This is a genomic window from Actinomadura sp. RB99 (assembly GCF_014706005.1).
Classification (GTDB): Bacteria; Actinomycetota; Actinomycetes; order Streptosporangiales; family Streptosporangiaceae; genus Spirillospora.
Genome location: NZ_JABMCA010000001.1, coordinates 108,467 through 163,987 on the forward strand (window position 1 = coordinate 108,467; position 55,521 = coordinate 163,987).

Annotated in this window: 57 protein-coding genes (2 of these 57 only partly in view); 26 read left to right on the top strand and 31 right to left on the bottom strand. The window is 73.8% G+C overall.

What is annotated here, in order from left to right; all coding sequences use genetic code 11:
• On the bottom strand, positions 1–620 hold the 5' end (the start) of the coding sequence (locus tag amrb99_RS00600; RefSeq protein WP_190850693.1) for a DHA2 family efflux MFS transporter permease subunit. 889 nt of this gene lie to the left of the window's left edge; only the first 620 of its 1,509 coding nucleotides appear in the window; its start codon is at positions 618–620; its stop codon lies off the left edge, out of view.
• Between the two features lie 113 nt (positions 621–733).
• On the opposite strand from amrb99_RS00600, the gene amrb99_RS00605 reads away from it, so the two are divergent.
• On the top strand, positions 734–1,468 hold the full coding sequence (locus amrb99_RS00605) for a TetR/AcrR family transcriptional regulator C-terminal domain-containing protein (RefSeq protein ID WP_190850696.1): 735 nt from the start codon (positions 734–736) through the stop codon (positions 1,466–1,468).
• Between the two features lie 62 nt (positions 1,469–1,530).
• On the opposite strand, the gene amrb99_RS00610 is transcribed toward amrb99_RS00605, so the two are convergent.
• The 7 genes from amrb99_RS00610 to amrb99_RS00640 all read right to left on the bottom strand — a co-directional run bounded on the left by amrb99_RS00610 (position 1,531) and on the right by amrb99_RS00640 (position 10,885).
• The gene (locus amrb99_RS00610) at positions 1,531–2,856 is read right to left on the bottom strand and encodes a hypothetical protein (RefSeq protein WP_190850698.1); all 1,326 of its coding nucleotides are present in this window, start codon (positions 2,854–2,856) and stop codon (positions 1,531–1,533) included.
• Entirely contained in the window at positions 2,853–3,467 is a 615-nt protein-coding gene (locus amrb99_RS00615) for an RNA polymerase sigma factor (protein WP_190850700.1), read from the bottom strand. Before amrb99_RS00615 ends, amrb99_RS00610 begins: the two co-directional genes overlap by 4 nt.
• Before the next feature lie 171 nt (positions 3,468–3,638).
• Positions 3,639–4,859, bottom strand: a complete 1,221-nt coding sequence (locus amrb99_RS00620) for a CU044_5270 family protein (RefSeq protein WP_190850704.1) — start codon at positions 4,857–4,859, stop codon at positions 3,639–3,641.
• Positions 4,856–5,425, bottom strand: coding sequence for a sigma-70 family RNA polymerase sigma factor (locus amrb99_RS00625; RefSeq protein WP_194736445.1), 570 nt, complete (start codon positions 5,423–5,425; stop codon positions 4,856–4,858). The genes amrb99_RS00620 and amrb99_RS00625 overlap by 4 nt, the downstream gene beginning before the upstream one ends.
• Before the next feature lie 146 nt (positions 5,426–5,571).
• Positions 5,572–6,759: a CU044_5270 family protein gene (locus amrb99_RS00630; protein WP_190850706.1), complete on the bottom strand. Its 1,188-nt coding sequence runs from the start codon at positions 6,757–6,759 to the stop codon at positions 5,572–5,574.
• A complete protein-coding gene (locus amrb99_RS00635; protein WP_190850709.1) occupies positions 6,752–7,363 on the bottom strand; it encodes an RNA polymerase sigma factor in 612 nt (203 codons plus the stop codon). Before amrb99_RS00635 ends, amrb99_RS00630 begins: the two co-directional genes overlap by 8 nt.
• 102 nt (positions 7,364–7,465) lie before the next feature.
• On the bottom strand, positions 7,466–10,885 hold the full coding sequence (locus amrb99_RS00640; protein WP_190850719.1) for a S8 family serine peptidase: 3,420 nt from the start codon (positions 10,883–10,885) through the stop codon (positions 7,466–7,468).
• A gap of 301 nt (positions 10,886–11,186) precedes the next feature.
• Here amrb99_RS00640 and dnaK point away from each other — a divergent pair, with 301 nt between their 5' ends.
• From dnaK to amrb99_RS00670, 6 genes are all read left to right on the top strand, one after another.
• Entirely contained in the window at positions 11,187–13,046 is a 1,860-nt protein-coding gene (gene dnaK / locus amrb99_RS00645; RefSeq protein WP_190850726.1) for a molecular chaperone DnaK, read from the top strand.
• A complete protein-coding gene (gene grpE / locus amrb99_RS00650; RefSeq protein WP_190850729.1) occupies positions 13,043–13,663 on the top strand; it encodes a nucleotide exchange factor GrpE in 621 nt (206 codons plus the stop codon). The genes dnaK and grpE overlap by 4 nt, the downstream gene beginning before the upstream one ends.
• Before the next feature lie 95 nt (positions 13,664–13,758).
• Entirely contained in the window at positions 13,759–14,928 is a 1,170-nt protein-coding gene (gene dnaJ, locus amrb99_RS00655) for a molecular chaperone DnaJ (RefSeq protein ID WP_190850731.1), read from the top strand.
• Positions 14,929–14,932: 4 nt separating this feature from the next.
• Positions 14,933–15,379: a helix-turn-helix transcriptional regulator gene (locus amrb99_RS00660; protein ID WP_151546116.1), complete on the top strand. Its 447-nt coding sequence runs from the start codon at positions 14,933–14,935 to the stop codon at positions 15,377–15,379.
• A 21-nt stretch (positions 15,380–15,400) separates the two neighbouring features.
• On the top strand, positions 15,401–17,998 hold the full coding sequence (gene clpB, locus amrb99_RS00665; protein WP_190850733.1) for an ATP-dependent chaperone ClpB: 2,598 nt from the start codon (positions 15,401–15,403) through the stop codon (positions 17,996–17,998).
• Positions 17,999–18,071: 73 nt separating this feature from the next.
• Positions 18,072–20,690, top strand: coding sequence for a protein kinase (locus amrb99_RS00670; RefSeq protein WP_190850735.1), 2,619 nt, complete (start codon positions 18,072–18,074; stop codon positions 20,688–20,690).
• 47 nt (positions 20,691–20,737) lie between these two features.
• Here amrb99_RS00670 and amrb99_RS00675 read toward each other — a convergent pair whose 3' ends face one another.
• From amrb99_RS00675 to amrb99_RS00705, 7 genes are all read right to left on the bottom strand, one after another.
• Positions 20,738–21,109, bottom strand: a complete 372-nt coding sequence (locus tag amrb99_RS00675; protein ID WP_190850737.1) for a hypothetical protein — start codon at positions 21,107–21,109, stop codon at positions 20,738–20,740.
• Positions 21,110–21,158: 49 nt separating this feature from the next.
• Complete coding sequence (locus tag amrb99_RS00680) at positions 21,159–21,542, bottom strand: roadblock/LC7 domain-containing protein (RefSeq protein ID WP_190850739.1); 384 nt, start codon at positions 21,540–21,542, stop codon at positions 21,159–21,161.
• A gap of 64 nt (positions 21,543–21,606) precedes the next feature.
• Positions 21,607–22,353 carry a transcriptional regulator gene (locus amrb99_RS00685; RefSeq protein ID WP_190850741.1) on the bottom strand — a complete coding sequence of 249 codons (747 nt, stop codon included), beginning with the start codon at positions 22,351–22,353 and terminating at the stop codon, positions 21,607–21,609.
• Position 22,354: 1 nt separating this feature from the next.
• Positions 22,355–22,735 (bottom strand): hypothetical protein, encoded by a 381-nt coding sequence (locus amrb99_RS00690; RefSeq protein WP_190850743.1) that lies wholly within the window; start codon positions 22,733–22,735, stop codon positions 22,355–22,357.
• Positions 22,736–22,950: 215 nt separating this feature from the next.
• On the bottom strand, positions 22,951–24,192 hold the full coding sequence (locus amrb99_RS00695; RefSeq protein ID WP_347256477.1) for a sigma-70 family RNA polymerase sigma factor: 1,242 nt from the start codon (positions 24,190–24,192) through the stop codon (positions 22,951–22,953).
• Positions 24,177–24,530 (bottom strand): YciI family protein, encoded by a 354-nt coding sequence (locus tag amrb99_RS00700; RefSeq protein ID WP_190850746.1) that lies wholly within the window; start codon positions 24,528–24,530, stop codon positions 24,177–24,179. The genes amrb99_RS00695 and amrb99_RS00700 overlap by 16 nt, the downstream gene beginning before the upstream one ends.
• An 11-nt stretch (positions 24,531–24,541) precedes the next feature.
• Positions 24,542–25,954 (bottom strand): MFS transporter, encoded by a 1,413-nt coding sequence (locus amrb99_RS00705; RefSeq protein ID WP_190850748.1) that lies wholly within the window; start codon positions 25,952–25,954, stop codon positions 24,542–24,544.
• 171 nt (positions 25,955–26,125) lie between these two features.
• Here amrb99_RS00705 and amrb99_RS00710 point away from each other — a divergent pair, with 171 nt between their 5' ends.
• A complete protein-coding gene (locus amrb99_RS00710; RefSeq protein WP_190850750.1) occupies positions 26,126–26,971 on the top strand; it encodes an amidohydrolase family protein in 846 nt (281 codons plus the stop codon).
• Between the two features lie 15 nt (positions 26,972–26,986).
• Here the strand turns inward: amrb99_RS00710 and amrb99_RS00715 are convergent, their stop codons facing one another.
• The 3 genes from amrb99_RS00715 to amrb99_RS00725 all read right to left on the bottom strand — a co-directional run bounded on the left by amrb99_RS00715 (position 26,987) and on the right by amrb99_RS00725 (position 28,603).
• Complete coding sequence (locus amrb99_RS00715; RefSeq protein WP_190850752.1) at positions 26,987–27,349, bottom strand: DoxX family protein; 363 nt, start codon at positions 27,347–27,349, stop codon at positions 26,987–26,989.
• Positions 27,350–27,449: 100 nt separating this feature from the next.
• On the bottom strand, positions 27,450–27,911 hold the full coding sequence (locus amrb99_RS00720; protein WP_190850754.1) for a hypothetical protein: 462 nt from the start codon (positions 27,909–27,911) through the stop codon (positions 27,450–27,452).
• Between the two features lie 2 nt (positions 27,912–27,913).
• Positions 27,914–28,603 (bottom strand): DJ-1/PfpI family protein, encoded by a 690-nt coding sequence (locus amrb99_RS00725; protein ID WP_190850756.1) that lies wholly within the window; start codon positions 28,601–28,603, stop codon positions 27,914–27,916.
• A gap of 196 nt (positions 28,604–28,799) precedes the next feature.
• Between amrb99_RS00725 and amrb99_RS00730 the strand changes: the two genes are divergently transcribed.
• Both amrb99_RS00730 and amrb99_RS00735 read left to right on the top strand, forming a co-directional pair.
• Positions 28,800–29,738, top strand: a complete 939-nt coding sequence (locus tag amrb99_RS00730; RefSeq protein WP_190850758.1) for a helix-turn-helix domain-containing protein — start codon at positions 28,800–28,802, stop codon at positions 29,736–29,738.
• A gap of 69 nt (positions 29,739–29,807) precedes the next feature.
• On the top strand, positions 29,808–31,490 hold the full coding sequence (locus amrb99_RS00735) for an SEL1-like repeat protein (protein ID WP_190850760.1): 1,683 nt from the start codon (positions 29,808–29,810) through the stop codon (positions 31,488–31,490).
• Between the two features lie 61 nt (positions 31,491–31,551).
• On the opposite strand, the gene amrb99_RS00740 is transcribed toward amrb99_RS00735, so the two are convergent.
• The 4 genes from amrb99_RS00740 to amrb99_RS00755 all read right to left on the bottom strand — a co-directional run bounded on the left by amrb99_RS00740 (position 31,552) and on the right by amrb99_RS00755 (position 34,388).
• Positions 31,552–32,373: a hypothetical protein gene (locus amrb99_RS00740; RefSeq protein ID WP_190850762.1), complete on the bottom strand. Its 822-nt coding sequence runs from the start codon at positions 32,371–32,373 to the stop codon at positions 31,552–31,554.
• A 99-nt stretch (positions 32,374–32,472) separates the two neighbouring features.
• Positions 32,473–33,342 (bottom strand): TIGR03619 family F420-dependent LLM class oxidoreductase, encoded by an 870-nt coding sequence (locus amrb99_RS00745; RefSeq protein WP_190850764.1) that lies wholly within the window; start codon positions 33,340–33,342, stop codon positions 32,473–32,475.
• Entirely contained in the window at positions 33,339–33,869 is a 531-nt protein-coding gene (locus tag amrb99_RS00750; protein WP_190850766.1) for a nuclear transport factor 2 family protein, read from the bottom strand. Before amrb99_RS00750 ends, amrb99_RS00745 begins: the two co-directional genes overlap by 4 nt.
• Positions 33,870–33,947: 78 nt before the next feature.
• Positions 33,948–34,388, bottom strand: a complete 441-nt coding sequence (locus amrb99_RS00755; protein WP_190850768.1) for a VOC family protein — start codon at positions 34,386–34,388, stop codon at positions 33,948–33,950.
• Positions 34,389–34,571: 183 nt separating this feature from the next.
• Between amrb99_RS00755 and amrb99_RS00760 the strand changes: the two genes are divergently transcribed.
• A complete protein-coding gene (locus tag amrb99_RS00760; RefSeq protein ID WP_190850771.1) occupies positions 34,572–34,916 on the top strand; it encodes a hypothetical protein in 345 nt (114 codons plus the stop codon).
• Positions 34,917–34,928: 12 nt separating this feature from the next.
• Here the strand turns inward: amrb99_RS00760 and amrb99_RS00765 are convergent, their stop codons facing one another.
• The 3 genes from amrb99_RS00765 to amrb99_RS00775 are packed head-to-tail and all read right to left on the bottom strand — an operon-like array spanning position 34,929 to position 36,178.
• Positions 34,929–35,126, bottom strand: coding sequence for a DUF397 domain-containing protein (locus amrb99_RS00765; RefSeq protein WP_190850773.1), 198 nt, complete (start codon positions 35,124–35,126; stop codon positions 34,929–34,931).
• Positions 35,127–35,180: 54 nt separating this feature from the next.
• Positions 35,181–35,372 carry a DUF397 domain-containing protein gene (locus amrb99_RS00770; protein WP_190850775.1) on the bottom strand — a complete coding sequence of 64 codons (192 nt, stop codon included), beginning with the start codon at positions 35,370–35,372 and terminating at the stop codon, positions 35,181–35,183.
• Positions 35,369–36,178, bottom strand: coding sequence for a helix-turn-helix transcriptional regulator (locus amrb99_RS00775; protein WP_190850778.1), 810 nt, complete (start codon positions 36,176–36,178; stop codon positions 35,369–35,371). The genes amrb99_RS00770 and amrb99_RS00775 overlap by 4 nt, the downstream gene beginning before the upstream one ends.
• A 119-nt stretch (positions 36,179–36,297) precedes the next feature.
• On the opposite strand from amrb99_RS00775, the gene amrb99_RS00780 reads away from it, so the two are divergent.
• Together amrb99_RS00780 and amrb99_RS00785 are read left to right on the top strand one after the other, a co-directional pair.
• Positions 36,298–36,699 carry an ATP-binding protein gene (locus amrb99_RS00780; protein ID WP_190850780.1) on the top strand — a complete coding sequence of 134 codons (402 nt, stop codon included), beginning with the start codon at positions 36,298–36,300 and terminating at the stop codon, positions 36,697–36,699.
• Positions 36,696–36,848, top strand: coding sequence for a hypothetical protein (locus amrb99_RS00785; protein ID WP_190850782.1), 153 nt, complete (start codon positions 36,696–36,698; stop codon positions 36,846–36,848). Before amrb99_RS00780 ends, amrb99_RS00785 begins: the two co-directional genes overlap by 4 nt.
• Before the next feature lie 203 nt (positions 36,849–37,051).
• On the opposite strand, the gene amrb99_RS00790 is transcribed toward amrb99_RS00785, so the two are convergent.
• A complete protein-coding gene (locus amrb99_RS00790) occupies positions 37,052–37,744 on the bottom strand; it encodes an SDR family NAD(P)-dependent oxidoreductase (RefSeq protein WP_190850790.1) in 693 nt (230 codons plus the stop codon).
• Between the two features lie 48 nt (positions 37,745–37,792).
• Between amrb99_RS00790 and amrb99_RS00795 the strand changes: the two genes are divergently transcribed.
• Entirely contained in the window at positions 37,793–38,230 is a 438-nt protein-coding gene (locus tag amrb99_RS00795; RefSeq protein WP_190850793.1) for a MerR family transcriptional regulator, read from the top strand.
• Here amrb99_RS00795 and amrb99_RS00800 read toward each other — a convergent pair.
• Together amrb99_RS00800 and amrb99_RS00805 are read right to left on the bottom strand one after the other, a co-directional pair.
• Complete coding sequence (locus tag amrb99_RS00800) at positions 38,220–38,912, bottom strand: SMI1/KNR4 family protein (protein ID WP_190850795.1); 693 nt, start codon at positions 38,910–38,912, stop codon at positions 38,220–38,222. The genes amrb99_RS00795 and amrb99_RS00800 overlap by 11 nt on opposite strands.
• A 19-nt stretch (positions 38,913–38,931) precedes the next feature.
• Positions 38,932–39,717, bottom strand: coding sequence for an SDR family NAD(P)-dependent oxidoreductase (locus tag amrb99_RS00805; protein WP_190850797.1), 786 nt, complete (start codon positions 39,715–39,717; stop codon positions 38,932–38,934).
• 102 nt (positions 39,718–39,819) lie between these two features.
• Here amrb99_RS00805 and amrb99_RS00810 point away from each other — a divergent pair, with 102 nt between their 5' ends.
• The 9 genes from amrb99_RS00810 (at position 39,820) to amrb99_RS00850 (ending at position 51,507) form a co-directional block, all read left to right on the top strand.
• A complete protein-coding gene (locus amrb99_RS00810; protein WP_347256478.1) occupies positions 39,820–40,395 on the top strand; it encodes a helix-turn-helix domain-containing protein in 576 nt (191 codons plus the stop codon).
• Positions 40,396–40,471: 76 nt separating this feature from the next.
• Positions 40,472–41,464, top strand: a complete 993-nt coding sequence (locus amrb99_RS00815) for an NAD-dependent epimerase/dehydratase family protein (protein WP_190850801.1) — start codon at positions 40,472–40,474, stop codon at positions 41,462–41,464.
• Positions 41,465–41,571: 107 nt separating this feature from the next.
• Positions 41,572–43,200, top strand: a complete 1,629-nt coding sequence (locus amrb99_RS00820; RefSeq protein WP_190850803.1) for an alkaline phosphatase D family protein — start codon at positions 41,572–41,574, stop codon at positions 43,198–43,200.
• Between the two features lie 301 nt (positions 43,201–43,501).
• Positions 43,502–44,977 (top strand): sigma-70 family RNA polymerase sigma factor, encoded by a 1,476-nt coding sequence (locus amrb99_RS00825; RefSeq protein ID WP_190850805.1) that lies wholly within the window; start codon positions 43,502–43,504, stop codon positions 44,975–44,977.
• A gap of 242 nt (positions 44,978–45,219) precedes the next feature.
• Positions 45,220–46,680 (top strand): NYN domain-containing protein, encoded by a 1,461-nt coding sequence (locus amrb99_RS00830; protein WP_190850808.1) that lies wholly within the window; start codon positions 45,220–45,222, stop codon positions 46,678–46,680.
• A gap of 92 nt (positions 46,681–46,772) precedes the next feature.
• The gene (locus amrb99_RS00835; RefSeq protein WP_347256479.1) at positions 46,773–47,414 is read left to right on the top strand and encodes a tetratricopeptide repeat protein; all 642 of its coding nucleotides are present in this window, start codon (positions 46,773–46,775) and stop codon (positions 47,412–47,414) included.
• A gap of 68 nt (positions 47,415–47,482) precedes the next feature.
• On the top strand, positions 47,483–48,340 hold the full coding sequence (locus amrb99_RS00840) for a PaaX family transcriptional regulator C-terminal domain-containing protein (protein WP_241755109.1): 858 nt from the start codon (positions 47,483–47,485) through the stop codon (positions 48,338–48,340).
• 122 nt (positions 48,341–48,462) lie between these two features.
• Positions 48,463–49,830: an alpha/beta hydrolase gene (locus amrb99_RS00845; protein WP_190850810.1), complete on the top strand. Its 1,368-nt coding sequence runs from the start codon at positions 48,463–48,465 to the stop codon at positions 49,828–49,830.
• Positions 49,831–49,914: 84 nt separating this feature from the next.
• Positions 49,915–51,507 (top strand): MFS transporter, encoded by a 1,593-nt coding sequence (locus amrb99_RS00850; protein WP_206699736.1) that lies wholly within the window; start codon positions 49,915–49,917, stop codon positions 51,505–51,507.
• Between the two features lie 16 nt (positions 51,508–51,523).
• Here the strand turns inward: amrb99_RS00850 and amrb99_RS00855 are convergent, their stop codons facing one another.
• Positions 51,524–52,042: a hypothetical protein gene (locus amrb99_RS00855; RefSeq protein WP_190850812.1), complete on the bottom strand. Its 519-nt coding sequence runs from the start codon at positions 52,040–52,042 to the stop codon at positions 51,524–51,526.
• A 71-nt stretch (positions 52,043–52,113) separates the two neighbouring features.
• Here amrb99_RS00855 and pyrE point away from each other — a divergent pair, with 71 nt between their 5' ends.
• Positions 52,114–52,650, top strand: a complete 537-nt coding sequence (gene pyrE, locus amrb99_RS00860; protein ID WP_190850814.1) for an orotate phosphoribosyltransferase — start codon at positions 52,114–52,116, stop codon at positions 52,648–52,650.
• On the opposite strand, the gene amrb99_RS00865 is transcribed toward pyrE, so the two are convergent.
• Together amrb99_RS00865 and amrb99_RS00870 are read right to left on the bottom strand one after the other, a co-directional pair.
• Entirely contained in the window at positions 52,647–53,024 is a 378-nt protein-coding gene (locus amrb99_RS00865) for a hypothetical protein (protein ID WP_190850817.1), read from the bottom strand. The two genes, pyrE and amrb99_RS00865, sit on opposite strands and share 4 nt — an antisense overlap.
• A 96-nt stretch (positions 53,025–53,120) precedes the next feature.
• Entirely contained in the window at positions 53,121–53,846 is a 726-nt protein-coding gene (locus amrb99_RS00870) for a VTT domain-containing protein (protein ID WP_190850820.1), read from the bottom strand.
• Positions 53,847–54,034: 188 nt separating this feature from the next.
• Here amrb99_RS00870 and fbaA point away from each other — a divergent pair, with 188 nt between their 5' ends.
• Complete coding sequence (fbaA, locus tag amrb99_RS00875; RefSeq protein WP_190850822.1) at positions 54,035–55,057, top strand: class II fructose-bisphosphate aldolase; 1,023 nt, start codon at positions 54,035–54,037, stop codon at positions 55,055–55,057.
• A gap of 242 nt (positions 55,058–55,299) precedes the next feature.
• A protein-coding gene (locus tag amrb99_RS00880) for a winged helix-turn-helix transcriptional regulator (RefSeq protein WP_190850824.1) crosses the window boundary here: on the top strand, positions 55,300–55,521 show its beginning. 228 nt of this gene lie beyond the right edge of the window; 222 of the gene's 450 nt are visible here — the first part of the coding sequence; the start codon lies at positions 55,300–55,302; its stop codon lies beyond the right edge, outside the window.

The following is a 55,521-nucleotide window of genomic DNA, read 5'->3' on the forward strand; positions in this document are numbered from 1 at the left end:
GAGAGCACGGAGCCGAGGACGTCGGGGCGGCGGCGCGGGCCGCGCGACTCGGGGACGAGGACGAGCAGGCCGACGACGGCGACGACGGTGATGGGGACGTTCACCAGGAACACCGAGCCCCACCAGAAGTGCTCCAGCAGCACTCCGCCGAGGGCCGGCCCGCCCGCGACGCCGATCATCGAGGTGGCGCCCCAGATCGCGAACGCCTTCGCGCGCTCGTCCGGGCCGAACACCTGAGCCATGATCGACAGAGTGCCGGGCATCAGGAACGCGCCGCCGAGGCCCATGACCGCGCGCATGGCGATCAGCTCGCCGGGGTTCGCGGCGAACGCGCCGAGCAGCGAGCCGCCGCCGAACAGCGCGAACCCGGCCAGCATCGCGCGGCGGCGGCCGAAGCGGTCGCCGAGGGCGCCGGCGGTGAGCAGCAGGCCGGCGAAGACGAGCGAGTAGGCGTCGATCGTCCACTGGACGTCGGACATGGTCGCGCGCAGGTCCTTCAGCAGCGACGGGATCGCCACGTTGAGGATCGTGTTGTCGACGGTGACGGCCAGCAGGCTCAGGCACAGGACGCCGAGGATCTGCCGGCGCCGGGGGTGCGGCGCGGGGGCGGCTGCGTTCACGGGAGGGACTCCTCGTACAGTGTTCGAGCTGACTCGCACACCGTACGACGCAACTCGCACACTGTTCAAGTCCCGGTACTCTGTACGAGACGGACCGAGCCGGGGAGGGACCGATGGCGGCCAAGGCGGGCAGGGCGGACGGCGGGAAGCCGCCGGAGTCGGTGTGGGTGCGCCCCCGGCGCGCCAAGCGCGAGCAGCCCACGCTCACCCGCGACCAGATCGTGGACGCCGCGCTGGAGCTGCTCGACGCCGAGGGCCTCGACGGGCTCAGCATGCGGCGCCTCGGCACCCGGCTGAGCTCCGGCGCGACGTCCGTCTACTGGCACGTCGCGAACAAGGACGAGCTGCTGGAGCTCGCCCTCGACCGGGTGATGGGCGAGGTCCGCGTCCCCGGCCCGGACGCCGGCGGCTGGCGCGCCGCCGTCGCCGGCTACGCCCGGGACCTGCGCGCGATGATCCACCGGCATCCCTGGACGGTCCCGCTGTTCGGCGCCCGGCCGATGATCGGGCCGAACGCCACCCGCGTCCTCGACGAGGTGATCGGCGCCTTCGACGGGGCCGGCCTCACCGGCCTGGACCTGGACAACGCGATGTCGCTGATCGCCGACTACGTCATCGGCGCGGCGGGCAGCGAGGCGAGCTGGCAGGGCGCCCACGGCACCGCGACCGGCGAGGACTGGATGCGGACGCTCGGCCCCTACCTCGCCGAGATCGCCGAGCGCCACCCGCGGCTCACCGCGCACATCCGCGAGGTCTGGACCCGCGAGACCGCCGACGTGGTGGAGCAGCGCTTCGACTACGGGCTGTCCTGCGTCCTCGACGGCATCGAGGGCCGCCGCCCCCGCTGACGTGCGGCGAGCCGCCCTGGACGCCGCCAGGACGGCTCGCCGCGGTCAACGCGCGAGGCGGATCAGAAGGGGAGCTTCGCGGGCGGCTTCGGCTTGGCGTCCGTCCAGCCGGAGGACCGCACCAGCCAGTAGTTGATCACGAAGCCGGGCGGCTGCGACCGGTAGGCGCCGCCCGGCCTGGTCAGCACGTCACGGCTACCGAGCAGCTGGCCGGTCGCCGGATCGAACATGATCTCCTCGTGGGAGGTGTAGGTCCCCTGCTCGGCGGCCGGGGTGCCGTACTCGCCGGTGACGTGGACGGTCGTGTCGGCGGCCGCCAGCGCGATGCCCTTGCGGCCGAGCTCGTCCGTCACCGCTCCGATCGCCCGCACCCCGGGCTGCGCGGCGAGGGCCCGCATCAGCCCCGCCCGCACCGCCGGCGGGAGCGGCAGGTCCATCATCAGGTCCTCGGCCCTCATCAGCTTGTCGCGCGAGCCGTGCGGGTCCTCCCGCCGGCCCTCGTCGACCTTCTTCAGCATGTCCTGGAGCGACTTGATGGCCGCGGCGTGCTCGGCCCGCTTGGCGGGATCGGCGGGCACGGGTTGCCGCTGCATCTGCGCCAGGGTCTTCCTGATCCTCTCCAGCTTCGGGTCGGAGGCGGCCCCCTTCAGGAAACGCGCGGCCAGGCTCGCGGGGTCGGTGGGCAGGTTCTGCAGGTCCTCGACGGTCATGCCGCCGGACTCCCCGCCGCCGGAGTCCCGGTCGCCGAGCCACCGGCCGCCGCCCTGCGCGTCCGGCCGGTCCGCATCCCACACCGAGGTGTGCCGGTCGTAGGTGTAGTAGTGGTCGTTCGACCACACGCGGAACGCCGACGGCGCGCCCGCCTTGCGCCACAGCGCCGCGTCCTTCGGCGTCAGCGGACGCGCCGGGATGTCCCGGCCGTAGAACGCCTCGCCCATGCCGCTCCTCACGCCCGACCACTCGAACGTCTCGCTGTGCGCGCCGACGATCGCGTACTCGCCGGTCTTCGGCCGCATGATGTAGGACTGGCCCTGGATCTGGTCGGTGTACCAGTACTTCCCGACGGGCATCAGCGCGGCCTTCGCCGCCGCCGCGAGCACCGCCTGCCTGTTCAGGTCGACACCGGGCGGCGCCTTCGGCGGCTCCTGCGCCCCCTGGCCCGCCGCGACCACGGCGACGGCCGCCGCCGCGCCCACCGCGACGAGGCCCGCGCCGAGCCCGAGCGGCCCACCGGACCGCAGCCGCCGTCCCGCCCGCGGCGTCCGGGCGCGGCCGCCGGACATCTCGCGCTCCAGCAGGCCGAACGCCTTCGCGGCCGCCTCCGGCGCGGGTTCCGGGGGCTCGGCCAGCACCCGCCGCACGCCGTCCATCTCGTCGATCCCGTTCACGCCGTCGCCTCCTCCGCGATCGCTGCCGTCCGGTCCGTGCCGAGCGCCTCCCGCAGGCGGCGCCGCGCCCGGTGCAGCCGGGACGCGACCGTGCCGGTCTTCAGGCCGAGCGCCTGCCCGACCTCCTCGTACGACAGGTCGGCCAGCGCCACCAGGAGCAGGACGTCCCGCTCCCCGCGCGGCAGCCGGGCCAGCGCGGCCGCGATGTCCGCGCCGGCGTCCCCGGCGGTGACCCGCGCCGCGACCAGGTCGTCGTGCCCGTCCTGGACGTTCTCGGCGGGCGTGCGGGCGAGCGCCCGGTACCGGCGTCCCTCGGCGCGCCGGTGCAGCCCGATCAGCCGGGTGACGATCCCGTACAGCCAGGGGCGGGCCGTCACCCGCGCGGGATCGAACCGGGCGCGCTTGCGGAACGCGATGAGGAACGTCTCGGCGGCGATGTCGTCGGCCGCGTCGGTGCCGAGCCGGCGGGCCGCGTACCGGTGGATCTCGGTGAAGTGGCGGTGGAAGATCTCCGCGAACGCGTCCGGTTCTCGCCGCGAACGGACGATCACCTCCGCGTCGGAGCCGGGCCCGGTGGGGCCCTCCGCCTCCGGCGGCCGGTCGTGTGCCATGGACGAATCCTCGCTGTGGGGGGACGGATCACCCCGTTCTCAACCGATCCCCCGGAACGCCTTCGCCCTCCGCCCGTGAGCTCGGGAGCTCGGGAGCTCGGGAGCTCGGGCGGAGGGCGAGGACGGGGGCGGCCGCCGTGGGACAACGCAGCGCTCACCCCGGCCGGGGGGTCAGAAGGGGAGCTTCGCGGGGGGCTTCGGCTTGGCGTCGGTCCAGTTCGCGGTGCGGGTCGCCGAGTAGCTGATGACGAACCCGGGCTTCATCGCCGCGTACTCGCCGCCCGGCCGGGTCAGCGTGTCCTGGACGGACAGCAGCGCGCCGGTGGCCTCGTCGAAGACGATCACGTCGCGGGAGCGGTAGGCGCTCCGCCCGCCGTCCGGCCCGTCCGCGACCGCGGTGGTGCGCTCGGGGGAGGCCAGCGCGACGCCGCGGCGGCCCAGCGGATCGGTGACGTGCCCGATCGCCTGGACGCCCGGCTGCGCGGCCAGCGCCCGCATCAGCCCGGCCCGCGCCTTCGGCGGCACCGGCGCGCCGCCCAGCAGCGACGCGACCCGCCAGATCCGGGAGGCCGCGGCCTGCTCGGGGCTCGGCGCCCGGCCGCTCTTCGGGTCCATGCCCATGGCGCGGCTCGCCTCCGCCTGGCTCAGGAACCTCCGGGCGAGCGCCGCCGGGTCCGACGGCAGGTTCCGCAGCTCCTTGGGCGACATGCCGAGGAACGCCCCGCCGCCGCGCGGGTCGGTGCCCGCCTCCGGCCCGCTCGACCGCCACGCGGTCGCCTTGGTGCCGTACGTGGTGAAGCCGCCGTCGGTCCGGACGCGGAAGCTCGACGGCGACCCCGCCTTGCGCCACAGCGCCGTGTCCTGCGCGGTCGCCGGACGGGCCGGCAGGTCGCGCAGGTAGTACGCCTCGCCCGTCCCGGACTTCGCGCCGAACCAGTCGAACGACTCGGTCTGCGCGCCGACGATCGCGTACGGCCCTGTCTTCGCCGGCACGATGTAGGACTGGCCGTCGAGCCGGTCGGTGTACCAGTACCTCCCGGTCGGCGCCTTTTCTGCCTTGGTGGCCGCGGCGAGCACCGCCTGCTTGTTCAGGTCGATGCTCCCGGACGCGCCGGGACCGCCCCGCGTCCCCGGCGAGCCGGGCGAACCGGACGAGCCGACCGTCGCGACCGCCACGGCCGCCGCCGCGCCCGCCGCGACCACGCCGAGCACCGTCCAGCGGACGGGACGGCGCCCCCGCGTCCGTCCCCCGGCGGGCGCGTCGTCGGGGTCGGCCAGGAACGCCCGTCCGAGGTCGCGCTCCCGGCGCGCGCGGGCCGTGTCGGGGTCCGCCGGGGGGTCGAGCTGCTCGGGCCGGGCCTCGGCCAGCGCCTTCATCACGTCATGCTTCATCGGACGACCTTCCTTTCGGGGCTGACCAGGGACGGGCGGGGAGCGGGCGCGCCGTGGTCCGGCGCCCGCGACTCACCGGTCAGCGCGCGCTCCAGCCGCCGCCGCGCCCGGTGCAGCCGCACGTAGAACGACGCCTTCGAGCAGCCGATGACCTTCGCCGCCTCGCCCGGCGACAGCCCGTGCCAGGCGACCAGCGCCAGCAGCTCGCGGTCGCCGTCGGGCAGGGCGGCGAGCGCGCGCAGCATCCCGGCGCGCTCGGCCACCGCCTCGCCGACGTCGCCCGCGGGCGGCTGCCCGGCCGCCCAGGTCCGCAGCTCGCGGGCCAGCGCGTCCTGCCGGTCCCGCACCCGGTACGACTCGCGCAGCAGGTTGCGGGCGATGCCGAGCAGCCAGGGCAGCGGCTCGGCCGGCAGGTCGCGGACGCGCCGCCACGCGACGCAGAACGTCTCACTCGTGATCTCTTCGGCGGCCTGCACGCCGACCCGGCTCACGGCGTAGGCGTGGACGCGCGGATGGTGCGCGTCGTACAGCGCCGTGAACCGGGCGATGTCTTCGGGGTCCGACAAGGTCCGAGCCCTTCGTCCGGGGGTTCCGTCACCCGGGTAGTGATCGGGAGCCGCCGATTCTTACCGAAGCATTCCGGATCTCGGGGAAGGGGACGGCCGGCCCCCGTCCGCGGCGGACGGGGACCGGCCGCCGCGGAGGGACGGGGTCAGCGGGCGGGGAAGGGCGGCCTCGCGGGCGGCTTCGGCTCGGTGTCCGACCAGCCGGAGCCGCGGAAGGTGTCGTGGTAGATGACGAAGCCAGGCTCGCGCATCCGGTACACGCCGCCGGGCTTGACCAGTTCGTCCTGCATGGACAGCAGCGCGCCGCTGCTCTCGTCGAAGATCAGGACGCTGCGCCAGGTGTAGGTCCCCTGGTCCTCCTTCTTCGTGCCGTACTCGCCGTCGTCCGTGGAGGGCATGGGGTCGGCGGCGAGCGCGACCCCCGTGCGGCCCAGCACGTCGGTCTCGCGGGCGACCGCGTGGACGCCCGGCAGGGCGGCCAGCGCCCGGATCAGGCCGGCCCGGACCTTCGGCGGCGTCGGGGCGGTAAGGAATCCTGACGCGATCCGCATCTTCGCCGCGGGCGTCATCCGGAACTCCGCCCGCCGGGACGCGCCGGGATGCGTCTTTCCGAACTTCTTCTGTAGCGCCTCGTCGGACAGGATCATCCTGGTGAGCGCGGCCGGGTCGGTGGGCAGCCCCTGCAGTTCCTCGGCCGACTTCCCCCAGAAGAACCTCCCGCCGCCCTGGGGGTCCAGGCCCACGTTCGGACCGCTCGACCGCCACTCGCCCGCCTTGGTGGTGTAGGTGGCGTGGTGGTCGCCCGACCAGGTGCGGAAGCTCGACGGCGAACCGTCCGCGCGCCACACCGCCGCGTCCTGCTCGGTCAGCGGGCGGGCCGGGAGGTCGCGGTCGTAGTACATCGTGCCCATGCCGGGCTTCACACCGTCCCAGCCGAACATCTCCGAGGCCGCCGCGGAGATCGCGTACGGGGTGCCGGACTTCGACCGGACGATGTAGGACTGGCCGGAGACCTGGTCGGTGTACCAGTACTTCCCGGTGGGCGCCTGCTCCGCCTTGGTGGCGGCGGCGAGCACCGCCTGCCTGCCCAGGTCCACGTTCGCAGGAGGCCGGGGTGCGCCGGGCGAACCGGACGTGCCGGCCGTCGCGATCCCCACCGCGGCCGCGGCGCCGGCGGCGACGGCGCCGACGCCGACGCCGATCCGGAACGGCCACCCGAGCCGGGACCTGCGCGGCGGCTTCTCCTCCCACAGCGCGCGCGCCTGCGCGATCTCCGTCATGGTCGGTGGCGCGGTGTCCCCGTACGCCTCCCGGACGGTCCGCAGTTCATCCATGGTCGTCCTCCACATCGCGCATCGGGTTGGTCCCGCCGAGTGCTTCGCGCACCTTCTTCCGGGCCCGGCTGAGCCGGGAGCCGACCGTCCCGTACGGGACGTCCAGCGCCGCCGCGACCTCCTCGTGGCTGAGCTCGGCGAGCGCGACCAGCAGCAGCACGTCGCGCTCCCCGGCGGACAGCGCCGCGATCGCCCCGGCCAGCCGTCCGCGCAGGCCCTGCGCGCTGACGCGGGCGTCCACCGCGTCCGCGTGGCCCTCGCCGCCGGTGCCGCCGGGGCCGAGCCGTTCGCGGGCGCGCAGCGCGCGCACCTCGCTGCGCCGGTGCTTGGCGATCAGGTTCGTCGCGATGCCGTACAGCCAGGTGCGGACGGCCGCACGCGAGGGGTCGTAGCGGTCGCGGCGGCGGAACGCCTCCAGGAACGTCTGGGAGGCGACGTCGGCCGCGGCGTCCGGGCCGAGGCGCTTGGCCGCGTAGCCGTGGATCTCGGCGAAGTGCGCGTCGAAGACCTCCCCGAACCGTTCGGGGTCGTGCAGGGACGCCCGCGGCACGGGCGGGCCGGCGGTGGCCCGGGGCGGTGCCGCGGCGAGGGGTTCCCCTGTCATGTGCTGCCTTTCCGTCGCACGGATGGCGGTCACAGACGTATCACCCGGAACCCCTCGCCGCTTTCGCGCCGGGAGGACTTCCGCCGGACGGCTACCGGACGGCTACCGGACGCGGTAGGCGCGGATGATGCGCTGGTCGACGCCGCTGCCGCCCGCGTCCTGCGCGGTGACCCGCAGCGACACGGCCTGCCCCTTGGCCGGGGCCGGGAGCGGAGCGCTGAACCGGCCGCCGCCGAGCGCCTTCACCGGGACGGCCCGCCAGGTCGCGCCGTCGTCCACCGACGTCCAGAAGCGCAGCCCGGTGACCTTCGCCGCCGGCGCGCCCGCGACGCGCGCGACGGTGAGGACGGCGGGCCGGCCCACCGGCTGGTTGCGCAGGTCGAGGCCGAGGTCGTAGTCGACGAGCAGCAGCGGCAGGAGCGCGCCGTCGCCGCGCGGCGCGGACGAGCGGAACGTCCAGGCCGTCGAGGTGCGGACCGACACCGGCAGCAGCTTGGACGCGTCGTTGGCGTAGGTCAGCCGATACGCCGCCGGCTTGGACGGGACGTCGAAGTCGCCGGCCGGGCCGGCCGCGCCGCCGACCTTCTTGCCGCCGGAGTACAGCGCCAGGGCGCCGGTGACACCGCCGCCGTCCAGACCGCAGTCGAACCCGTCCAGCCGGGTCTGGAGGTCCACCAGCTCGACGTGGACGTGGTCGCCGGTCCGGACGGACGGGTTCGGGGCGCAATCGCTGAGCGAGACGCCGGACCCGGAGTACGGGCCGGGACGGACCGGCTGGCGGCCCCACGTGCGCGAGATCCGCTGCCCGGGCCGCAGTTCCCGGAACGGGAGCTGGTCGACCCATTCCCCGTCGGCGATCGCTTCGGGGAACGCCTCGTCGGCCCACAGCATCCCCTTGCCCGTCGACACGTAGTCGGTGCGGGTCGTCCCGGACGGGACGGCGCCGGACGCGTCGAGCCCGGCCAGCAGGAGGCCCTCCGGCGACGTGCCGTAGCGGTGCTCGGTGACGCCCTTGCCGGTGTCGCCGTCGAACGCGGCGAACCGCTGGTCGATCCGGGCCATCCGCGCCTTCTCCGCGGCGCCGACGGCATGCGACGGGTCGGCCGGGACGCCGTTGCCGTACGGGTGGATGAGGTCGTAGACGGCGCCGGGCGCGGTCAGCCGGTGGCTGCTGTAGGCGCGGAACGTCCCGGTCCCGGCGCCGTGCATGGCCTGGGCGTAGACGGGGGCGGCGGCGGGGTCGTCGCTGTAGACGCCGACCGTCCACATCATCCGCTTCGTGCTCTGGACGGCGGACGCGCTGGCCATGACCGCCTTCGTCCCGACGCCATCGACGCTCGCCGTGACGGGCTTGGAGGCGGGGCCGTCCAGCGTGACCGTCAGGTCGCGGTCGACGCGGACCTCCGGCGTGCCCGCGAGCGCGGACCGCCAGGTGTTCCCCTTGGTGTCGTCGACGGTGCCGAGCACGCTGTAGCGGCCTTCGGGGACGCGGACCTTCGTGCCCTCCGGCGTCGGGTCGACCGACTCGGCGAACAGCGCGGCGTCGTCGAGGTCGACCACGGCGCTGTAGGCGGAGAAGTCGGCCGGTTCCGTGCCGGGCATCGGGACCGCCTTCACGGTCAGCGTGTGGGACGGCGGCTCGACGTAGAACGTCACGGGCGTATGGACGACCGTCTTCCCGCTCCTCGCCGTCACCTCCGCCTCGTACATGCCGGGACGCGCGGCGAGCTTGGACGCGTCGACGGTCAGCGACGCCGAAGCGGTGCCGCCCGCCGGGACGTTCACCGCTGCGGCGGACAGGCGCACCGCCCCGGACGCGTCGCGGCCCTTCCGGTCGGTCGCCTTCACGCTCAGCGACAGGCGCGCGGCGGCTCCCTGCGACGCCCAACCGAGCTTCGCCGACAGCGCCTTGTGCGCGGGGAACACCGAAGTGCCGAGGTCCACCACGCCCTGGGCGGGCAGGACGGCCTCGGTCACGGCTGCGCCCGCGTCGAGGCGCCCGCCGCCGCGCTCGTAGACGTCGCCGCCGGTCGCCGGTCCGGCCGTCCCGACGAGCGCGGCCTTGAGCTGCGCGGGCGTCCAGTGCGGATGCCGGGCGGCGAGCAGCGCCGCCGCGCCCGCCACGTGCGGGGTCGCCATCGACGTGCCCGACGCCCGCGTGTACAGCGGGCCGAGCGGGGTGCCCATCGCGGTGCCCTTCGCGCGGGCCGCCGCGATGTCCACGCCCGGCGCGACGATCTCCGGCTTGGCGACGTGCCCGCCCGCGCGGGGGCCGCGGCTGGAGAAGTCCGCGAGCCGGTCGGCGCCGTCGACCGCGCCGACGGTCAGCGCGGCGTCCGCCGACCCCGGCGCGCCGATCGACCCGATCGCGCCGTCGTTGCCGGCGGCGGCGACGAACAGCGTGCCGTACTTCGCGCTGAGCCCGCCGAGCGCCCGCGAGACCGGGTCGGTGCCGTCGGACGCGTCGCCGCCGAGGCTCATGTTGACGACCTTCGCGCGCGGCGCCGCCCACTCCATGCCCGCGATCAGGCTGGAGTCGGTGCCGAAGCCGTCGTCGCCGAGGACCTTGCCGACCAGCAGGCGCGCGCCGGGCGCGACGCCCCTGCGGGCGCCGCCGGCGGCCGCGCCCGTGCCGGCGATCGTCGCGGCGACGTGCGTGCCGTGCCCGAACCGGTCGGCGGTGCCGGGCGCGTCGGAGAAGTTCTCCGTCCCGGCGATCCGGCCCTTGAGGTCGGGGTGCGTCGCGTCCACGCCGGTGTCGAGGACGGCGACCGTCGCGCCCGCGCCGGTGTACCCGGCCTTCCACGCCTTCGGCGCGCCGATCCGCGTCAGGTTCCCGTCGAGTTTCGGGGCGGCCGCCGGCGCGGTCGCGGGAAGCGCCGTCGCGGGAAGCGCCGTCGCCTTGATCCGGCCGTCCAGCCACACGTGCCGGAGGCCGTTCGCGGCCTTCGGCGACGGCCCGGACATCGCGGCCAGCGACGAGCCGAGCCGTCGCGCGTCCTCCTTCGGCTGCCGGGCGGCGACGGCCCCGATGCTCGGCAGCGCGACGCCCTGCCGGAGCGTCCCGCCGCCGAGCGCCGACAGGGCGCGCGCGCCGCCGTCCCGCTGGACGATCAAGGGCAGGTCGGCGCTGCGGGCGTCGTCGTAGCCGTCCTCGATCAGCGCCGTGACGTCGAACAGGGCGGGGTCGATCACCCTGCCGACCAGGCGCGCGACGTCCAGCGGCGTCACCACCACGTGCCCGTCCGGCCGGACGGCCGTGCGGAACAGGTGGGCGCCGCGTCCGGGGGCGGGGCTCACCGCGACCATCGGCGCGCGGCCGCGCGCCGTCCGGACCCGGACGACGTCGCCGGTCAGCAGCGTCACCTTCCAGGACCGGCCCGGCGCGAGCCCGCCCGAGGGCGGTGCGCCGGGGGGCGAGGCGTGGGCGGCGGGCGAGGGCAGGACCACCGCCGTCCCCGCCGCGAGCAGCGTGCCGAGCAGGAGGCCGAGCGGGGCCCGGCTCCGGCGTCCGTACATCATCGAGACTCCTCTGCGCAGGGCCGCCCGGGGGTGGGCGCCCTAAGGGATCACCCGGAGGGAGTGATCGTCTTCGCGGGAGTAGTCCCGATGGATCCCGTTTTCTTACACCGGGCCGGGAACTGGAATAGGTGGCTCACACGTCCTGTTCTAGAGAGCGTCAGCAAAGTTGAGTCCGCCCGACTCAAGTCATTTGACAACGAGCCGGGGGCCGGGCACTCTTGCGGACAGACAGACATCGACCGGCCGCACCCCGGGGGCGACCGGGGCGCGATAACACCGGAAACGACGGAGGACGAGAGACATGGCACGTGCGGTCGGCATCGACCTCGGGACGACCAACTCGGTCGTCGCGATCCTGGAGGGCGGCGAGCCCACCGTCATCGCCAACGCGGAGGGGTCGCGGACCACGCCGTCCGTCGTCGCCTTCGCCAAGAACGGAGAGGTCCTGGTCGGCGAGGTCGCCAAGCGCCAGGCGGTGACCAACGTCGACCGGACGATCCGGTCGGTCAAGCGCGAGATGGGCACCGACTGGAAGACCAAGATCGACGACAAGGACTTCACCCCGCAGCAGATCAGCGCGTTCGTGCTGCAGAAGCTGAAGAGGGACGCCGAGTCCTACCTGGGCGAGACGGTCACCGACGCGGTCATCACCGTCCCCGCCTACTTCTCCGACCACCAGCGCCAGGCCACCAAGGAGGCCGGCCAGATCGCGGGCCTGAACGTCCTGCGCATCATCAACGAGCCGACCTCGGCCGCGCTGGCGTACCACCTGGAGAAGGAGAACGAGGCCACCATCCTGGTGTTCGACCTCGGCGGCGGCACGTTCGACGTGTCCCTGCTGGAGGTCGGCGACGGGGTCGTCGAGGTCAAGGCCACCAGCGGTGACAACCACCTCGGCGGCGACGACTGGGACAACAAGGTCGTCGACTGGCTGGTGGAGAAGTTCAAGAACGCCAACGGCGTCGACCTGTCCAAGGACAAGATGGCGCTGCAGCGGCTCCGCGAGGCCGCGGAGAAGGCGAAGATCGAGCTGTCCGGCTCGTCCGAGACGCAGATCAACCTGCCCTACATCACCGCCTCCTCCGAGGGCCCGCTGCACCTGGACGAGAAGCTCACCCGGGCCGAGTTCCAGCGGATGACCTCCGACCTGCTCGACCGGACCAAGGCGCCGTTCAACTCGGTGCTCAAGGACGCCGGCATCACGGTGGGCGACATCGACCAGGTCGTCCTGGTCGGCGGCTCCACCCGGATGCCCGCGGTGTCCGAGCTGGTCAAGGAGCTGACCGGCGGCAAGGAGCCGAACAAGGGCGTCAACCCGGACGAGGTCGTCGCGATCGGCGCCAGCCTCCAGGCCGGCGTGCTGAAGGGCGAGGTCAAGGACGTCCTGCTGCTGGACGTGACCCCGCTGAGCCTCGGCATCGAGACCAAGGGCGGCATCTTCACCAAGATCATCGAGCGGAACACCACGATCCCGACCAAGCGGTCGGAGACGTTCACCACCGCCGACGACAACCAGCCGTCCGTGGAGATCCAGGTCTACCAGGGCGAGCGCGAGATCGCCGCGTACAACAAGAAGCTCGGCACCTTCCAGCTGACCGGCCTGCCGCCGGCGCCGCGGGGCGTCCCGCAGATCGAGGTCACCTTCGACATCGACGCCAACGGCATCGTCAACGTCAGCGCGAAGGACCAGGGCACGGGTCGCGAGCAGTCGATGGTCATCACGGGCGGCAGCGCGCTGCCCAAGGAGGACATCGAGAAGATGATGCGCGACGCCGAGAACTACGCCGAGGAGGACCGCAAGCGCAAGGAGGAGGCCGAGGTCCGCAACCAGGCCGACACCCTCGCGTACTCGACCGAGAAGTTCCTGCGGGAGAACGACGAGAAGGTCCCCGCGGAGCTGAAGACCGAGGTCAACGACGCGATCGCCGAGGTGAAGAAGGCCCTGGAGGGCACCGACGTCGACGCGATCAAGGGCAGCGCCGAGAAGCTCGCGCAGGTCTCCCAGAAGATGGGCGCGGCGATGTACGCGCAGAACCCCGAGGGCGCCCAGCCGGGCGCCGAGGACGCCGGCCCGACGGCCGACGCCCAGGGCGCGCAGGACGACGAGGTCGTCGACGCCGAGATCGTGGACGACGACAAGCCGAAGGGTGAGGCCTCGTGACTTCCTCCCCCCGCGAGGGCGAGGACCAGGAGGGCCCGGTGATCCGCGACAAGCGGCGCATCGACCCGAAGACGGGGAAGCTCCGGGAGCCGGCGGAGGAGCCGGCCCCGGAGGCCCCGGCCAACGGGGGCACCGGGGAATCCGATGAGGAGGTCTCCTCGCTGAAGACGCAGCTGAACGAGCGGCTGGCCGACCTCCAGCGGCTCAAGGCCGAGTACGACAACTACCGCAAGCGGGTCGAGCGGGACCGGGTCGCGGTCCGCGAGCAGGCCCTCGGGCAGGTGCTGTCCGAGCTGCTCCCGGTGCTGGACGACATCGGCCGCGCCCGGGACCACGACGAGCTCACCGGCGGGTTCAAGTCCGTCGCGGAGAGCCTGGAGGCGGTCACCGGCAAGCTCGGGCTCGAGAAGTTCGGCGAGAAGGCCGAGCCGTTCGACCCGACCGTGCACGAGGCGCTCATGCACTCGTACTCGGCGGACGTGACCGAGACGAGCGTCGTGGACGTCCTGCAGCCCGGCTACCGGATCGGGGAGCGGGTCCTGCGGCCCGCCCGGGTCGCGGTGGCCGAGCCCGACCCGAACGCCGGCGCCGACGAGGGCGCCGACGAGGGCGAGTGATCCACCCGCCGGGCCCGTCCCGTCCTGGGACGGGGCGGGCCCGGCGGCGCACGTGAAGACAAGACGCAAGTGGCGATAGCAGAGAGCGGGGCGCCGTGAGCACCAAGGACTACCTGGAGAAGGACTACTACAAAGTCCTCGGTGTCTCGAAGTCGGCCTCGCAGGAGGAGATCAAGAAGTCCTACCGGAAGCTGGCGCGCAAGTACCACCCGGACGCCAACAAGGGGGACGCCGACGCCGAGGACCGCTTCAAGGAGGTCTCCGAGGCGTACGACGTCCTGTCGGACGACAAGCGCCGCAAGGAGTACGACGCGGTGCGGTCCATGCCGGGCGGTTTCCGCGGCCAGCAGGGCGGCGGGGGCTTCCCCTTCGACCTGGGGGACCTCTTCGGGCAGACCGGGGGCACGCAGACGGGCGGCGCGGGCGAGCGCATCGGCGACCTGTTCGGCGGCCTGTTCAACCGGGGCGGCGCCGGCACCCGGACGACGGGCGCGCGGCGGGCGCGGCGCGGCGCGGACGTCGAGACGGACGTGACGCTGTCGTTCGGCCGCGCGATGAACGGCGTGACCGTCCCGATCAAGCTGACCAGCGAGGCGGCGTGCCCGTCCTGCCGGGGCACCGGAGCGAAGGCCGGCACGGTGCCGCGGGTGTGCCCGAACTGCGAGGGCACCGGGCACGAGACCCGCAACCTCGGGAACTTCGGCTTCCAGGAGCCGTGCCGGGAGTGCCACGGCCGCGGGCTGGTCGTGGACGACCCGTGCCCGACCTGCCACGGCAGCGGCCGCAAGCAGTCGGACCGCACCATCCAGGCCCGCATCCCGGCGGGCGTCGCGGACGGGCAGCGGATCCGGCTGAAGGGCAAGGGCGCGCCGGGCGAGAACGGCGGCCCGCAGGGCGACCTGTACGTGAACATCAAGGTGCTGCCGCACAAGGTGTTCGGCCGCACCGGCGACAACCTGACGATGACCGTGCCGGTGACGTTCCCGGAGGCGGCGCTCGGCGCGGAGATCCGGGTGCCGACGTTCCAGGGGCAGCCGGTGACGCTGCGGCTGCCGGAGGGCACTCCGAACGGCCGGACGTTCCGGGTCCGCGGCCGCGGCGCGACGCGGCGCGACGGCACGAAGGGCGACCTGCTCGTCACCGTGGACGTGCAGGTGCCGCAGAAGCTCGACGATCAGGCCCGCGAGGCGCTGGAGCGGCTCCGCGACGCGGGCGCGGGCGAGGACCTGCGCGGCGAGCTGCTCCAGCAGGCGAGAACGGAGTGAGGTCATGGATCCGTTCGGCGACGACACCCCGGTCTATGTGATCTCGGTGGCGGCGCAGCTGTCCGGGCTCCACCCGCAGACGCTCCGCACCTACGACCGGATGGGGCTGGTGTGCCCGGGCCGCACGGCCGGCCGGGGCCGCCGGTACTCGATGCGCGACATCGTGATGCTGCGCGAGATCCAGCGGCTCTCCCAGGAGGAGGGCGTCAACCTCTCCGGCATCAAGCACATCCTGGAGCTGCAGCGCGACAACGTGCGGCTCCGCGAGGAGCTCGCCAAGGCGCACGCCGCCCTGGAGGAGCTCGCCAACGAACTCGAATCGACCCGGTCGGTCGCGGCGCGCCTGGCGCAGCAGCGGCGGCGCGGGGACCCGGGCGGCACTCCCGGCTCCGACCTGGTGCCGATCAGGCAGACCAGTGTCGTGGTGTGGCACGAGCGCAACCGGGAGTAACTCTCTCAGGAGTACGGGGACATGGACGTCAAGCTGACGCAGAAGAGCCAGGAGGCGGTGTCGGTCGCGGCCCGCAGGGCGGCGGCCGAGGGGCACCCCGAGGTGGAGCCGCAGCACCTGCTGGTGGCGCTGATCGGGCTGCCGGAGGGCACCGCGGTGCCGCTGCTGGAGGCGGTCGGCGCGGACTGGCAGGCGGTCCGGCGGCGGGCCGAGGAGCAGCTGGCGGCGATGCCGAAGGCGCAGGGCTCGACGGTCGCGACGCCGCGGCTGTCGGGGCAGCTGAGCCGGGCGATCAACACGGCGGGCGCGCGGGCGCAGCAGCTGGAGGACGAGTACGTCTCGACCGAGCACCTGCTGGTCGGGCTCGCGGCGGACGGCGGCCCGGCGGCGGGGCTGCTGAAGGAGTTCGGGGCGACGCCGCAGGCGCTGCTGGACGCGTTCGAGAAGGTGCGCGGGCACGCCCGCGTGACCAGCGAGAACCCGGAGGGCACCTACCAGTCGCTGGAGAAGTACGGCGTCGACCTGACGGCGGCGGCGCGCGACGGCCGGCTGGACCCGGTGATCGGGCGGGACTCGGAGATCCGCCGGGTCGTGCAGGTGCTGTCGCGGCGGACGAAGAACAACCCGGTGCTGATCGGCGAGCCGGGCGTCGGCAAGACCGCCGTCGTCGAGGGCCTCGCGCAGCGGATCGTGGCGGGCGACGTGCCGGAGTCGCTGCGCGGCAAGCGGCTGGTGTCGCTGGACCTCGGCGCGATGGTCGCGGGCGCGAAGTTCCGCGGCGAGTTCGAGGAGCGGCTGAAGGCCGTCCTGAACGAGATCAAGGAGTCGGAGGGGCAGGTCGTCACGTTCATCGACGAGCTGCACACCGTGGTCGGGGCGGGCGCCGCCGAGGGCGCGATGGACGCCGGCAACATGCTGAAGCCGATGCTGGCGCGCGGCGAGCTGCGGATGATCGGCGCGACGACGCTGGACGAGTACCGGGAGCGGATCGAGAAGGACCCGGCGCTGGAGCGCCGGTTCCAGCAGGTGTTCGTGGGCGAGCCGTCCGTGGCGGACTCGATCGCGATCCTGCGCGGGCTGAAGGGCCGCTACGAGGCGCACCACAAGGTGCAGATCAACGACTCGGCGCTGGTCGCGGCGGCGACGCTGTCGGACCGCTACATCACGTCCCGGTTCCTGCCGGACAAGGCCATCGACCTGGTGGACGAGGCCGCGTCGCGGCTGCGCATGGAGATCGACTCCCGGCCCGTCGAGATCGACGAGCTGCAGCGCGCCGTGGACCGGCTGAAGATGGAGCAGATGAACCTGGAGAAGGAGACCGACGAGGCGTCCCGGCAGCGCCTGGAGCGGCTCCGCGCCGACCTGGCGGACAAGCAGGAGCATCTGAGCGGCCTGAACGCCCGCTGGGAGCGGGAGAAGGGCGAGCTGAACCGGGTCGGCGAGATCAAGGAGCGGATCGACCAGCTGCGCGGCGAGGCGGAGCGGGCCGAGCGCGACGGCGACCTGGAGACGTCCTCGCGGCTGGTGTACGGGGAGATCCCGGAGCTGGAGAAGCAGCTGGAGGCGGCGTCGGAGGCGGCGGACAGCCGCGACACGATGGTCAAGGAGGAGGTCGGCCCGGACGACGTCGCGGACGTGGTCGCGTCCTGGACGGGCATCCCGGCGGGCCGGCTGCTGGAGGGCGAGACGGGCAAGCTGCTGCGGATGGAGGAGGAGCTGGGGCACCGGCTCATCGGCCAGTCCGCCGCGGTGAAGACGGTGTCGGACGCGGTGCGCCGTGCGCGCGCGGGGATCTCCGACCCGGACCGTCCGACGGGCTCGTTCCTGTTCCTCGGCCCGACCGGCGTCGGCAAGACGGAGCTGGCGAAGGCGCTCGCGGAGTTCCTGTTCGACGACGAGCGGGCGATGACCCGCATCGACATGAGCGAGTACTCCGAGAAGCACTCCGTCGCGCGGCTCGTCGGCGCGCCTCCCGGGTACGTCGGCTACGAGGAGGGCGGCCAGCTCACCGAGGCCGTCCGGCGCCGCCCGTACTCCGTCGTCCTGCTGGACGAGGTGGAGAAGGCGCACCCCGAGGTGTTCGACATCCTGCTCCAGGTGCTGGACGACGGGCGCCTCACCGACGGGCAGGGCCGCACGGTCGACTTCCGCAACACCATCCTGATCCTGACCTCCAACATCGGGTCGCAGTTCCTGGTGGACCCGGCGATGGAGAACGGGGTGAAGCGGGAGGCGGTGTGGGCCGCGGTCCGCGACTCCTTCAAGCCGGAGTTCCTGAACCGGCTGGACGACGTGATCCTGTTCGACGCGCTGTCCACGGAGGAGCTGACCCGGATCGTGGACCTGCAGGTCGACCGGCTCGCCGACCGCCTCGCGGACCGGCAGCTCACGCTGAAGGTGACGGAGGCGGCGCGCGAGTGGCTGGCGCTGACCGGCTACGACCCGCTGTACGGGGCGCGGCCGCTGCGCCGCCTGGTGCAGACCGCGATCGGCGACCAGCTCGCCCGCGAGCTGCTCGCCGGGGAGGTCCGCGACGGCGACGAGGTGGTCGTCGACCTCGACGAGGCCGCCGACCGGCTCACGGTCCAGCCCTCCCGGGGGCTGACCCTCACCAAGTAGGGATCTTGCGACGGCTCCGCTCGGGGGCACAATGGCGGCGGAAGTCGCCGTCCCCCGAGCGGAGCCGTCGCGCGTGGAATACAGGATTTCGGAGCAGGGCCAGGAGGCGCTGAGAGCGGCGGTGCACCGGGCGGCCGGTGCGGGCCACGCCGAGGTGGGGCCGCCGCACCTGCTGGCGGCGCTGCTGGACGACGCCGAGGTCGGCGCGCTGCTCGCGTTCACCGGCTTCGGCGCGGTGGCGTTGCGGGAGGAGACGGAGGGGCTGCTCGCGCGGCTCCCGGCGGGTTCCGGGGAACCCGGCACCGCGCCGCGGATGTCGAGCGCGCTGGTCAGGGCGGTCTCGGCGGCGTCCGAGGAGGCCGGGGGCGCGGAAGTGTCGGCCGTCGATCTGCTCGCCGGGCTCGCCGCCGGGGACGATCCGGCGGGGCGGCTGCTGCGCGCGAAGCACGTGACCCGGCAGCGGCTGCGCAGCGAGCAGGCGGGTCGGGAGGTCGTCCGGTCGCCGTACGCGCGGGACCTGACGCTGCGGGCCCGGGAGGGGACGCTCGAACCGGTCGTCGGCCGCGCGGCGGAGTCGCGGCGGCTGGTCGAGATCCTCTCCCGGCGGGACGGCGGGAACGCGCTGCTGGTCGGCGAGCGCGGCGCGGGCAAGAGCGCGCTGGTCGCGGGCCTCGCGCACCGCGTCGAGGCGGGCGACGTCCCGGCCGCGCTGCGCGGCGTCCGCGTGGTCGCGCTCGACCTCGCGGCGATGCCGGACGGCGAGCTCGACCGGATCACGGCGGCGGCCCGGCGCGGCGGCGTCGTGCTCGTGCTGGACGATCTGCACGCGGCGGCCCGTCCCGGCTCCCCGGTGCTCGCGGCGCTCGGCCGCCTCACGGACCCGGACGCGCCGCGGGTGATCGCGACGGCGACGCCCGCCGGGGAGCGGGAGCGCCTCGCGGACCTGCCGGTGCTGCGCCGGCATTTCCAGCGGCTGCCGGTGGCGGAGGCGTCCGTCGAGGACACCGCGATGGTCCTGCGCGTGCTGCGCGCGCGGTTCGAGGAGCACCACGGGATCACGATCCGGGACGCGGCGCTGGTCGCGGCGGCGCGGCTGGCGGATCGGTTCGGCGGGCGCGTGCGGCCGGGCGCCGCCGTCGAGCTGCTGGACGAGGCGGCGACGCGGCTCCAGGTCGACGCGGACGACGCGCCGGAGGAGCTGCGGGAGCTGGAGCGCAGGGTCGCCCGGCTGGAGATCGAGCGGTTCGCGCTGCTCAAGGAGGACGACGCCGCGTCCCGGGAGCGGCTCGCGGAGCTGGACCGGAGGCTGTCGGACGTGCGGATCGAGGAGCGCGTGCTGCGGGACCGGTGGTACCGGGCGCGGGACGACCGCGACCGGACCGCGGGCCTGCGGCGCCAGGTCGAGGACGTCCGCGCCGAGGCGGAGCGGGCGCAGCGCGACGGCGATCTGGAGACGGCGGCGCGGCTGCTGTACGGGGAGCTGCCCGAGCTGGAGCGGCGGCTCGCCGAGGACGCCGAGCGGGACGCGGCGACCGGGACGCCGGACCGTGCCGAGCTGCGCGAGGACGACGTCGCGCGGGTGGTCGCCGATGTTCCGGCCGCTCCGGCCGACCCGATCGGCCTGGTCGACCTGGACGCCACCGACGAGCCCGGCGACCTCGTCCAGCAGGCGGTGGACGAGTCGGCCTTCCAGGAGGCGGCCGGCGAGCCGGACGTGCCCGCCGGGAAGGGCGCCGACGCGGCGTGGGCGCCGCGTCCGCGGCCCGCTTCCCCGTCCCGGACCGGACCGTCCGAGCCGTCCGAGCCGGACGCGGAGACGGCGGGGTCGCCCCTCGGCCTCGCCGACCCCCGGGCCCTCGGCCGTTACCGGCTGCTGCGGCGGCTCGGGCAAGGCGGGCAGGGCGTGGTCTACCTCGCCGAAGACGCGGACGGGCGGCGCGTCGCGGTCAAGGTGCTGCACGCCGCCGCGCTGGACCATCCCCGCGCGCGGGAGCGGTTCTTCCGGGAGATCGAGGCCGCCCGGCGGGTCGCGTCGTTCTGCACGGCGCAGGTCCTGGACGCCGACTTCGCGGGCGAGCTGCCGTACGTGGTGAGCGAGTACGTGACCGGCCCGTCGCTGCGGCGGGCCGTCGCCGAGGAGGGGACGCGCTCGGGCGGCGCCCTGGACCGGCTGGCGATCGGCACGATCACGGCGCTCGCGGCGATAGCGGAGGCGGGCATCGTGCACCGCGACTTCAAGCCGGACAACGTGCTGCTCGGCCCGGACGGTCCCCGCGTCATCGACTTCGGCATCGCCCGGATCACCGACGCCGGCTCGTCCGTCACCGGGCAGGCGATCGGCACGCCCGCGTACATGGCGCCCGAGCAGATCGAGGGCGGACGCGTCGGACCGGCCGCCGACGTGTACGCGTGGGCCTGCACGATGGTGCAGGCGGCGACGGGGCGGCCGCCGCACGGGGCGGACTCGATCCCGCAGATCATGTACCGCAAGCTGCGCGGGGAGGCCGATCTCGGCGACTTCCCGGCACGGGCGTCCGGGACCCTGCGCGCGCTGGTCGGCGAGGGGCTGCGGACCGCGCCGGGGGAGCGGCCGGCGGCGCGGGACGTGCTGCTGCGGCTGATCGGCCACGACGCCCCGGCGCCGACCCGGCTGCTCGCCGAGGGCGCCGCCCGCGCGACCGGCGCCCCCTGAACCGGCGGACGGCCCGGGGGTCCGCCCCCGGGCCGTCCGTGCGCCGCTCAGATCTCGAGGTTCTCCTCGATGTCGCGGAGGCGGTGGCGGGCGAGGGCGAGGTTGGCGCGGCCCCGGTCGAGGGCCATGTAGAGGAACAGGCCCTTGCCCTTGCGGCCGGTCACAGGCCGGATCAGGTGGTACTGGCCGGAGAGGCTGATGAGGATGTCCTCGATCTCCTCCTTGATGCCGAGCTGCTCGATGGTGCGGAGCTTGGCCCGCACGACCTCCGTGTTCCCGGCCGCGGCGACGTTGAGGTCGAGGGCCTTGGAGCTGCCGAGGTGGCCGAGGGCCATCCCGCTGTTGAAGTCGACGACGGCCGCGCCGATGGCGCCGTCGATCGTCATCATTTCCTTGAGCGACAAATCCAGGTTGGACATGGGTCTCTCCTTTTCGGTTCGTCGTGCCCTTTCGGTTCCTCGTGCGGGGTCAGGTGCGGCCGAGGTGCGCGGCGATGGCGCGGGCGGCGGGCCGGGCCTCCAGGTGGAGGCGGCCCACGTTGACGCCCGCTTCGGCGAGGACGGTGAGGGACGCGGTGGGCCCGGCGGCGTAGGTGACGACGTAGCCGTCGACGCCGCGGATGACGACCTCGTGGAAGGCGCCGCCGTGCGCGGTCTGGGCGATGCGGTGCGCGAGGGACAGCCCGGACGCGGTCACCGCCGCCATGCCGGACGGTTCGACGGACGGCGGGAGGTCCGCGGCGACGAGCAGCCCGTCGGCGGACGCGACGAGGCTCCCGGTGAGCCGCGGGACGCGGGCCCGCAGCGTGCGGAGTTCCGCCAGCACGTCCGGTTCGGTCGTCGGCACGGTCACGGTCCCGGCTGGTACGGCCACCTTCGTCAGCCTTTCGATCAGTTTCCCGAAGCGGTCGCGCACGTCACCCGAGCTCCACCAGGGCGGCCCGGAGCCGTGCGAGCAGGTCGTGGTCGGCCGGCGCCCACCCGGCGGGCGGCTCGGCCGGCAACGGCGGACCCGGCGGTGCGGGCGCGCCGGCCGCCGGGTCGTGCGCCGAGTCGTGCGGGCGAGTGCGCAGCAGCGCCGCCGCGGCGAGGCCGCGCACCGCGAGCAGGCAGGCGAAGGCCGTCCGCCCGAGGTCGCGGGCCAGTTCGCCGGGGGTGCGCCGCCCGTCGGCGTTGAGCAGGATCTCCGCCTGGAGCCCGGTGAGGATGACGCGCTGGCGCCGGACGCGCCGCACCGGCTCGACGGGCGCCGCGTCGACGTCGTCGTAGGGCCAGGCGGAGTGCAGGAGGGTGCGGCGCCGGCGCCGCTCGTGGACGAGCGTCGCCGCGGTGATCCGCCGCGCGGGCCCCTGCGCCGGGGGCGGCCCGTCGGCGAACACCGGCTCGGCCGCTGAGCCGAGCAGGAAGTAGGCGGCGTCGAACAGCGCGAGCAGCGCCGGCAGTTCGGGGTCGGGGCCGCCGAGGGCCCCGGTCAGGTCGCGCGGGCCGGGGGCGTGCCGGCTCTCGGCGCGGGTGACGGCTCCGCCGTCGAGGTGGAGGGCGCCGTCGTCGCCGACGCGGAGCAGGCCGGTGGCGCGTTCGCGTTCCAGCATGCCGAGCGTCCGGGCGACGCGGTCGCCGGGCTCCGCGGGGATTCCGGGTCCTCCGGGGTCGCCGTGCGCCATTTCAGCGTCCGGTCATTTCGTCGACGAGGCCCTGGAGCCGCAGCCGCGCGAGGGCGAGGTTGCCTTTGTCGCGGTCGACGAGCAAATGGACGAACAGATGGCCGTCGAGGTCGGCTCCGGTGAGGGCCAGCAGGTGGTATCCGCCGCTGCCGCAGACGATGATCTCCTCGACGTCGTCGCCGGCGGCGGTGGCGCTGAGCGCGGGCGAGCCGAGCACGGCGCGGACGACGTCGGTGGCGCCGGCGGCGTCCTCGTGCTGGTCGACGAGGTCCTCGCGGCCGGCGCTCGCGACGGCGAGGCCGCTCGCGCAGTCGATCAGGGTCACCCGCTGCGCCCCGGGGATCGTCATCATCCGTGCCAGGCAGTCGTCGATACCGGCCACTCATTCCCCCACCGAATGAGAGTTGCAGGAAAGCCACCATAACCCGGTGTTTGTCTCTTGCAACACGAAAGTGTTGATGTGCCACAGAAGGCATGAAACGGGGTATAAATACCAATCAGTATCAGAACCGGTCAGCGCCGTCCGGGATACGGAAGGTGCCCGGAGAGGTGGAATCGGCCGGAACTTTCGTGCCTGTTGTGGAATGACCGCAATCGTCAGTCCGCGCGCCGCTCGGCCTCCGCGAGGCGGGCCGCGAGGAACCGGCGGTCGGGCTCCGCGCGGGCCAGCGCCAGCGCCTCCCGGTACGCGGCCGCCGCCTCCCCGGCGCGGCCGAGCCGCCGCAGCAGGTCCGCGCGCGTCGCCGGGAGCAGGTGGTAGCCGTCGAGCCCCTCGACCGTCTCGACCAGCGCCAGCCCCGCCGCCGGACCGTCCGCCATCGCCACCGCGACGGCCCGGTTCAGCCGGACGACCGGCCCCGGGCTCATCGCCTCCAGCCGCCCGTACAGCGCGGCGATCTGCGGCCAGTCCGTCTCCTCCGCCGTCGCGGCCGTCGCGTGGCACGCCGCGATCGCCGCCTGCACCTGGTACGGGCCCGGTTCCCCGCGGCGCAGCGCCCCGTCCAGCAGCCGGACGCCCTCCGCGATCCGCGCGGCGTCCCAGCGCGAACGGTCCTGCGCGTCCAGCGGCACCAGGTTCCCCTCGGCGTCCTGGCGGGCCGCGCGGCGCGAGTCCTGGAGGAGCAGGAGGGCGAGCAGGCCGTGCACCTCCGGCTCGTCCGGCATCAGGCCGGCCAGGACGCGGGCCAGCCGGACCGCCTCCGCGCACAGGTCCGCGCGGACCGGGTCCTCCCCCGCCGTCGCCGCGTACCCCTCGTTGAACAGCAGGTACACGACGCCGAGCACCGCCGCCGTCCGCTCCGGCAGCAGGTGCGCGGGCGGCACCCGGTACGGGATGCCCGCCTCCCGGATCTTGCGCTTCGCGCGGACGAGCCGCTGCGCCATCGCCGGCTCCGCGACCAGGAACGCCCGCGCGATCTCCGCCGTCGTCAGCCCGAGCAGGGTGCGCAGCGTCAGCGCGACGCGGCCCTGCATCGGCAGCGCCGGATGGCAGCACGTGAAGATCAGCCGGAGCCGGTCGTCGGGCACGCCGCCGGTGTCCGCCGGCTCGTCCGGACCGGTCATGGTGCTCAGCTCCCGCAGCTTCTCGCGTTCGGCGGCGCCGCGCCGCAGCCGGTTCACGGCGTGGTTGCGGGCGGCCGTGGTCAGCCAGGCGCCGGGGCGGCGCGGCACCCCGTCGCCGGGCCAGCGCTCCAGAGCGCGCGCGAACGCCTCCTGGGCGCACTCCTCGGCGAGGTCCCAGTCGCCCGTCATCCGGATGAGCGTCGCGACGACGCGGCCCCACTCCTCGCGGAACGCCGCCGCGACGGCCCCTTCGGCGTCCGTCAGTCCTCCCGCCACGGCCAAAGCGGCCTCACCTCGATCGAGCCGCCGCGCGCCACCGGGTGCGCCGCCGCGACCTCCAGCGCCTCCTCCAGGTCGGCGCAGTCGATGAGGTCGAAGCCGAGGATCTGCTCCTTGGTCTCGGCGAACGGCCCGTCCGACAGCAGCGTCTCGCCGCCGCGGACCCGCACGGTCGTCGCGGTGTCGGACGGGCGCAGCCGGTCGCCGAACCTGCGCACGCCCCGGCCGTCCATCTCCGCCACCCACGTCTCGGTGTCGGCGATCATCGCCGCGCGCTCCTCCGGCGACGGCTCGGGCCCGCCCTCGACACCGCAGATCAACAGCATGTACTGCATGGTCCCTCCTCCTACTTCACTCTGACTCGTTCCGGCTCCGGAACTGTGCGCCGGGCCGGGTTCGCGAGCAGCATGCCCGCGACGAGGGCGCCGGCCAGGGCGATCCCGGCCGACACGTCGAACGCCCCGCGGAACCCCGCGGTGAGGGCGGCGGGGCCGGTCCCGTCCGTCCAGGTCTGGACGGCGGTGGACGCGGCGGCGACGCCGAACGCGCCGCCGAGCTGGAACGACGCGGTGTTGATCCCGGACGCGAGGCCCGCTTCCCCGGCGGCGGACCCGGCGAGCGCGGCGACCGACCCGGCCACCCCGCACGCGCCGAGCCCGGACCCGAGCAGCGCCAGGCCCGGCAGCAGCCCCGCCGCGTACCCGGTGCCGGCGGTCACCCGGCCGAGCGCCAGGCAGCCCGCCGCCATGGCGGCGAGCCCCGCCACCGCGACGGGACGCGCCGCGCACCGTCCGAGCGCCGCCTGCGCCGCGTACGACCCGGCGACCGCCGCCACCGGCAGCACCGCCGTCGCGAACCCGAACGCCAGCGGCGAGTACCCGAGCACGCCCTGCGCGTACTGCGACACGGCGAACGACGTCCCGAACACGGCCGTGGCCGCCGCGAGCGTCACCGCGTTCCCGCCGGTCAGGGTCCGCGACCGGAACGTCCGCAGCGGCACGAGCGGCGCCGCCGACCGCGACTCGGCCCGCACGAACGCCGCGCCCGCGAGGACGGCGACCGCGAACGCGCCCGCCGTCCACGGGCTCGTCCAGCCCTCCTCCGGTGCGCGGACCACGCCGAACACCGCCGCCGTCACCGCGAGCGTCACCGACACGGCGCCCGCCGGGTCGTACGCGCGCGCCGCGCCCCGGCTCTCGGCCAGCAGCAGCGGCCCGAGGACGAGCAGCAGCGCCGCGACCGGCACGTTCAGGAAGAAGATCGCCCGCCAGCCGAGCACGTCCGTCAGGGGGCCGCCGGCCAGCAGCGCCGCCGTGCCGCCGAACCCGCCGACGCCGCCCCACACGGCGATCGCGCGGTGCCGCTCGGGGCCCTCCCCGAACGTCGCGGTGACGATCGACAGCGCGCTCGGCGCCATCAGCGCCGCCGACAGCCCCTGGAGCACCCGCGCGCCGATCAGCGCCCCGCCGGTCCAGGCCAGCCCGCACGCCAGCGACGCGACGAGGAACAGCGCCGTCCCGGTGAGGAACGTCCGGCGGCGCCCGGCCAGGTCGGCGGCGCGCCCGCCGAGCAGCAGCAGGCCGCCGAACCCGAGCAGGTAGGCGCTCAGCACCCACTGCGCGCCGCTCGCCGCGAGCCCGAGGTCCCGCTGGATCGACGGCACGGCCAGCAGCACGATCTGCGAGTCCAGGATCACCATGAAGTTGGCCGCGCAGAGCAGTGCCAGTGCCTTCCACCTGCGCGGATCCGGTTCCGCCATCTCGATTCGCCCTCCCGTGCCGACGCCTTCGCACAGACGACAAACGGGAACGGCCGGAATCGACACCCGGCCCGGATCTTTTTCCGGCCCCTGAGGCCGCCGCCGGATTCCGGCGGCCGGGCTCGGCGGTAGCGTGGGCGATTGCCGAGCAAGCATATGTTTGGGGGGACGATGGAGTTCGTCGACGCGCACGTGCACTACTGGGACCTGAGCGCCCACGAGGACCGGTACCCGGGCCTTCAGCGGTTCTTCCCGGAGGTGTACGGCGACTACCTGCCGGACGACCACCGCGCGGACGCGGCGAAGGCGGGCGTCGACGTCACCGCGGTCGTGCACGTCTCCGCGACGTCCGCGCCGCGCGCCTACCTCGCCGAGACGAGCTGGCTCGACGGCCTGCACCGCGCCGACCCGGCCCGTCCCGCCGCGATCATCGGCGGCCTCGACCCGCGCCGGTCACCGGACACCGTCGAGGAGGACCTCGACGCCCAGGCCGCCTCCCCCGCGTTCCGCGGCGTCCGGATGCTGAGCGGCGTGGACCCGGCGGCGGCCGCGACCGCCCGCGCGCTGCGCCTGCTCGCCGACCGCGGCCTGGTGTTCGACCAGATCATCCGTCCCGCCGAGGCCGCCGCGTACGTCCCGCTGCTGTCCGGCGCACCGGACCTCGCGGTCGTGGCCGAGCACGCCGGCTGGCCCGACCCGGACGAGCCCTTCGCCGACTGGCGCGCCGGGATGGCGCGGCTCGCGGCGCTCCCGAACGTGCACTGCAAGATCTCCGGCCTCGGCATGGCGCTCCGCACCACGGCGGTCGGCGACCTGCGCCCGTACGTCGAGAGCTGCCTCGACCTGTTCGGCGTCGACCGCTGCTTCTTCGCCAGCAACTTCCCGGTGGACGGCGTCGGCGGCACCTACGCCGACCTGCTCGCCGCCTACCGGGAGATCACCGCGAACCTGACCGGCCCCGAGCGCCGGGCCCTCTTCTCCGCCAACGCCCGCCGCCGCTACCGCCTCGGCGGCTGAGGCCCGCCGCACCGGTCAGAACCGTCCGCAGGCGACGAAGACGCCCATGGCCAGGTAGGTCACGTTCGCCAGGACGGCCACGCGCTCGTGGCGGCGAAGGTGGGTGGCCATCGCGCCGACCATCAGCAGCACCCAGCAGACGGCGGTCACCGGCACCATGACGGGCGCGATGCCGACGATGGCGGGCACCACGATGCCGATCGCCGCCAGGATCTCGACGGCGCCGAGCGTCTTGACGAAGGCGGCGCTCCTGTCGCCGGTCCAGGCGCCGCCGGGGGCCGCGGTCAGCGTCTCCTTCGGCACGAGCACCTTCGTCGCGCCGCCGAACAGCATGACGGCGCACAGCAGGCCCGCGACGATCCACAGCGCGAGGTCCATGGGATTCTCCCTCCGGAGTCAATGTGTCGTGCACAAGACACCGGGCTCCGGGGCCGTGTCACGGGCGGCGGCCGTGAGACGCGTCACGGGCGGGCGCCGGTCACGCGCCCGTCGTGGAACCGGGGCGGACGATCATCACGATGGTGACCGCGGCCCACAGCACGTTGAACACGCCGGTCGGCATCGCGATGCGGGCCGGGACGAGAAGTCCGAAGCCGGGGGTGCCCGCGGCGGCGACGGCACGGTGCTGGGCGGGCAGGATCAGCAGGGCCAGGACGGCGGCGGCGACGGCGGTCAGCACGATCGAGACGATCAGCCAGGCGTCGCCGAGGACGCCGAGCGCGCTCGCGGTCGTGAAGCCGAAGGCGGGGACGGCGAGGCCGGCCACCGCGTAGACGCGGCAGATGCGGTTCAGTGTCCGGAGGGTCGCGAGGGCCGCGGAATCGTCCGGACCGGCCTGCGCGCGGCGCAGCGCCGGAGGGAACATGCTCGCGGCGACCGCGACCGGCCCGATGGCGATCACGGCGGCCAGGACGTGCAGGATCAGGAAGAACTTCGCCACGGTCAGCGCTCCCCGGCGGGCACGGGGCCGGCGGCTCGCCAGACCGTGCCGCGCCGCTCGTAGGCGAACAGGTCCTCGACGGCGTGCGCGATCCGCGGGCCGACCTCGCGTTCCAGCAGGTAGAGCCCGAGGTCGAGGCCGGAGGTGACGCCCCCGGCGGTGACGAGGTCCCCGTCGTCGACGACGCGGGCGCGCACGGCGCGGGCGCCGGCGGCGCCGAGCATGTCCATGCCCATGTGGTGGGTGACGGCGTGGCGCCCCTCCAGCAGGCCGGCCATGGCGAGGACGAGCGAGCCGCCGCAGACGGTCGCGACCGTCACGTCCGGGTCGTCCATCGCGGTCTTGAGCAGGGCGGGCAGCTCGGTGGTGAGGGTGCGTCCCAGCCGGGCGGGGACGGTGTCGTCCGGGTGCGGTTCGCCCGCCCCGGCGTCGCGGTCGGGGGTGTCGCCGGGGTCGTCGAGGCGGCCGGACGCCCCCGGGACCACGATGACGTCCGCGCGTGCGGGGTCGAGGGCGGCGGTGGCGCGGAGCGCCAGCCCGCCGGTGCCGCCGACGACGTCGCGCGGCCCCTCGGCGGAGACGAGTTCCACGCTCACCGCCCCGGACGCGGCGCCGCCGGCGTGCAGCACCTCGAAGGGGGCGACGGCATCGAGCGGATCGAAGCCGTCGAACAGGACGATCTGGGCATGCAAGGGAGGCTCCTTCGGTAGCGGGTGCCGGGATCACGGCCGACGCTAGAGGCCCTCCGCCCTCGTCCCCCAGTGGCATTAGTGCCAGCCTTCAACGGATTAATGCCAACGCTCAGATCACGCCTATGAACTGGGATGACAAGCAATCAGCACCCCGTCCGCCATGTCATTCCATCCGGCGGGGAGGTAGGTTCGCGCCATGCACACCGTCGCCGTCCTCGCGCTGGACCGGGTGATCCCGTTCGACCTGGCCACGCCGATCGAGGTGTTCACCCGCACCCGGCTCCCGGACGGCCGTCCCGGCTACCAGATCCGGGTGTGCGCCGAGCGGCCGGAGATCGACGCGGGCGCCTTCACCCTCCGCGCGCCCTGGGGGCTGGACGGGCTCCGGGGCGCGGACACCGTCATCGTCCCCGGCACCGCGACCCCGCTGGACCCGCTGTCCCCGGCCGTGCGGGACGCGCTCCGGGCGGCGGCGGAAGGCGGCACGCGCATCGCGTCCATCTGCTCGGGGACGTTCCCCCTCGCGGCCACCGGGCTCCTCGACGGGCTGCGCGCGACCACGCACTGGCTCGCCGCGGACCGGCTCGCCGCCGCCCACCCGGAGATCGACGTCGACCCGGACGTCCTCTACGTCGACAACGGGCGGATCCTCACGTCCGCCGGCGCCGCCGCCGGCCTGGACCTGTGCCTGCACCTGATCCGCCGCGACTACGGCTCCGCGGTCGCCGCCGACGCGGCCCGCCTGTCGGTCATGCCCCTCGAACGCGAGGGCGGGCAGGCGCAGTTCATCGTGCACGACCACCTGCCCACGCCGCGCGGCTCCGCCCTCGAACCGCTGCTCGGCTGGCTCGAGGACAACCTGGCCCGCGACCTGTCGCTCGCCGACATCGCCGCCCGCGCCGGGACCAGCACCCGCACCCTGATCCGCCGGTTCCGCGAGCAGACCGGCACGACGCCGCTGCAGTGGCTGCACCGCGCCCGCGTCCGCCGGGCGCAGCACCTGCTGGAGACCACGGACCACCCGGTCGAGCGCATCGCCGCGCAGGTCGGGTTCGGCTCGCCCACCGCGTTCCGCGACCGCTTCAAGAAGACGACCGGCGTCAGCCCCCACTCCTACCGCCGCGCCTTCAGCTGACCGCCCGCCGCGCTCGGCCTTCTCCGGAACGGGACGCCGCACCCCCGGACCAATGACACGATCTTGGACATGGATCAGGACGAGACCCGGACCATCGAGGCGCGCGGCGAGGGCCTCGTCGCCGCGGCCCTCGCGGGCGACGCGAAGGCCGCCCGCGCGCACACCGACTTCTTCGTGTTCGGCCGCCGCGTCGACGAGGGGATCCCCTACTGGGAGCGGGCGGTGGAGGCGGGCGACGCCTTCTCCGCGTACACCCTCGCCCGCTACCGCAAGATCCGCGGCGACCGCGCGGAGGCCGAGCGGCTCTACCGGCTCGCCGCCGACCGCCACTCCGGCTGCGCGTACGGCCTGGCCGTCCTGCTGAAGGAGAACGGCGACCCGGAGGCGGCCCGGTGGTTCCGGGAGGGCTGGGACATGGGCCGCCTCGACTGCAAGATCGAGCTGGGCAGGCTCCTCGCGGCCGAGGGGAAGCCGGCGGAGGCGGCCGCGTTCCTGATGAAGGACGCCGGGATCGGGGACATCGCGGTGTTCCGGTGGGTGCAGCTCTTCGAGGGCGTCCGCGAGACGTTCGACGGGATCGCCGCCGCCCTCGACACGGCGGAGGAGACCGGGGACGGCGACGCCGCCGTGGAGGCCCTGGCGCCGCTCGACGGCATGGACCGCGAGTTCAAGGACTACCCCGGGCTGACGGCCGAGGCCGAGGAGTACCTCAGCAGGGCCGGGGCGCTCAGCCCGCGGGCGCTCGTGGAGCACGCGATCTTCCTTGAGCGGCAGTGCGCCGGCGACCGCTGGGCCGAGGCCCGCGACATGCTCCTGCGCTCCCACGCGGCGGGGTACACCGGCGCGTCCTACGTCCTTGGCGTATTCCACGAGGAGCGCGGCGACCTCGCCGAGGCCGAGCATTGGTACGCCCTCGCCGCCGACGCGGGACACAAGGCCGGGGGGCTGAGGCTCACCAGGATGTACCTGCTGCAACGCCGCCTCGACGAGGCGGAGGCACGGCTCGGCGGCCTCGATCCCGAGGACGAGGCCGTCGCCGAGCGCCTCGCCCTCCTCGCCGAACTGCGCGACGAGGACGAGGTACCGCCCGACCAGGATCTGCGCCGGCTGCCCGACCTGCGCGAACGCGCCGAGGCCGGAGACGCCCAGGCGTCGTACGCGTACGGGAGGATGCTCTACGAGTGGTGCGACGCGGCGGAGCGCTCGACGGTCCGCTGGTACGAACCCGCGGCGCTGGCCGGCGACGCGGCGGCCGCCGCCGATCTCCGGGAGCTCTACCGGACCCTGGGCGATCCCGTCCGCCGCGACCACTGGACGCGGGTCGCGGCGGAGGCCGGTGACCGCGACGCCTGCAACGCCATGGCCTGGCTGTCCGACTACCACCGCGACTACCAGGAGGCCGAGCGGTGGTACGTCCGCGCGGCCGACGGCGGCAGCGCGCTGTACGCGATGATGGCGGGCAAGGCCCTCGCCCAGGGCGGCAAGTACGAGGAGGCCCAGCCGTACCTGCGCAGGGCCTGGGAAGAGGGATGGGACGAGGCGTTCGGCACCGAGACGGCGGGCTACTACGGCCTCGTCCTGAACCGGACCGGACGCCACGATGAGGCCGCCGACCTGCTGAGCATCGCCGCCGCGAGCTGGTGGGAGGACGTCAGGTCGCGCTACGACACCGACGACCTCGACATGCTCTCCCGCATGCTGGACCCCGAGGAGGAGTTGAAGGCCGCCGAAGAGGCGCTCGCGGCCGGCTGACGAACCCGACACCCCCGCCGCCTTCCCCGGCCGACGGGAAGGCGGCGGGGCATGAAGGCGGTCAGGACGTGGTCTGGCGGTAGTTGTAGAGGTACGTCGCGAGCCGCCCGGAGACAGCGTCCAGGGCGTGCATCTGCGCGCCGTCCGAGGTCGGGAGGAACGCCAGGCCCTCGGTCTCCGAGCCGGAGGGCAGCGACGACGCGCGGTCGAAGACGTCGGTGACCTGGCCGGTGTCGGGGTCGATCCGGTAGATGGACTTGGCGTCGTTGTTCGAGGACGCGTAGAGGTCGCCCTGGTAGATCTTCGCGCCCTGGACGCTGCCGATCGCCGTGCTGAGCGGGACGGTCTTGACCAGATGAAGGTCCGCGAGGCTGTAGACGTTCAGCGCGGGAGTCGGGTTGTAGGCGGACGAGTAGACGTAGCCGCGCGCCGCGTCCACGGCGACCCAGGGCGCACCGTCCGGCTGCACGCTGAGCGGCAGCGCGTACGCGGTGCCGGTGTACGTCAGCGTGGTGGCGTCATAGAGCGCGATGTAGGGGTGCCGGTAGTCGCTGCCGTCCTCGATCGGCGCGTAGATCTTGCCGTTGTAGTAGTCGATGTCGCCGATGTGGTTCGCGCCTTGCGCGGAGAGCTGCGCGGGGATGGCGAGAGGGTTGTTCGCCAGCACCGTCCGGCCGTCCAGGGTGACCCGGCTGAGCCCTAACTTCCACGAGAAGTACCAGGTGGTGCCGTCCGTCGCGATGCCCTGCGACCGCTGCAGGGCGTCGGTGAGGTAGTAGGTCTGCCGGGAGGTCTGCTGCCACGTCTCCGCCGCCGAAGCGGCCGGGGTGGCGGCGAGGGCCAGTCCGGCGAGGGCCAGGGTGCAGGCGATGCGCCGTCGCATGGGGGACTCCGCTCTCCGAGGGATGCGCCGGACAGATCATCGGACAGTTCCGCCGCCTCCGGGAGACCCCATGTCCAATAAGCTTCGGCGCCCGCCCGCTCACGCCTCGCGGTCGAGCCCGGCCGCCTCCGCGAACGCCTCCAGTTGCTCCAGGTAATGCGCGAGGGACTCGTGCCGCACCGTCAGGTTGATCTGCGTCGCGCCCGCCTCCTCCGCCGTGGCGATCACTTCGCGGGCCCGGCCGGGATCGTTGACGGCGTCGAGCCGCTCGCCCGGGGTGAAGACGACGTCGAAGCCCTCGGGCAGGTCGTGCCGGTCGAGCATCTCCCGCATCAGCTCCGGCGTCGGCCCGCGGAACGACTGCGGCGCGGGCGCCCAGCCGTCTCCGAGCGTGACCGCGCGGCGCAGGGCCCGCTCGCTGTGCCCGCCGATCCACAGCGGCACCCGCTTCTGCACGGCGTGCGGGTCGATCACCATGTCCCGGAACGCGTAGTACGGCCCCTCGTACGACACCGTCCGTCCGGACAGCGCCGCCCGCAGCGCCGCGAGAGCGTCGTCGGCGCGCGGCCCGCGGTCCTCGAAGGGGACGCCGAGCAGGTCGAACTCCTCCTTCAGGTTCCCGACCCCGAGCCCCAGGACCAGCCGCCCGCCGCTGAGGTGGTCGAGCGTCCCGTACCGCTTGGCGATCTCCAGCGGATGGTAGAAGGGCAGCACCAGCACGTACGGCAGGAACCGCAGCCGGGTGGTCAGCCCCGCCAGGAACGAGAACGTCGCCAGCGGATCGTAGAAGCGCTCCCCGCGCGGCAGCCCCGGCGGGACGGCCACGTGGTCCGGGCAGGTCATGAACGCGTACCCCAGCCGGTCGGCGGCCTGCGCCACCCGGACGAGCTCGGCCGTCCCGGCCGCGGCCTCCCACGCCGGGCGTCGCCCCGCGAGCGCCACGATCGGCGAGCTGATCCCCGCCTTCACGCGCCCGCCTCCGTCCCGCGCAGGCTCCGCTGGAGCCGGATCAGGGGGTCGTCGCCGTCCCTGGTGCCCGACGGGCCCGCGGCCTCCTTCGGCATCAGCCGTCCTGCGTCGGACCTCGTCCATTCCCGGACGGCCCACCGCTCGGCGATCGCCCACCGCCCGTCCCGCCACGCCATGTGGTCGACGAACCGCACGCCGCTGGTGAAGTTCGCCCTTGCGTCGCCGGACGGCTCGCCCCAGTGGACCGACGTCCCGTACGTCTCGCTTATCGCGGTGTCGCCGAGCAGCTCGACCAGGTGGTTCGCGACGATGTGCATCGTCCCGCCGCGCCGGGCGCGCAGCTTCGGCTCGACCCAGGCGAGGTACTCCTCCACGGACCCGTCGAAGCCGGTGTGATGGTCGACGGCGTCCGGGTGGTAGGCCGACCGGACGAGCCCGAAGTCCAACCGGTCGATCCCGCGGCAGTACCGCAGGACCACGTCATGGATCTCCTGCCGATCGGACCACTCGCTCCGCTGCGCACCCATAGCGCCCGAGTCTGCGCGCCCCGCCTCCCGTCCCACCCCACGGTCCCGCTCTCCGGGACGGGTCCTCGCGGCGGGCGCTCAGCCGCCGAGGCCGGTCACGGCGCCGCGGGCGTCGAGGCGCAGGCCCGGCGCCCAGGCGATCTCCCAGCGGTTGCCCTCCGGGTCGGCGAAGTACGCCGAGCGGCCGCCCCAGGACCGGTCCACCGGTTCCGCCACCACCGTGGCTCCGGCCGCCACTGCCGCCGCGAACGCGGGATCCACCTGTTCACGACGGTCGACGTTGCAGATGAGCGTGATCCCCGACCACCCGGCAGGGGCCGGAGCACCGCCAGCCGCCTCGGCCGCCAGAAGGTCCGCGGGATACAGCGTGAGCAGGACTCCGCCGAGCAGGAAACCCGCCCAATTGTCGTCGCTGGACGGGAGCTCCTCCCATCCCAGACCACGGTAGAACCGGCGCAACCCGGCCATGTCCCGAGCGCCGAGCGTCACGGCGGACAAACGAGAGGGCACCTCAGACATGCCCAAGAGCATGCGCCCACCCCACACCCCAAGCAAGGAACCCGCGAGCCCCGCGTCTCGGTGTCGGCGGAGTGCAACGAATCCGCGTCATCGACCATGTTCTTCGCGCCCTTGGCCGCTCGCAGCCCCCTAAGGTACTGGCCCATGGTTGCAAGAGGAGGCCGCATCGGCGCGGCTGTGGTGATGGCGTTGCTCTCCGCCGGTTGTAGCGGCGAAAGCGACGACGGCCCCGTTCCAGCGGCCGTTCAGACGACCAGATCGGCGAGCAGCGTGCGCGTGCCGAAGCCGACGGCGGAGCAGAAGGCGCCCTATCTGGCCATCGCCGCGCAACTCAACCCCGGTCTGGGCCACGACAAGGAACTGGCCATGGAGCACGCCGACCGGATCTGCAAGGGCATCCTGGGCGGCCCCACCTACGGGTCATCGCTCATCGAGTTCGCGAGGGCAGAGCTCTCTTCCGGCTCCAGGGACATCTCCGTGGCGGAGACCGAGCGGGCGGTCAAGGCCATCAAGCTGTGGTGCCACTAGCCCCGAAGGGGACTACGCCAGGTCGAGAGCACCGCTCCGGACGCGAGCGAGAAGAGCGGCGAAGGACGCGCGGTCCAGCGTGACGCGCCCGCCGTTCGGGTCCTTGCTGTCGCGCAGGCCAACGCCGCTCACCAGCGCGGCCACCTCCACGCAGTCCGAGCCCGAAGTGCCGCCGCTGTAACTCGACTTCCGCCACCGCAGAGCGGTCATGCCACGGCCTCCAATGCTTCGTCGGATGAGGTCCGCAATCAGGGCCGAGTCGGCTTACCGGAGGTCGAGGGCGCCTGACTTGGCCTGGAGGAGGAGCGTGGCGAAGGATGCGCGGTCGATGGTGATGTGCCCGCCGTCCGGATTCTTGCTGTCCCGCACACCGACACCGGAGACAACGCCGGCCACCTCGACGCAGTCGGTCTGGGACGAACCGCCGCTATGGCTGGACTTGCGCCACTGGGTCATCTCATCGACTCCTGTAGTCGTCTCAAGAAGTCCCGCGAAGCCTGCCGAGACAGGGCATCCGCTCCGAGTAGATCATGCCGCATCCTCATCCGCTCGATCTCTCTTGGATCCCGCATCAGCCTCCCACCCGCAGCCGCCTCGGTATAGGCGAGCATCTCGCCGCCGACTGTGAAGATCTTGAATGAGCCCTGCAGGCCGAGGTGGTAGCCGACGGACCGCGGGATGATGTTGATGATGACGTTCGGCAGCTGAGAGACCTCGATGAGGTGCTCCAGCTGCGCGGACATCACAGCACCGTTTCCGACCACCCGATCGACCACGTTCACGTCCAGCAGTGCCCTGATGCGCGGCGGGGCGTCGCGTGAGAGGACCGCCTTCCGCGCCATGCGGTCCTTCAGGTCTCCTTCGACGTCCGTTGAGTCACCCAAGGTGAACAGCGTCCGAGCGTAGGACTCCGTCTGGAACAGGCCAGGCACCAGACCCGCTTCGTAGATGCGGATCTCCGCTGCGATGGTTTCGAGAGCCACCTGCTCCTGGTACCAGTTGGCGTCGTGCCCCGCTTTGGCCCAGTAGAGCAGGGTCGCGAGCAGCTTGCCGGTGCCGTAGAGGTCGTCGAGCAGCTCGGTCTGCCTCTCGTCGGGCTTGCGGTAGCCGCTCTCCCAGTGGGAGACAGTCTGCCGGGCAGCACCCGCGACCTCTCCTACGTAGGCGCACGAGTAGCCGTGCTTCGTACGAAGAAAGTGCAGGTAGGAGGCCAGGAAGTCCCACATTGACGATCGTGGTTCGAGCGTTTCCCTGCGCAGCATCGCGCCTCCCCATTTCCGATCTTGTATCCGATGTCTGCGGATCCATGGCCAAGATAGCCGGGGGCATTCACTCTTGAAGTGAACACAGAAAGATTCGCAGAAAAGGCGGTGATCGGGAAGTGGACGGCTTGGCGGACGCTTTCGAGTGCTGCCTCAAACCGATTCCGGAGGCGGCGCGGGAGGCGCGGCAGCTCGTCTCGGTGGCGTGGGCGCATTGGGAGCTGGGCGACGACTACATGGCGCGGCTGGTCGTGTCCGAGCTGGTCACCAATGCGATCACGGCGTCCGAGCGGGCCGGCGGCGACCTCACGATAAAGGTTGTTTGCCGCCTTTCTGGGAGTTGTCCGGTTATTGAGGTGTGGGACGGAAGTGATGAGCTTCCGGAGATGCGCCATCCGGCGCTCGGCGACCTCGGAGGACGGGGGCTGCCCTTGGTGGCCTGCCTTTCCGGGGGATGGACGGTGGAGAAAAGACCGGGAAAGGGAAAAATCGTGCGGGTCGAGCTGGGCGGGGCGGCATGACCTCGTCGCAGGACTACCTCGAATCGATGGCATTGATCATCGGGGGCGCCATGACGTTGTCGCTGGTGCTCGGGATCCTGCTCGGCGCGGCGTTCGCGCCGAGGCCGCCGGCGGATCCCGGCAAGGGCGGCGGGAAGCGGGGGAAGTGATGGACGTTCCGGACGCGGCCGCGCGCATCGACGTGCTGGCCGAGCGGCTCGCGGCGACATCGCGGACGACTGCGGCAGGCCGGTGTGCGGCGGTTGTGAGACGAGGCGGAGGCCGCCTGCTTCCAGTGGGTGCGCTGGAGCGCTTCGGGCTCACGGTGGCGCGGACGGCCGGCGGGTGTGGCTCGGTGAGCCCGCCGGCCTGGTCAGACCGGTTGGCCGAGGGGGCGGATGGTGACGGTGTTGACGTCCACGCCGGGCGGCTGCGCGACGGCCCAGGCGATGGATTCGGCCACCTGCCCGGCGGTGAGCATGGGGCCGTCGGGGACGCCGCCCAGCGTGTCCCAGAAGGCGGTCTCGACGCGGCCCGGCGCGATCAGGGTGACGCCGACGCCGTCGCCGGTGACGGCACGGCGGGTGTTCTCGGCGAGGCCGGTCAGGGCCCATTTCGTCGCACCGTAGAGGGACCCGGGGGCGTGGACGAGACCGGCGACGCTGCCGACGAGGACGATCCGCCCGCGCGTGGCCTTCAGCGCGCCGGCGGCGGCGCGAATGAGCAGGGCGGGTCCGAGGACGTTGGTCAGCACCATGTCCCGCCAGCGGGCGGGGTCGCCGTCGACGACGCTGTCGGACGCCGCGGACCCGGCGTTGGCGACGGCGGCGTCCAGCCGCCCGAACCGGGCGACGGTGGCGTCCACCGCGGCGTGCACGGCCTCGGGGTCGGCGGCGTCGGCGGTGAGGGGCAGCAGGTCGGCGGAGGCGCCGCAGCTTCTCGCGAAGCGGTCGAGGCGGTCGCGGTCGCGGCCGGTGACGGCGACGCGGTGGCCGCGCTCCAGCAGCAGGCGGGCGGCGGCCGCGCCGATGCCGCCGGAGCCGCCGGTGATCAAGGTGACGGTCATGGGCCGGACGGTAGGTGCTAGAGCCGGCTCTAGGGCAAGCTCGTGGGCATGCCCCTCACCATCGGCCAGGTCGCCGAGCGCACCGGTCTCAGCGTCCACACCCTGCGCTTCTACGAGAAGGAAGGGCTGTTCGCGATGCCCGTGCGGCGCGTCGGCGGGCAGCGCGTCTACGGCGAGGCGGAGCTGGAGTGGCTGTACCTGTGCACGCGGCTGCGGGCGTCCAGGATGCCGCTGCCGATGATCCGCGAGTACGCGGAGCTGGTGCGGGAGGGCACGGCGACCGTGGAGGCGCGGCTCTCCCTACTGCGCGACCACCAGGACCGCGTCGCAGAGCGGATCGCGGAGCTGCACGGCTGCCTCGACCTCGTCTCGCGCAAGGTCGCGATGTACGAGGAGCATCTCGCGGCGGGCGGCGACGACCCGCTGTGGACGGGTTCGCACCTCGCCGGAGACGCGCGACCGGACCGGCGGGAGTTCAGGCGTTGACCCAGTCGCCCGGGAAGGCGGCGCGGAACCGGTCGAGGGTGTCGGGGTCGCGGGCGCGGACGGAGAGCCAGGCGCCGCCGCCGTCGGACAGCAGCACGCCCGGAGCGGTGTAGAAGTTCTGGCCGCTCTCCGACGGGAACGGGACGAGGGCGAAGCGGCGGGCCAGCTCGTCGTCCTCGCCGGGGGCGAGGTCGCGGGCGTCGCACAGCTCCTCGGGGCCCTGCGTCGACTCCGCCAGGACGATCTCCAGGACGGCGGGCGAGAACCGGTCCGTCCACGGCTCCCACAGCTCGGCGTACTTGTCGGCCAGGTCCTGCCGGACGTGGACGGGCGGGTCGTCGCGGCCGAGGTCGCCGAGCATGACGCCCCATAGCGCCGCGCCCTGGTTCTCCTCGCGGAAGACCAGGGCGCCGTGCTCGACGGCCAGCTCGCCGGGGCTCAGCAGGGTGTCGAGGTTGCTGTGCAGGTCGGGCCGGCGTCCGAGCAGCGCGTACGCCTCGCGGACGGCGGCGGGCAGCCGGAGGCCGAGCCGGTCCTCGGCCTCCGCCAGCTCGGCCTCCGGCGTGCCGTCCTCCCTGCCGAGCGGCAGGCCCCAGCCTGCGGCGAACTCCCTGATGAAGGTCCAGGCGGCGGCCCTGTCGTGGAGTGCGGGCGGCAGGTCGCGGACGATGTCGAAGCCCACACTTCGACGTTATCCCTCCTCAGGCGGTTTTGACCGCGCCTCCGTCGATCAGGTGGTCGGTGCCCGTGGTGCTCCCGGCGACCGGGGACGCGAGGTAGGCGATGAGCGCGGCGACCTCGGCGGGCTCGACGAGCCGTCCGGTGACCATGCCGATCCGGTCCGGGAGCATGCCGATGAGCTGCTCCTGGTCCACGCCGAGGGTCGCGGCCAGCTCGGCGCCGTAGCCATCGGGGGACTCCCACATGGCAGTGCGGGTGGCGCCGGGCGACACCGTGTTGACGCGGACGCCCCGCGGCCCGAACTCCGCGGCGAGGGCCTTGCCGAACGCGGTCAGCGCCGCCTTCGCGGTCGTGTAGGGGATGGGCCCGACGTGTGGTGTCCGGGCACCGTTCGAGGAGACGTTGATGATCGCGCCCGAGCGCTCCAGCAGGCTCGGCATCGCGGCGCGGGCGGTGCGGACGGCGGCGAAGAGGTTCAGCTCGTACATGCCCTGCCAGGCGGCGTCATCGAAGGTCAGGAAACCGCCGGCCGCGCCGCCGCCGTCCCCGCCGCCGACGTTGTTGACGAGGACGTCGACGCCGCCGAGCTCGGCGATCGCGGTCTCGATCAGGCGGGCCGGGGCGTCGGGGGCGGACAGATCGGCGGCGACGGTGATCGCGCCGGTCTCCTTCAGGGCGGGCGTCACGGTGCGGGAGGCCGCGACGACGCGCATGCCCTCGGCGGTCAGCGCCTCGACGGTGGCGAGGCCGATGCCCTTGCTCGCGCCGGTCACCACGGCGGTCTTGCCGCTCAGTCGCAGGTCCACGAGAACTCCTTCATGCATCGCTGATGACGCACCAAAGCTAATAGATGCAACGTCGATGTTGCAAGTAGCTCGCTACTCGGGACGTTGATGTACTGTTTCAGGGTGAGCAGAGCGTTGCGCGCGGACGCGGAGCGGACCGTCCGGACGATCCTGGAGGCGGCCGAGCGGGTCCTGTCCGCCGATCCGGCGGCCACGATGGAGCAGATCGCCGAGGCGGCCGGGGTCGCCCGCACGACCGTGCACCGGCGGTTCGCGACGCGGGACGCGCTGGTCGACGCGCTCGCCGCCTGGGCCACCAGGCGGTTCGCGGAGGCTGTGGACGCGGTGCCGCTGGAGGGCGCGCCACCGCTGGTGGCGCTGTACCAGGTCACCGCGAACGTCCTGGAAGTCAAGATCGGGTGGGGGTTCGGGATGACCCGGGCCTCGGCCTCGCCGGATCCCGAGGTCGTGCGGGTGCACGCCGACGTCCTGGCCAAGTGCGACCGGCTCTTCCGGCGGGCACAGGAGGCGGGCGCGCTGCGCGCGGACGCCGACCTGGCGTGGGCGCGGCGCGTCTACTACGCGCTGATCCACGAGGTCAGCACGGGGGGCGACGCCAAGGACCCGGCCGCCTTGGCGACGCAGGTCGTGGACACGCTGCTGCGGGGCTTCGCCACGCATCCCGAGCGCGGCATGTGATCAGGCGCGGGCGCGGGATTCCGCCGGGAGCGTGCACCGCTTCCGTACGTAGCGTACGGACCGTACAGTTCGCGTCATGAGACTCCTGATGCTGGGCGGTACCGAGTTCGTCGGGCGCGCCATCACCGACGCGGCGCTGGCGCGCGGCTGGGACGTGACGGTCTTCCACCGGGGCCGCCACGAACCACCGAACGGCGTGACGGCCCTGCACGGCGACCGGACCACGGAGGACGGCCTCGCACCGCTCGCCACCGGGGAGTGGGACGCGGTCATCGACACCTGGTCGGCCGCGCCGTCCGTCGTCCGCGACGCGGCCCGGCTCCTGAAAGGGCGCGTCGGCCGGTACGTCTACATCTCCAGCAGGTCCGTCTACGCGTACCCGACGGGCGCCGGGATGGACGAGAGCGCAGCCGTTGTAGAGGGCTCCAAGGACGACGGTCAGGTCGCCTATGCGGAGGACAAGCGCGGCGGTGAACTGGCCGCGATCGACGCGTTCGGCGACAGCGCCCTGCTCGTGCGCGCGGGCCTGATACTCGGCCCCCACGAGAACATCGGACGCCTGCCGTGGTGGCTCAACCGCGTCGCGCGCGCGGGACGCGTCCTGGCACCGGGCCCGCGCGACCTGCCGCTCCAGTACATCGACGTCCGCGACCTGGGCGCCTGGACCCTGGACGCCATAGAGCAGCGCCTAGGCGGCCCCTACAACCTGGTGAGCCCGCCAGGCCACACCACGATGGGCGAACTCCTCGCCGCATGCGCCCGCACGACGGGCTCCGACGCGGAGTTCGTGTGGACCTCCCCAGAGGCGATCCTCAAGGCCGGCATCGAACCGTGGACGCAGCTCCCCATCTGGCTGCCGCCAGGTGAAGACCACGACACGATGCACCAGGGCAACGTCGCCAAGGCGCTCGCCACGGGCCTGCACTGCCGTCCCATAGCGGAGACCGTCGAGGACACCTGGACCTGGCTGCGATCCGTGGGCGGGCAGGCGCCGCAGCGTCCGGACCGTCCCGTCGTAGGGCTCGCCCCGGAAACCGAAGCCGCGTTCCTCGACAGCGGCGAGCACTGACGGCGGCGGCCACTGAGGCAAGGGGCTGAGGCAAGGGGGCTGAGCGCAGGGGGCACTGGCCGCAACGGGTGGACGCGAAGCGCCGGGTTCCGCTAGAGAGACCTTCTATGACCGCTTTGGCACTCGGCCCCCACCTCCGCCACGTGAGCGCCCGCACCGCGACGATCTGGGTGGAGACCGACCGCCCGTGCGAGGTCCGCGTGGTCGCCGCCGACCACGGGGTCGACGCGGGCGCCCGCACGTTCACCGCGCACGGCCACCACTACGCGGTCGTGGAGGTCGACGGCCTCGAACCCGGCGCCCGCGTCCCCTACGAAGTGGTCATCGACGGCGAGACGGTCTGGCCGGAGCCCGGCTCCGACGACCCGCCCAGCCAGATCCGGACCCTCGACCCGGAGGGGACGCTGCGCATCTCGTTCGGGTCGTGCCGCCGCTCCCCCGGCACCCCGGAGGAGTTCGGGCACGACGCGCTCGCCGCGTTCGCGCACCGCCTCAAGGACGGCGGCGACGGCGCCACCTGGCCCGACGTCCTGCTGATGGTCGGCGACCAGGTCTATGCCGACGAGCTGAGCGACGAGATGAAGGAGTTCATCCGGGGCCGGCGCGCGGCGGACGAGCCGCCCGTCGACGAGGCCGCCGACTTCGAGGACTACACCCACCTGTACAAGCTGGCCTGGCACGACGACCCGGCCGTCCGGTGGCTGCTGTCGACCGTCCCCACCTTCACGATCTTCGACGACCACGACATCCGGGACGACTGGAACACCTCCTACGCGTGGCGCGAGCAGATGTGGGCGCAGCCGTGGTGGCGGGCCCGGATCACCGGCGGGATCGGCTCCTACTGGATCTACCAGCACCTCGGGAACATGTCGCCGGAGGACCGGGCGTCCGACCCCGTCCTCGCGGCGGTACGCGCCGCGTCCGAGGACGGCGGCGACGCGGGCGAGATCCTCGACGAGTTCGCCGAGCGCGCCGACAAGCGGCCCGAGACGATGCGGTGGAGCTACGCGCACGACTGGGGCGGCACCCGGCTCGTCGTCGTCGACAGCCGCTGCTCCCGGCTGCTGACCTCCGACCGCCGCGGAATGCTCGACGACGAGGAGTTCCGCTGGCTCGACGAGCAGTGCCAGGGCGGCATGGACCACCTGCTCATCGCCAGCTCGCTGCCCTACCTGCTGCCGCGCACCATCCACCACGCCGAGTCGTGGAACGAGGCCGTCGCGGGCGGCGCGTGGGGGCGGCGCGCCGCCGCCCTCGGGGAGAAGGTCCGGCAGGCCGCCGACCTGGAGCACTGGGCGGCGTTCGAGCGCTCCTTCCGCGAGGTGGCGCAGGACGTGATCGCGGTCGGTAAGGGAGAACGGGGTCCCGCCCCGGCCAGCATCTCCTTTCTCTCCGGTGACATCCACTACTCGTGCCTGTCCCGGGTGACCGCCCCGGACACCGCGTCGGAGATCACCCAGATCATCTGCTCGCCGCTGCGCAACCCGCTGAACGGCACCATCCGCCGGGCCAACCGCATCGCGGCCGCGCGCGGCGTGAGCGGGGCGTTCCGGGCGCTCGCCAAGCTCGCGAAGGTTCCCGCGCCGCCGCTGCGGTGGCGGATGACCGAAGGGCCCTGGTTCGACAACGCCATCGCCACGGTCGAGCTGACCGGCCGGCAATGCACCGTCCGGTGGGAGACGCCCCGCACCGAGACCGCCCTCACCGAGCTGGGCCGGGCCGCCATCGCCCGCTGACCCCGCCCGCTGACCCGCCCGCCACCTGCCCGGCCCGTCCCCGTCCTGACCAGGCCATACCGACGGAGCGGGGCGCACCCGTTCAGCCCCCTCGCCGGAACGGGCGCACCCCGGGCGGACGGCCTGGGGAACCGTCCACGCCCCTCCAACGCGCGAGCACCCCCGCCATGACGCCATTCCCGGGAAATCGAACATGGCGCGCGCCGACCTGGGCGACAATGTGTGGTCAAGGCGTCACAACGAGCTAGCATCGGGGTGGCGAAGAGCCCGCCAAGGACGGCGCGTCCGTGAGGGAGGCCACGTGGAGGAGCCCGCCACCACCGGGACCGGGGACGCGGCGCTCATCTCGCGGGTCCGCGACGGCGACGTCTCGGCGTACGCGACGCTGTACGAGCGGCACGTCGCGGCGGCGCGCGGCCTCGCCCGGCACCTGACCCGCGGGTCCGACCCGGCCGCCGCCGAGGACGCCGTGCAGGACGCGTTCGCCAAGGTCCTCGGCGTGCTGCGGCGCGGCGCCGGGCCCGACACCGGCTTCCGCCCGTACCTGCTCACCGCCGTGCGCCGCTCGGTGTACGACAGGCGGCGCGCCGACCGGCGGGTGCACCGCACCGACCGGATCGAGGAGTTCGACCAGGGCGTCCCCTTCGAGGACCCGGCCCTCGCCGAGCTGGAGCGCTCGATGATCGTCCAGGCGTACCGGTCGCTGCCCGACCGCTGGCAGGAGGTGCTCTGGCACACCGAGGTCGAGGGCGCCAGGCCGGCCGAGATCGCGCCGCTGCTCGGCCTCACCGCCAACGGCGCCGCGGCCCTCGCCTACCGCGCCCGCGAAGGGCTCCGGCAGGCCTACCTCCAGATGCACGTCGCGGACCTCGGGGAGGTGCGCCGCGACTGCCGCCCGGTGCTGGAGAAGCTCGGCTCGTTCGTCCGGGGCGCGCTCGCCGGGCGCGAGAGCCGCCGGATCCAGCGGCACCTGGACGGCTGCGTCCGCTGCAAGGCGCTGCACGCCGAGCTCGCCGCGCTCAACACGGCGCTGCGCGAGGGGCTGGGTCCGCTGATCCTCGGCACCGCGTCCGGCGTGGCCCTGGCGTCCAAGGGCGGCATGTTCACCTGGCTGAGGCACCTGCCGAAGCGGCAGCAGCAGGCGCTCGCGGGCGGCGGCGCGATGGCCGTGGCGGCCGCGGTGGCCGCCGCGATGATGCTCGTGTCCGACAAGCAGCCGATCAGGCCCGCGCAGGACCCGCCGGCCACCGCGCAGGCCGCGCCGAAGCCGCCGGCCCCGCGGCCGCCCGCGCCGCGTCCCGCCCCGCCCCGACCGGCCCCGCACCACCCGGCACCGCACCACCCGGCACCGCACCGCCCGCTCGTGGTGGAGCCCGCCGCGCACCGGCCCGCTCCGCACCCGAGACCGCACGTCGCGGCGCCGCCGGCGAGCACCCCGCCGAAGCCGCGCCCGCACGTGCGCCCGCCGCTGCCGCGGCCCGTGCCCCGGCATCCGCGCGGCCTGTTCGTCCGCGTCACCGTCGGGACGGGCGGCCACGGCGCCCTGGTGGACGTCCGGGTCGCGGGCGCCGGGCACGTCAGGGCGGGCGGCGAGGTGCGCGTCGACGTCGGCGCGGGCCCGCCTGCGGGCATCCCGCGGCAGGTCATGGCGCCCGCCCTCGCGAACGGCCGATTCCACGGCCGATTCCACGGCCGGATCAAAGGCCGGTTTCAGAGCCGGTTCCAGAGCCGGTTCCATGGCCGGTTGAAGACACGGTCGCGGGGACCCTACGGCTGAACCGGCGTCCTGCTCCTTCCCGTAAAGATCATGGGGAAGGGCGGGGCGGGACGGCAACGGCTGGTAGCGTCCGCCGCGGTTCCCAGTTTGCTGTTACTGGGGAGTCGCGAACCGGCGGTATGCCATGAAAGAGTGCGAATCGCCGTATTGGCCTACGGGGCTGACGGGCTTCACTACGCTATAGGCGCCCGAGGTCACTACGCCGGCCTGTGAGCTCCCGTGTAGAGGAAGGGCGGTGTCGCATGGATCGCTGCGCGCTGTTCGTAGACGCCGGCTACCTGCTGGCCGACGGCGCCATGGCGGTGCACGGCACCCGCCATCGCGAGACCGTCTCGTGGGACTTCGGCGGGCTCCTGCAGCTGCTGAGCAACCTCGCGCGCGAACGCACCGGCATGCCGCTGCTGCGCTGCTACTGGTACGAGGCCACCGTCGAGGGCCGCCGCGCCCCCGAGCACGACGCGCTCGCCGACCTGCCCGGCCTCAAGCTCCGCCTCGGCCGCATCCGCCCCGGCCGCCGCGAGGGCGTCGACGGCGAGATCCACCGCGACCTGATGACCCTCGCCCGCAACGGCGCCCTCGCCGACGCCGTCGTCGTCAGCGGCGACGAGGACCTCGCCCAGGTCGTCTCCGACGCCCAGGACTTCGGCATGCGCGTCACCGTCGTGCACGTCGCCGTCGACGGCAACTGGACGATCTCCCGGGTGCTGCGCCAGGAGTGCGACGACCTCATCGAGATCGGCGCCGGCCACCTGCGCCCCTACGTCAACCTGCTCAGCGGCGTCGACTCCGGGTCCGGGTCCGGGTCCGGCTCCTCGGGCATCGCCGCGCTCGGCGCGGGCCCGCTGTCCAACGGGCACGGCTCCAACGGCCACGGCCCCGGCGGCGCCGGCGCGCCGCTCGGCCCGCTCCAGACCACCGCGCACAACGGGCCGCCGCCGTCGTCCCCGATCGGCGGGCAGCCGCCGCTGAGCCCCGCCGCGTCGGGCCTCGGCTCCTCGGGATCGTCCGGCTTCGGCTCGTCCGGGTCCTCCGGCCTCGGCTCCTCGGGGCCGCCCGGCCTCGGCTCCTCCGGGCCGCCCGGCCTCGGCGGCGGCGGGGGGACCGGCGTCCCCACCGGGCCGCTGCCCCTCCCGGGGAGCAGCGGCCTCGGCTCGTCGTCGTCGCTGGGCTCGTCGTCCTCGCTCAACTCCGGCGGGCTGCCGCTGCCGTCCTCACCGCTCCAGGCCCCGTCCACGACGGGCTCGTCCGCGCCCGCCCCGGCCCCGGCGTCCAGCCCGCCGCCGCTCGGCGGCCCGCAGTACACCTCGTCGTCGCCGGTGCCGTCCCCGTCGCCGCCGCCCCCGCCGCAGACGCTGCCGCCCCAGTCGTCCGGGTCGTCGCCGCTGCCGTCGAGCCGGCCGCACGGCCCCTACACCGGACCCCAGCAGATCGCGCCCGTCCCCGCGCAGCAGAACACCCCGAGCCTCGCGGACGCCGTGAAGGCCGCGCACCAGGAGGGCCAGGACTTCGGCGAGTCCGTCGCACGGGACGCGCCCGCGCTGTGGCTGGAGGCCGTCCTCGCCCGCAAGCCGCGCATGCCCTCCGACCTGGAGGCACGGCTGCTGCAGGGCTCCTCGCTGCCCATCGACTTCCTGCTCCACGACGAGGTCCGGCACGCGCTGCGCCGCGGATTCTGGGACGCCCTCGAACGTTCCCGCAGGTGACGGCGGTACGCCCCAGACACATACGGGCGGGTAATGCACGATCATCAGTGATTCGCCCGCTTCGGCCGGCCGCCGGCGGGTAGCGTTGAAGCGTGACGCATGTGACGGAAGACGATCTCGACGACCTGGAGTTCGACACCCTGCGCACCGGCGATCACATCTCGGCGGCCGAGCGGCTGTCCGAGCTGGCCGAGACGGTGACGGGCGGGGTGTCGCGGGCCAACGTCCTGCTGCGTGCCGGGGAGCAGTGGCAGCACGCCGGCGACCACGGCAAGGCCGCCGAGCTGTACCGCAAGGCCATGGAGGACGGCGGCGAGGTGTACGGCGACCCGCGCGCCTACCTGGCCGACGCGCTGTTCGAGCTGGGCAGGGCCGACGAGGCGCGCACGCTCGTCGACGAGATCCGCGCCGACAAGCCGCGCGATCCCGAGGTGTACCGCACGGTCGCCGAGGTGCTGTACGCCCAGGGCGACGCGTCCGGCGCCCACGACTGGGCCACCAGCGGCGCCGACGTGGTGCTCGCCCTGCGCGACCGCGCCGTCGGCACCGGCGTCGGCGGTCCCGACGAGCCGCCGGTCTCCGGCGAGGAGTCGTTCACCCCGGGGCCCGACGACGTCGCGCTCGCCGAGGACAGCCTGGAGGCGCTGCTGCGGCTGCGCTACCGCGCGCGCATCGACCTCGGCCGCAGCGAGGACGACTACGACGCGCTCCTGGACGACCTCCTCAAGAACTGAGCGGGCCGCGAGCGGGGCGGGCGCGGAGCGGGGCGGGCGCGGAGGCCGGATCCCCTTACGCTGTGGGGATGCCCAACTCCGCCGCCGCCGAGGCGCGCACGCGCCCGCTGATGCTCACGTTCTTCGGGGCGCACGTGCTCGGGCGTCCCGTCGCGGTGTCGGCGGGCAGCGTCATCGAGGTGCTCGGCCGGGTGGGGCTCGGCGAGCACGCGGTCCGGACGTCGCTGAACCGGATGGTCAAGCGCGGGCTGCTGGAGCGGCACCGGCAGGGCCGCAAGATGTACTTCGCGCTGTCCGCGCACGCCGCCGAGGTCCTGGAGGACGGCCGGGAGCGGATCTGGCGCGCGGGCGTGGTGAACCGGAACTGGGACGGCCGGTGGACGCTGGTCGGGTTCTCGCTGCCGGAGGACTGGCGGCGCGAGCGGCACGACCTGCGGTCCCGGCTGATCTGGGCGGGGTTCGGGCCGCTGCAGAACGGGCTGTGGGTGGCGCCGGGCGCCGTCGACGTCGCGGCGGCGGTGGCCGGGCTCGGGCTGGAGGCCCACATCCGCGTCTTCGGCGGGAGCGTGCTGCCGCCGACCGAGGTGCGGGACGTGCTGGAGCAGGCGTTCGACGTGCCCGCGATGGCCGCCCGCTACCAGGCGTTCCTCGACCGCTGGGACACCGCGGGCGGCGCTGAGGGGGCGGGCGCCGCGGACTGCCCGGACGCGGCGGCCGGGCTGCCCGACGACCTCGCGCGGCAGCTCGTCCTGCACAGCGACTGGCTGGAGCTGGTGCGCCGCGACCCGCACCTGCCGGCGGAGCACCTGCCGGAGGGCTGGCCCGCGATGCGCGCGGAGGCGGTCTTCCGCGACCTCGCCGGGCGGTGGGAGCGACCGGCCGCGGCGGAGGCGGCCCGGATCCTGGACACCCTCCCCCTCGGCTGAAACCGCTGATCATCGGCGTGCGACGGCGCATGCCCTGATATTCGTCACAATATTGACAGCCGTCAAGAATCAGCCGTACATTCGCGGCGACCTTCCGGCACGCTCCCGATCAGGAGCCGCTCATGTCCCTGCCCCGCCACGCCCGCCGCCTCGGAGGGCTCGCCGCCGCCGGCGCCCTCCTCGCCCTCGCCCCCGCCGTCCCCGCCGCGTCCGCACCGGCCACGCTCACGTCCACGACCGCCTACTCCGGGAAGCTCGCCGACGGGGCCGCCTGGACCGCCGAAGTCCCCGCCCGCTGGAACGGCACGCTGCTGCTGTTCAGCCACGGCTTCGGGCCCCTCGTCGCGCAGGACGCCCCGAGCCCCGGCGCCCGGACCGCCCTGCTGGACGAGGGCTACGCGCTGGCCGGCTCGTCCTACGACCCCAACGGCTCGATGTGGGCGCTCGCCTCCGCCGAACGCGACCAGTTCGCCACGATCGACGCGTTCCGCGGCGCCGCCGGACGGCCCCGGCACGTCATCTCGGTCGGCCAGTCCATGGGCGGCCTGATCAACGCGCAGATCGCGCGGGACGGCGCCGGCCGCGTCGACGGCGCGCTCGGCCTCTGCGGCCTCGTCGCGGGCGGCGTCGACCTGGACGACTACCAGCTCGACGCCGAGTACGCGATCGCCGCGCTCCTCGGCCCCGGAAGCGGGACCCGGCTCGTCGGCTTCTCCGACGCCGCCGAGTCCGCGGCGCTCGGCGCGCGGCTCACCGACGCCGTCACCAAGGCGCAGGCCACACCGCAGGGACGCGCCCGGATCGCCCTCGCCTCCGCCTACCTCAACCTCGCCGACTGGGCCCCCGACCAGCGGCCGCCCGCCCGGAACGACTACGCGGGCCAGGAGAAGCAGCAGTACGCCTGGTTCGCGCAGGGCCTGCTGTCCTTCCTGACCACCGCGCGCTACCAGGTCGAACTGGCCGCTGGAGGCAACACCTCCTGGAACAAGGGCGTCGACTACGCCGCGCTGCTGCGGCGGTCCTCGCACGCCGCGCAGGTCCGCGCCCTGTACCGGACGGCCGGGCTGGACCTCGGGAGCGACCTCGCCCGCCTCACCAAGGGCGCCGGCGTCACCGCCGACCCCGCCGCCGTCCAGGCCCTGCGCCGCACCTCCACCGCGGGCCAGGGCCTCGCCGTCCCGCTGCTGGACGTGCACACCACGTCCGACCAGCTCGTCCCCGTCGAGCAGGAGAACGCCTTCGCCGGACGGGTCCGGGCCGCCGGACGCTCCGCGCTGCTGCGCCAGGCGTACGTCGCCCGGCAGAGCCACTGCAACTTCACCACCGCCGAGACCGTCGCGGCCGTCCACGCCGTCCAGCACCGGGTCACCACCGGGCACTGGAGCGGCACCGGCGCCACGCAACTCCAGCGCAGCGCCCTCGCCCTCGGCCTCGACGGCGCCGCCTTCACCGCCTACCGCCCCGGCACCCTCGTCGGCGCGCGCCGCTGACCCCCGCCGCTGACCCCCGCCGCCGACCCGAGCCGCCGGCCCCACGCCGGCGACCGACCCCACCCCATCTCGTCAGGAGTCCACGTGTCCACCACCGCGGAGACCCCGTCCCGCTCCACGCCCGCGTCCGGCGCGTCCCTCGCGCGCGGCACGCTGATCGCCGGCTGCGTCGCGGTCTGCCTCGCGCAGATCGGCATCGCGATCCCGGCCACCCTCAACGGCCTCTTCCAGAAGGACCTGCACCCCGTCGGCTCCCAGCTCACCTGGATCTCCGACGCGTTCCTGCTGCCCGTCGCCGTCCTGGAACTGACGTTCGGCGTGCTCGGCGACCTGTTCGGCCGCAAGCGGCTGCTCATCGGCGGCGCCGCGCTCATGGCGGTCGGCGAGCTGGTCAGCACCACCAGCTCCGGCGTCCACCAGCTGTGGGTCGGCCAGGCGCTCGCCGGCCTCGGCGCCGCCGCGCTGTTCCCCACCTCGCTGGCCATGCTCGCCGCCGGAACCAGCGGCGGCACCCAGCGCGCGCGTGTCATCGCCCTGTGGGCCGCGTGCCTGTCCACCGGCGGCTTCCTCGCCCCGCTGCTCGGCGGCATCACCGCCACCTACGGGTCGTGGCGCTGGTCGTTCATCGTCGTCACCGTCCTCGCGGTGATCAGCGCGGCCGTCAGCACCCTGCTGGCCCGCGACTCCCGCGCCCCCGAGGGCCGCTCCCTCGACCCGGCCGGGCAGATCACCATCGGCCTCGGCCTGTTCGCGCTGCTCTTCGCGATCATCCAGGGCCCCGAGGACGGCTGGGGCTCCGCGCCCGTCGTCACCGGGTTCGTGCTGGCCGCCCTGTTCCTCGCCGCGTTCGTCGCCGCCGAACTGCGCGTCCGCTCCCCGCTGCTGCGCCTCGACCTGTTCGCCAACCGGTCCTTCGCGGTCGCCTCGATCGTCGCCGTCGTCGGCATGTTCAGCTTCCTCGGCACCGCCTACTCGGTCAGCATCCGGCTCGGCCCCGCGCAGGACCAGAAGCCCATGCACACCGCCATGGCGTTCCTGCTGCTCAACGGCCTCGCGCTCGTGCTGCTGCCGGTCACCGAGCGGCTCCTGCACCGCGTCGCGCCCGGCCTGCTCACCGGCGGCGGGCTGATCCTCATCGCCGCCGGCGACTTCTGGACCGCCACCCTCCCCATCAGCGACCGCGCCATGACCTCGCTGATCCTGCCGCTCGGCCTGGTCGGCATCGGCTTCGCCGTCACCGTCTCCTCCATCACCGCGACCGCCGTCAACACCGTCCCCCACCACCTGGAGGGCATGGCCAGCGCGACCACCAACCTGCTGCGCGACTTCGGCTTCACCCTCGGCCCCGCCGTCATCGGCGCCGTCGCCCTCAGCCGCGCCGGCTCCGGATTCACCGACAAGCTCGACGCCTCGCCGCTGCCCGCCGGCCTGAAGCACGCCGCGATGGAGGTGCTGCACGAAGGCGGCCCGCTCGGCATCAACAGCGCGTCCGCCGCCGCGCCGCCGCTCAAGCCCGTCCACTCCATGGCCCTGGAGGCCGTGGGCCACGGCTACTCCATCGGCTTCGTCGTCTGCGGAGCCGCCGCCCTCGCGTCCGCGCTGCTCACCCTCCTGACGCTGCGCGGCGCCGACCGTTCCGCGGTCGAGGCCGACGCCCCCGGGGCCGACGCGCCCTGACGGCGCCCGCCGCGGCCTAGAGCGTGGTGATCAGCTCGCTGAGCGCCTGGGCCGCGGCGGCGGGAGGCTCGTGCTCGACGACGGCCCAGCCGCGCAGCCGGGCCTCCCTGACCGTCCCGTCCCGATCCGGGAAGGCGGCCCGGTCGGCATGGGTGCGCAGGTAGCCGCAGGGCGCCTCGGGCCAGTCCGGCGGCCCCGGCAGCGAATCGTGGTCGTGCGCGGCGCCCGGCGGGCGCGGCAGATCGGCGTCCACGAACACGTACCCGCCCACCGGGCGGTGCGCCGCGCGCTGCGCCAGCGCGATCGCGGGCACCAGCGGCCCCGCCGCGCCGTGCGCCGCCAGGACCAGCGGCACCGACGGCCCCGCCGCCGAGACGATCAGCGAGACGCGGGCGACGTAGCGGGCCCCCTCGCCGTCCGGCACGTCCGGAGCGATCACGTCCATCCCGTACGAGCGCAGCATCTCCGGCATGTCGCCCCAGGACGCCGCGGTGGCGCCCGGCGCGTGCAGCAGCACCACGGAACCCGGCGTCATGAGCCCCCTTCCCGCCGCAACCGTACAGTGCGGCTGCGGCGGCCCGGCGCGGGATGAATAGGGTTCCTCCTGTGAGCGATCGTGATGAGCTGCTGCGAGAGATCAAGGACAAGGCCGTCGTGCACGGGGACTTCACGCTGTCCTCGGGCAAGAAGGCGTCCTGGTACGTCGACCTGCGCCGGGTCACCCTGGACGGCGCCGTCGCGCCCCTCGTCGGGCGGGTGATGCTGGACGAGACCGCCGACCTGGACTACGACGCCGTCGGCGGCCTCACCCTCGGCGCCGACCCGGTCGCCACCGCGATGCTGCACGCCGCCGCCGCGCGCGGCCGCCGCCTCGACGCGTTCGTCGTCCGCAAGGCCGGCAAGGCGCACGGCCTGCAGCGCCGCATCGAGGGCCCGGACGTCACCGGGCGCCGCGTCCTCGCCGTCGAGGACACCTCCACCACCGGCGGATCCGTCCTCACCGCCGTCGAGGCGCTCCGGGAGGCCGGCGCCGAGGTCGTCGCCGTCGCGACGATCCTGGAGCGCGGCGCCGCCGCCCGCATCGCCGAGGAGGGCCTGACCTACCGGCACCCCTACGCGGTCGACGACCTCGGCCTCTCCTAGGCCTTCGGGCGCACGTACCAGGTGGCGCGCACCCCCTGCGGCTTCGCCGCCTGCAGCTTGCCGTAGATGCTGACCTGGAGCGATCCGCCGTTCGTCGCGACGACGTCCAGGGTGTCCTCCTTGAACTGGAGGACCTCCCCGGTGTCGTGGACGCCCTGGGTCAGTACCCGCCCGGTGTCGGGGACGCGGACGATCACCGTGGTCGGCTGGCCGGTGACGCGGATCAGCAGTGGGACGCTCGCCGCGGGGGTGTGCACGGTGGGGGACGCGTCGGGGGAGGACGTGCTCTGGCCGCTCGGGGAGGCCGGGGCCGCCGAGGGGCTCTCCTTGTCCGGCGAGCCGGCCACCGCGTTCACCAGTGCGATGCCGCCCACCACAAGAAGCGCTAAGGCGAAGACCACGGCGATGGCCGCGATCACGATGCGTGCGAGACCTATAGGGTCCGACCGATGACGTCCCACATGGGGAGGTTAGCGATAACTGTCACTCCTGAGCGACGGACGTGACTCTTCACGGTCATTCTTATTCGGACCGTTGCCACCGCCACGCCCCTTCATGATCTCCCGGACGATCGGGATGACCGACAGGACGAGGATCACCGCGACCCCCGGCAGGATGTACTTCTCGACGTCCGGGACCTCGGAACCGAGGAAGTGGCCGAGCAGGAACAGCGCGTCCGTCCAGACCACGCCGCCGATCACGTTCCAGAGGAAGAACTTGCGGGCGTCCATGCCCAGCATCCCCGCCAGCGGGTTCAGGAACGTCCGGACGATCGGGATGAACCGGGCCAGCAGCACCGCGCGGGCCGGCCCGAACCGGTTGAAGTAGTACTCCGCCTTGTCGACCCACTCCCGCCGGAACAGCTTAGAGTCGGGCCGGTCGAACAGGCGGCGGCCGTAGCGGGCGCCGAGGAAGTGCCCGAGCTGGGCGCCCGCGATCGCCGCGACCGGGCCGCCCACCAGCAGCCAGGGCAGCGACAGCGACTGGAACTCCTGGCCGTTGACGGTCGAGACCGCCGTGAGGATCCCCGCCGTGAACAGCAGCGAGTCGCCCGGCAGGATGCAGCCGATCAGCAGTCCGGTCTCCGCGAAGATGATGGCGAGCACGCCGATCGTCGCGAACGTCCCGAACAGCCGCAGCCAGGCGGTCGGATGCAGCCACTCGGTGATGTCGAGGGGAATCGTCGTGAGATCCACACCGCGAGCGTACCTTTCCGCACCTCGCGATTAGGCGGAACGCGCACCCCGACGGGATACTGAGATCGGACGGCATGCCAGACCGGAGACCGTGTGACCCGGGCCGCTCACCTGGGTAGACGGTCGTTCGTGGTGCTACCGCCCGGCCGGATGCCCGGCGGCACCCTGCGTATGAAAGGACGCTGACAATGCCCATCGCAACGCCCGAGGTCTACGCGGAGATGCTCGACAAGGCCAAGCGCGACGGCTTCGCCTTCCCCGCCATCAACGTGACGTCGAGCCAGACGCTGAACGCGGCGCTGCGCGGCTTCGCGGAGGCGGAGAGCGACGGCATCGTGCAGGTCTCCACCGGGGGCGCCGAGTACCTGTCCGGGTCCACCGTCAAGGACATGGTCGTGGGCGCCAGCGCCCTCGCCGAGTACGCGCGCGTCGTCGCCGCCAAGTACCCGGTGAACATCGCGCTGCACACCGACCACTGCCCGAAGGACAAGCTGGACGGCTTCATGCGTCCGCTGATCAAGATCTCGCAGGAGCGGGTCGCGCGCGGCGAGGAGCCGCTGTTCCAGTCGCACATGTGGGACGGCTCCGCCGTCGAGCTGCACGAGAACCTCGACATCGCCGCCGGGCTCCTGGAGGAGTGCGCGAAGGCGCGCATCATCATGGAGATGGAGATCGGCGTCGTCGGCGGCGAGGAGGACGGCGTCGCCAACGAGATCAACGAGAAGCTGTACACCACCCCCGGCGACGCGATCGCGACCGCCGAGGCCGTCGGCGTCGGCGAGAAGGGCCGCTACATCCTGGCCGCGACGTTCGGCAACGTGCACGGCGTGTACAAGCCGGGCTCGGTGAAGCTGCGTCCCGAGGTGCTCAAGGAGATCCAGGACGCGGTCGGCGCCAAGTACGGCAAGGACAAGCCGTTCGACCTGGTGTTCCACGGCGGCTCCGGCTCCAGCCTCGACGAGATCCGCGAGGCGGTGTCGTACGGCGTCGTGAAGATGAACATCGACACCGACACCCAGTACGCGTTCACCCGCCCGGTCGCCGACCACATGCTCCGCAACTACGACGGCGTCCTGAAGGTGGACGGCGAGGTCGGCAACAAGAAGCAGTACGACCCGCGCTCGTGGGGCAAGGCCGCGGAGGCCGCGATGGCCGCCCGCATCGTCGAGGCCGCCGAGAACCTCCAGTCGGCGGGCAAGAAGCTCAGCTAGCCCAGGGGGGCGACCCCCTGGAACCCCCGTCACGGTCGTGAGGCCGTTTCCCCGCTCCGCTGGCGCTCCGCGGCGAAACGGCCTCACGACCGTCGGGCGGGCCCGCTGCGCTCGCTGCACTCGCTCCGCGTGCCCGCCCGTGGCCGGGGTTGAGGTCCGGTCTTCCGGAAGGGGGCGCGACCGGCTCCTCCGTGGGGAGATCGGCGCGCGTTTTGTGATGAAACTTCGGTAGTCTCGGTGGTGTGGCGCTGCCCCGCACCTACGAGAGCCAGAACTGCTCGATCGCCCGCGCGCTGGAGGTCGTCGGCGACCGCTGGACGCTGCTGGTGATCCGCAGCGCGTTCGAGGGCGTCCGCCGCTTCGACGACTTCCAGGACGCGCTCGGCGTGGCCCGCAACGTCCTCACCGACCGGCTGACCCGGCTGTGCGACGAGGGGATCATGCGCCGCGTCCCGTACCAGGAG

Excerpts from the sequence above, each read along its gene's own strand:
- amrb99_RS00660 (WP_151546116.1), top strand. The coding sequence starts at position 14,933 with ATGGATCCGTTCGGCGACGACACCCCGGTCTATGTGATCTCGGTGGCG.
- amrb99_RS00765 (WP_190850773.1), bottom strand. The coding sequence starts at position 35,126 with ATGACCGCTCTGCGGTGGCGGAAGTCGAGTTACAGCGGCGGCACTTCG.
- amrb99_RS00620 (WP_190850704.1), bottom strand. The coding sequence starts at position 4,859 with ATGAAGCATGACGTGATGAAGGCGCTGGCCGAGGCCCGGCCCGAGCAG.
- clpB (WP_190850733.1), top strand. The coding sequence starts at position 15,401 with ATGGACGTCAAGCTGACGCAGAAGAGCCAGGAGGCGGTGTCGGTCGCG.
- amrb99_RS00760 (WP_190850771.1), top strand. The coding sequence starts at position 34,572 with ATGGCGTTGCTCTCCGCCGGTTGTAGCGGCGAAAGCGACGACGGCCCC.
- amrb99_RS00715 (WP_190850752.1), bottom strand. The coding sequence starts at position 27,349 with ATGGACCTCGCGCTGTGGATCGTCGCGGGCCTGCTGTGCGCCGTCATG.
- amrb99_RS00770 (WP_190850775.1), bottom strand. The coding sequence starts at position 35,372 with ATGACCCAGTGGCGCAAGTCCAGCCATAGCGGCGGTTCGTCCCAGACC.
- amrb99_RS00790 (WP_190850790.1), bottom strand. The coding sequence starts at position 37,744 with ATGACCGTCACCTTGATCACCGGCGGCTCCGGCGGCATCGGCGCGGCC.
- amrb99_RS00740 (WP_190850762.1), bottom strand. The coding sequence starts at position 32,373 with ATGCGACGGCGCATCGCCTGCACCCTGGCCCTCGCCGGACTGGCCCTC.
- amrb99_RS00815 (WP_190850801.1), top strand. The coding sequence starts at position 40,472 with ATGAGACTCCTGATGCTGGGCGGTACCGAGTTCGTCGGGCGCGCCATC.
- amrb99_RS00605 (WP_190850696.1), top strand. The coding sequence starts at position 734 with ATGGCGGCCAAGGCGGGCAGGGCGGACGGCGGGAAGCCGCCGGAGTCG.
- amrb99_RS00775 (WP_190850778.1), bottom strand. The coding sequence starts at position 36,178 with ATGCTGCGCAGGGAAACGCTCGAACCACGATCGTCAATGTGGGACTTC.
- amrb99_RS00705 (WP_190850748.1), bottom strand. The coding sequence starts at position 25,954 with ATGGCGGAACCGGATCCGCGCAGGTGGAAGGCACTGGCACTGCTCTGC.
- amrb99_RS00755 (WP_190850768.1), bottom strand. The coding sequence starts at position 34,388 with ATGTCTGAGGTGCCCTCTCGTTTGTCCGCCGTGACGCTCGGCGCTCGG.
- amrb99_RS00730 (WP_190850758.1), top strand. The coding sequence starts at position 28,800 with ATGCACACCGTCGCCGTCCTCGCGCTGGACCGGGTGATCCCGTTCGAC.
- amrb99_RS00735 (WP_190850760.1), top strand. The coding sequence starts at position 29,808 with ATGGATCAGGACGAGACCCGGACCATCGAGGCGCGCGGCGAGGGCCTC.
- amrb99_RS00640 (WP_190850719.1), bottom strand. The coding sequence starts at position 10,885 with ATGATGTACGGACGCCGGAGCCGGGCCCCGCTCGGCCTCCTGCTCGGC.
- amrb99_RS00820 (WP_190850803.1), top strand. The coding sequence starts at position 41,572 with ATGACCGCTTTGGCACTCGGCCCCCACCTCCGCCACGTGAGCGCCCGC.
- amrb99_RS00750 (WP_190850766.1), bottom strand. The coding sequence starts at position 33,869 with ATGGGTGCGCAGCGGAGCGAGTGGTCCGATCGGCAGGAGATCCATGAC.
- amrb99_RS00615 (WP_190850700.1), bottom strand. The coding sequence starts at position 3,467 with ATGGCACACGACCGGCCGCCGGAGGCGGAGGGCCCCACCGGGCCCGGC.
- amrb99_RS00855 (WP_190850812.1), bottom strand. The coding sequence starts at position 52,042 with ATGACGCCGGGTTCCGTGGTGCTGCTGCACGCGCCGGGCGCCACCGCG.
- amrb99_RS00795 (WP_190850793.1), top strand. The coding sequence starts at position 37,793 with ATGCCCCTCACCATCGGCCAGGTCGCCGAGCGCACCGGTCTCAGCGTC.
- amrb99_RS00710 (WP_190850750.1), top strand. The coding sequence starts at position 26,126 with ATGGAGTTCGTCGACGCGCACGTGCACTACTGGGACCTGAGCGCCCAC.
- dnaK (WP_190850726.1), top strand. The coding sequence starts at position 11,187 with ATGGCACGTGCGGTCGGCATCGACCTCGGGACGACCAACTCGGTCGTC.
- amrb99_RS00675 (WP_190850737.1), bottom strand. The coding sequence starts at position 21,109 with ATGTCCAACCTGGATTTGTCGCTCAAGGAAATGATGACGATCGACGGC.
- fbaA (WP_190850822.1), top strand. The coding sequence starts at position 54,035 with ATGCCCATCGCAACGCCCGAGGTCTACGCGGAGATGCTCGACAAGGCC.
- amrb99_RS00845 (WP_190850810.1), top strand. The coding sequence starts at position 48,463 with ATGTCCCTGCCCCGCCACGCCCGCCGCCTCGGAGGGCTCGCCGCCGCC.
- amrb99_RS00700 (WP_190850746.1), bottom strand. The coding sequence starts at position 24,530 with ATGCAGTACATGCTGTTGATCTGCGGTGTCGAGGGCGGGCCCGAGCCG.
- amrb99_RS00635 (WP_190850709.1), bottom strand. The coding sequence starts at position 7,363 with ATGACAGGGGAACCCCTCGCCGCGGCACCGCCCCGGGCCACCGCCGGC.
- amrb99_RS00830 (WP_190850808.1), top strand. The coding sequence starts at position 45,220 with ATGGATCGCTGCGCGCTGTTCGTAGACGCCGGCTACCTGCTGGCCGAC.
- amrb99_RS00685 (WP_190850741.1), bottom strand. The coding sequence starts at position 22,353 with ATGGCGCACGGCGACCCCGGAGGACCCGGAATCCCCGCGGAGCCCGGC.
- amrb99_RS00630 (WP_190850706.1), bottom strand. The coding sequence starts at position 6,759 with ATGGATGAACTGCGGACCGTCCGGGAGGCGTACGGGGACACCGCGCCA.
- amrb99_RS00840 (WP_241755109.1), top strand. The coding sequence starts at position 47,483 with ATGCCCAACTCCGCCGCCGCCGAGGCGCGCACGCGCCCGCTGATGCTC.
- amrb99_RS00785 (WP_190850782.1), top strand. The coding sequence starts at position 36,696 with ATGACCTCGTCGCAGGACTACCTCGAATCGATGGCATTGATCATCGGG.